The organism is Pantoea sp. Cy-639 (genome assembly GCF_011752525.1).
Classification (GTDB): Bacteria; Pseudomonadota; Gammaproteobacteria; order Pseudomonadales; family Pseudomonadaceae; genus Aquipseudomonas.
In genome coordinates, this window is record NZ_VWXI01000015.1 from 1 (window position 1) to 55,596 (window position 55,596).

54 protein-coding genes (1 of these 54 only partly in view) are annotated in these 55,596 nt (G+C 61.3%); 28 read left to right on the forward strand and 26 right to left on the reverse strand.

What is annotated here, in order from left to right; all coding sequences use genetic code 11:
- The first annotated feature begins 323 nt into the window (after nt 1-323).
- From F3J43_RS17805 to F3J43_RS17815, 3 genes are read left to right on the forward strand one after another with little or no spacing between them, the layout of a single operon-like run.
- A complete protein-coding gene (locus F3J43_RS17805; RefSeq protein WP_166889529.1) occupies nt 324-1,112 on the forward strand; it encodes a TIGR04255 family protein in 789 nt (262 codons plus the stop codon).
- 9 nt (nt 1,113-1,121) lie between these two features.
- Entirely contained in the window at nt 1,122-1,760 is a 639-nt protein-coding gene (locus tag F3J43_RS17810) for a helix-turn-helix domain-containing protein (protein WP_166889531.1), read from the forward strand.
- Nucleotides 1,761-1,774: 14 nt separating this feature from the next.
- On the forward strand, nt 1,775-2,608 hold the full coding sequence (locus tag F3J43_RS17815; RefSeq protein ID WP_166889533.1) for a hypothetical protein: 834 nt from the start codon (nt 1,775-1,777) through the stop codon (nt 2,606-2,608).
- Nucleotides 2,609-2,988: 380 nt separating this feature from the next.
- On the opposite strand, the gene F3J43_RS24140 is transcribed toward F3J43_RS17815, so the two are convergent.
- Together F3J43_RS24140 and F3J43_RS24345 are read right to left on the reverse strand one after the other, a co-directional pair.
- Nucleotides 2,989-3,786, reverse strand: a complete 798-nt coding sequence (locus tag F3J43_RS24140) for a DUF6650 family protein (protein ID WP_166889536.1) — start codon at nt 3,784-3,786, stop codon at nt 2,989-2,991.
- Nucleotides 3,787-4,562: 776 nt separating this feature from the next.
- Nucleotides 4,563-5,066: a helix-turn-helix domain-containing protein gene (locus tag F3J43_RS24345; RefSeq protein ID WP_353618245.1), complete on the reverse strand. Its 504-nt coding sequence runs from the start codon at nt 5,064-5,066 to the stop codon at nt 4,563-4,565.
- Between F3J43_RS24345 and F3J43_RS17830 the strand changes: the two genes are divergently transcribed.
- From F3J43_RS17830 to F3J43_RS17840, 3 genes are read left to right on the forward strand one after another with little or no spacing between them, the layout of a single operon-like run.
- Entirely contained in the window at nt 4,976-5,269 is a 294-nt protein-coding gene (locus F3J43_RS17830) for a DUF4031 domain-containing protein (RefSeq protein WP_166889542.1), read from the forward strand. The genes F3J43_RS24345 and F3J43_RS17830 overlap by 91 nt on opposite strands.
- Nucleotides 5,270-5,298: 29 nt before the next feature.
- Nucleotides 5,299-6,519, forward strand: a complete 1,221-nt coding sequence (locus tag F3J43_RS17835; RefSeq protein WP_166889545.1) for a nucleoside triphosphate pyrophosphohydrolase family protein — start codon at nt 5,299-5,301, stop codon at nt 6,517-6,519.
- Entirely contained in the window at nt 6,516-7,187 is a 672-nt protein-coding gene (locus F3J43_RS17840; RefSeq protein WP_166889548.1) for a uracil-DNA glycosylase, read from the forward strand. Before F3J43_RS17835 ends, F3J43_RS17840 begins: the two co-directional genes overlap by 4 nt.
- A gap of 9 nt (nt 7,188-7,196) precedes the next feature.
- Here the strand turns inward: F3J43_RS17840 and F3J43_RS17845 are convergent, their stop codons facing one another.
- The 6 genes from F3J43_RS17845 to F3J43_RS17870 form a co-directional block, all read right to left on the reverse strand.
- Nucleotides 7,197-7,997, reverse strand: coding sequence for a thymidylate synthase family protein (locus F3J43_RS17845; RefSeq protein WP_166889551.1), 801 nt, complete (start codon nt 7,995-7,997; stop codon nt 7,197-7,199).
- A complete protein-coding gene (locus tag F3J43_RS24350) occupies nt 7,978-8,625 on the reverse strand; it encodes a C1 family peptidase (RefSeq protein ID WP_353618246.1) in 648 nt (215 codons plus the stop codon). The genes F3J43_RS17845 and F3J43_RS24350 overlap by 20 nt, the downstream gene beginning before the upstream one ends.
- Nucleotides 8,622-9,641, reverse strand: a complete 1,020-nt coding sequence (locus tag F3J43_RS17855) for an ImmA/IrrE family metallo-endopeptidase (RefSeq protein WP_166889557.1) — start codon at nt 9,639-9,641, stop codon at nt 8,622-8,624. The genes F3J43_RS24350 and F3J43_RS17855 overlap by 4 nt, the downstream gene beginning before the upstream one ends.
- A 3-nt stretch (nt 9,642-9,644) precedes the next feature.
- Nucleotides 9,645-9,992, reverse strand: coding sequence for a helix-turn-helix domain-containing protein (locus F3J43_RS17860; RefSeq protein ID WP_166889561.1), 348 nt, complete (start codon nt 9,990-9,992; stop codon nt 9,645-9,647).
- Entirely contained in the window at nt 9,985-10,260 is a 276-nt protein-coding gene (locus tag F3J43_RS17865) for a hypothetical protein (protein ID WP_166889564.1), read from the reverse strand. The genes F3J43_RS17860 and F3J43_RS17865 overlap by 8 nt, the downstream gene beginning before the upstream one ends.
- 321 nt (nt 10,261-10,581) lie before the next feature.
- The gene (locus F3J43_RS17870; RefSeq protein WP_205297946.1) at nt 10,582-10,956 is read right to left on the reverse strand and encodes an OprD family outer membrane porin; all 375 of its coding nucleotides are present in this window, start codon (nt 10,954-10,956) and stop codon (nt 10,582-10,584) included.
- A 112-nt stretch (nt 10,957-11,068) separates the two neighbouring features.
- Here F3J43_RS17870 and F3J43_RS17875 point away from each other — a divergent pair, with 112 nt between their 5' ends.
- From F3J43_RS17875 to hcnC, 4 genes are all read left to right on the forward strand, one after another.
- The gene (locus F3J43_RS17875) at nt 11,069-12,049 is read left to right on the forward strand and encodes a hypothetical protein (RefSeq protein ID WP_166889567.1); all 981 of its coding nucleotides are present in this window, start codon (nt 11,069-11,071) and stop codon (nt 12,047-12,049) included.
- Nucleotides 12,050-12,787: 738 nt separating this feature from the next.
- The gene (gene hcnA, locus F3J43_RS17880) at nt 12,788-13,102 is read left to right on the forward strand and encodes a cyanide-forming glycine dehydrogenase subunit HcnA (RefSeq protein WP_166889570.1); all 315 of its coding nucleotides are present in this window, start codon (nt 12,788-12,790) and stop codon (nt 13,100-13,102) included.
- The gene (hcnB, locus tag F3J43_RS17885) at nt 13,099-14,493 is read left to right on the forward strand and encodes a cyanide-forming glycine dehydrogenase subunit HcnB (RefSeq protein WP_166889574.1); all 1,395 of its coding nucleotides are present in this window, start codon (nt 13,099-13,101) and stop codon (nt 14,491-14,493) included. Before hcnA ends, hcnB begins: the two co-directional genes overlap by 4 nt.
- A gap of 2 nt (nt 14,494-14,495) precedes the next feature.
- Nucleotides 14,496-15,746: a cyanide-forming glycine dehydrogenase subunit HcnC gene (hcnC, locus tag F3J43_RS17890; protein ID WP_166889577.1), complete on the forward strand. Its 1,251-nt coding sequence runs from the start codon at nt 14,496-14,498 to the stop codon at nt 15,744-15,746.
- 129 nt (nt 15,747-15,875) lie between these two features.
- On the opposite strand, the gene lpdA is transcribed toward hcnC, so the two are convergent.
- Nucleotides 15,876-17,276, reverse strand: coding sequence for a dihydrolipoyl dehydrogenase (lpdA, locus tag F3J43_RS17895; RefSeq protein ID WP_166889580.1), 1,401 nt, complete (start codon nt 17,274-17,276; stop codon nt 15,876-15,878).
- A gap of 213 nt (nt 17,277-17,489) precedes the next feature.
- Here lpdA and cfaB point away from each other — a divergent pair, with 213 nt between their 5' ends.
- Entirely contained in the window at nt 17,490-18,674 is a 1,185-nt protein-coding gene (cfaB, locus tag F3J43_RS17900) for a C17 cyclopropane fatty acid synthase CfaB (RefSeq protein WP_166889583.1), read from the forward strand.
- Between the two features lie 42 nt (nt 18,675-18,716).
- Here the strand turns inward: cfaB and cls are convergent, their stop codons facing one another.
- Nucleotides 18,717-20,156 (reverse strand): cardiolipin synthase, encoded by a 1,440-nt coding sequence (cls, locus tag F3J43_RS17905; RefSeq protein ID WP_166889586.1) that lies wholly within the window; start codon nt 20,154-20,156, stop codon nt 18,717-18,719.
- Between the two features lie 129 nt (nt 20,157-20,285).
- Here cls and F3J43_RS17910 point away from each other — a divergent pair, with 129 nt between their 5' ends.
- Nucleotides 20,286-20,813: a DUF3617 domain-containing protein gene (locus tag F3J43_RS17910; protein ID WP_166889590.1), complete on the forward strand. Its 528-nt coding sequence runs from the start codon at nt 20,286-20,288 to the stop codon at nt 20,811-20,813.
- Nucleotides 20,814-20,815: 2 nt separating this feature from the next.
- Here F3J43_RS17910 and folE2 read toward each other — a convergent pair whose 3' ends face one another.
- Together folE2 and F3J43_RS17920 are read right to left on the reverse strand one after the other, a co-directional pair.
- A complete protein-coding gene (gene folE2, locus F3J43_RS17915) occupies nt 20,816-21,697 on the reverse strand; it encodes a GTP cyclohydrolase FolE2 (RefSeq protein ID WP_166889593.1) in 882 nt (293 codons plus the stop codon).
- Nucleotides 21,698-21,722: 25 nt separating this feature from the next.
- Nucleotides 21,723-22,100, reverse strand: a complete 378-nt coding sequence (locus F3J43_RS17920; protein ID WP_166889596.1) for a glutamine synthetase — start codon at nt 22,098-22,100, stop codon at nt 21,723-21,725.
- Nucleotides 22,101-22,210: 110 nt separating this feature from the next.
- Between F3J43_RS17920 and zigA the strand changes: the two genes are divergently transcribed.
- The 3 genes from zigA (at nt 22,211) to F3J43_RS17935 (ending at nt 25,086) form a co-directional block, all read left to right on the forward strand.
- Nucleotides 22,211-23,419, forward strand: coding sequence for a zinc metallochaperone GTPase ZigA (gene zigA, locus F3J43_RS17925; protein WP_166889598.1), 1,209 nt, complete (start codon nt 22,211-22,213; stop codon nt 23,417-23,419).
- Nucleotides 23,419-24,039 carry a DUF1826 domain-containing protein gene (locus tag F3J43_RS17930; protein WP_166889601.1) on the forward strand — a complete coding sequence of 207 codons (621 nt, stop codon included), beginning with the start codon at nt 23,419-23,421 and terminating at the stop codon, nt 24,037-24,039. The genes zigA and F3J43_RS17930 overlap by 1 nt, the downstream gene beginning before the upstream one ends.
- A 72-nt stretch (nt 24,040-24,111) precedes the next feature.
- Nucleotides 24,112-25,086 carry a CobW family GTP-binding protein gene (locus F3J43_RS17935; protein WP_166889604.1) on the forward strand — a complete coding sequence of 325 codons (975 nt, stop codon included), beginning with the start codon at nt 24,112-24,114 and terminating at the stop codon, nt 25,084-25,086.
- Here the strand turns inward: F3J43_RS17935 and F3J43_RS17940 are convergent, their stop codons facing one another.
- Complete coding sequence (locus F3J43_RS17940) at nt 25,087-25,479, reverse strand: DUF3301 domain-containing protein (RefSeq protein ID WP_166889607.1); 393 nt, start codon at nt 25,477-25,479, stop codon at nt 25,087-25,089.
- 120 nt (nt 25,480-25,599) lie between these two features.
- On the opposite strand from F3J43_RS17940, the gene pdxY reads away from it, so the two are divergent.
- Nucleotides 25,600-26,472 (forward strand): pyridoxal kinase PdxY, encoded by an 873-nt coding sequence (gene pdxY / locus F3J43_RS17945; protein ID WP_166889610.1) that lies wholly within the window; start codon nt 25,600-25,602, stop codon nt 26,470-26,472.
- Here the strand turns inward: pdxY and F3J43_RS17950 are convergent.
- The gene (locus F3J43_RS17950) at nt 26,469-26,954 is read right to left on the reverse strand and encodes an acyl-CoA thioesterase (protein WP_166889613.1); all 486 of its coding nucleotides are present in this window, start codon (nt 26,952-26,954) and stop codon (nt 26,469-26,471) included. The genes pdxY and F3J43_RS17950 overlap by 4 nt on opposite strands.
- Nucleotides 26,955-27,279: 325 nt before the next feature.
- Here F3J43_RS17950 and F3J43_RS17955 point away from each other — a divergent pair, with 325 nt between their 5' ends.
- Nucleotides 27,280-29,040 carry a cation:proton antiporter gene (locus tag F3J43_RS17955; RefSeq protein ID WP_166889615.1) on the forward strand — a complete coding sequence of 587 codons (1,761 nt, stop codon included), beginning with the start codon at nt 27,280-27,282 and terminating at the stop codon, nt 29,038-29,040.
- A gap of 173 nt (nt 29,041-29,213) precedes the next feature.
- On the opposite strand, the gene F3J43_RS17960 is transcribed toward F3J43_RS17955, so the two are convergent.
- The 3 genes from F3J43_RS17960 to uvrD all read right to left on the reverse strand — a co-directional run bounded on the left by F3J43_RS17960 (nt 29,214) and on the right by uvrD (nt 32,975).
- A complete protein-coding gene (locus F3J43_RS17960) occupies nt 29,214-29,621 on the reverse strand; it encodes an SMI1/KNR4 family protein (RefSeq protein ID WP_166889617.1) in 408 nt (135 codons plus the stop codon).
- A 113-nt stretch (nt 29,622-29,734) separates the two neighbouring features.
- On the reverse strand, nt 29,735-30,586 hold the full coding sequence (locus F3J43_RS17965) for a Tim44 domain-containing protein (protein WP_166889620.1): 852 nt from the start codon (nt 30,584-30,586) through the stop codon (nt 29,735-29,737).
- A gap of 205 nt (nt 30,587-30,791) precedes the next feature.
- Nucleotides 30,792-32,975 (reverse strand): DNA helicase II, encoded by a 2,184-nt coding sequence (uvrD, locus tag F3J43_RS17970; RefSeq protein ID WP_166889621.1) that lies wholly within the window; start codon nt 32,973-32,975, stop codon nt 30,792-30,794.
- Between the two features lie 239 nt (nt 32,976-33,214).
- Between uvrD and F3J43_RS17975 the strand changes: the two genes are divergently transcribed.
- Nucleotides 33,215-36,091, forward strand: coding sequence for a putative bifunctional diguanylate cyclase/phosphodiesterase (locus tag F3J43_RS17975; protein WP_166889623.1), 2,877 nt, complete (start codon nt 33,215-33,217; stop codon nt 36,089-36,091).
- An 86-nt stretch (nt 36,092-36,177) separates the two neighbouring features.
- Here F3J43_RS17975 and zwf read toward each other — a convergent pair whose 3' ends face one another.
- Nucleotides 36,178-37,620 (reverse strand): glucose-6-phosphate dehydrogenase, encoded by a 1,443-nt coding sequence (zwf, locus tag F3J43_RS17980; RefSeq protein WP_166889626.1) that lies wholly within the window; start codon nt 37,618-37,620, stop codon nt 36,178-36,180.
- A 103-nt stretch (nt 37,621-37,723) separates the two neighbouring features.
- On the opposite strand from zwf, the gene hexR reads away from it, so the two are divergent.
- Both hexR and F3J43_RS17990 read left to right on the forward strand, forming a co-directional pair.
- Complete coding sequence (gene hexR / locus F3J43_RS17985) at nt 37,724-38,590, forward strand: transcriptional regulator HexR (RefSeq protein ID WP_166889628.1); 867 nt, start codon at nt 37,724-37,726, stop codon at nt 38,588-38,590.
- 167 nt (nt 38,591-38,757) lie between these two features.
- Nucleotides 38,758-38,976 (forward strand): PA3496 family putative envelope integrity protein, encoded by a 219-nt coding sequence (locus F3J43_RS17990; protein ID WP_166889630.1) that lies wholly within the window; start codon nt 38,758-38,760, stop codon nt 38,974-38,976.
- Here F3J43_RS17990 and F3J43_RS17995 read toward each other — a convergent pair.
- Nucleotides 38,918-39,880: a LysR family transcriptional regulator gene (locus F3J43_RS17995; protein ID WP_166889632.1), complete on the reverse strand. Its 963-nt coding sequence runs from the start codon at nt 39,878-39,880 to the stop codon at nt 38,918-38,920. The genes F3J43_RS17990 and F3J43_RS17995 overlap by 59 nt on opposite strands.
- A 189-nt stretch (nt 39,881-40,069) precedes the next feature.
- Here F3J43_RS17995 and F3J43_RS18000 point away from each other — a divergent pair, with 189 nt between their 5' ends.
- On the forward strand, nt 40,070-41,485 hold the full coding sequence (locus tag F3J43_RS18000; protein ID WP_166889634.1) for an acetyl-CoA carboxylase biotin carboxylase subunit: 1,416 nt from the start codon (nt 40,070-40,072) through the stop codon (nt 41,483-41,485).
- An 11-nt stretch (nt 41,486-41,496) separates the two neighbouring features.
- The gene (oadA, locus tag F3J43_RS18005) at nt 41,497-43,305 is read left to right on the forward strand and encodes a sodium-extruding oxaloacetate decarboxylase subunit alpha (protein ID WP_166889636.1); all 1,809 of its coding nucleotides are present in this window, start codon (nt 41,497-41,499) and stop codon (nt 43,303-43,305) included.
- Between the two features lie 160 nt (nt 43,306-43,465).
- Here the strand turns inward: oadA and F3J43_RS18010 are convergent, their stop codons facing one another.
- Genes F3J43_RS18010 through F3J43_RS18020 form a run of 3 tightly spaced genes read right to left on the reverse strand, consistent with a single transcriptional unit; the run spans nt 43,466 to nt 45,232 of the window.
- Complete coding sequence (locus tag F3J43_RS18010) at nt 43,466-44,137, reverse strand: GNAT family N-acetyltransferase (protein ID WP_166889638.1); 672 nt, start codon at nt 44,135-44,137, stop codon at nt 43,466-43,468.
- A 7-nt stretch (nt 44,138-44,144) separates the two neighbouring features.
- On the reverse strand, nt 44,145-44,591 hold the full coding sequence (locus F3J43_RS18015) for a GNAT family N-acetyltransferase (RefSeq protein ID WP_166889640.1): 447 nt from the start codon (nt 44,589-44,591) through the stop codon (nt 44,145-44,147).
- 11 nt (nt 44,592-44,602) lie between these two features.
- The gene (locus F3J43_RS18020) at nt 44,603-45,232 is read right to left on the reverse strand and encodes an FMN-binding negative transcriptional regulator (RefSeq protein ID WP_166889642.1); all 630 of its coding nucleotides are present in this window, start codon (nt 45,230-45,232) and stop codon (nt 44,603-44,605) included.
- A gap of 91 nt (nt 45,233-45,323) precedes the next feature.
- On the opposite strand from F3J43_RS18020, the gene pdxR reads away from it, so the two are divergent.
- Nucleotides 45,324-46,850, forward strand: coding sequence for a MocR-like pyridoxine biosynthesis transcription factor PdxR (gene pdxR / locus F3J43_RS18025; protein ID WP_166889644.1), 1,527 nt, complete (start codon nt 45,324-45,326; stop codon nt 46,848-46,850).
- A gap of 73 nt (nt 46,851-46,923) precedes the next feature.
- Here the strand turns inward: pdxR and F3J43_RS18030 are convergent, their stop codons facing one another.
- From F3J43_RS18030 to aspA, 4 genes are all read right to left on the reverse strand, one after another.
- Nucleotides 46,924-48,027, reverse strand: a complete 1,104-nt coding sequence (locus F3J43_RS18030) for an extracellular solute-binding protein (RefSeq protein ID WP_166889646.1) — start codon at nt 48,025-48,027, stop codon at nt 46,924-46,926.
- A gap of 2 nt (nt 48,028-48,029) precedes the next feature.
- Nucleotides 48,030-49,070, reverse strand: coding sequence for a histone deacetylase family protein (locus tag F3J43_RS18035; RefSeq protein WP_166889649.1), 1,041 nt, complete (start codon nt 49,068-49,070; stop codon nt 48,030-48,032).
- A gap of 151 nt (nt 49,071-49,221) precedes the next feature.
- Nucleotides 49,222-50,214 carry an AraC family transcriptional regulator gene (locus tag F3J43_RS18040; protein ID WP_166889652.1) on the reverse strand — a complete coding sequence of 331 codons (993 nt, stop codon included), beginning with the start codon at nt 50,212-50,214 and terminating at the stop codon, nt 49,222-49,224.
- Between the two features lie 243 nt (nt 50,215-50,457).
- Nucleotides 50,458-51,882 (reverse strand): aspartate ammonia-lyase, encoded by a 1,425-nt coding sequence (gene aspA / locus F3J43_RS18045; protein ID WP_166889656.1) that lies wholly within the window; start codon nt 51,880-51,882, stop codon nt 50,458-50,460.
- Between the two features lie 181 nt (nt 51,883-52,063).
- Here aspA and F3J43_RS18050 point away from each other — a divergent pair, with 181 nt between their 5' ends.
- The 5 genes from F3J43_RS18050 to F3J43_RS18070 all read left to right on the forward strand — a co-directional run.
- A complete protein-coding gene (locus F3J43_RS18050) occupies nt 52,064-52,993 on the forward strand; it encodes a LysR substrate-binding domain-containing protein (RefSeq protein WP_166889659.1) in 930 nt (309 codons plus the stop codon).
- Nucleotides 52,994-53,164: 171 nt separating this feature from the next.
- Nucleotides 53,165-53,656 (forward strand): 5-(carboxyamino)imidazole ribonucleotide mutase, encoded by a 492-nt coding sequence (gene purE, locus F3J43_RS18055; protein ID WP_166889661.1) that lies wholly within the window; start codon nt 53,165-53,167, stop codon nt 53,654-53,656.
- Nucleotides 53,657-53,666: 10 nt separating this feature from the next.
- Nucleotides 53,667-54,749, forward strand: a complete 1,083-nt coding sequence (locus F3J43_RS18060) for a 5-(carboxyamino)imidazole ribonucleotide synthase (RefSeq protein WP_166889665.1) — start codon at nt 53,667-53,669, stop codon at nt 54,747-54,749.
- Between the two features lie 95 nt (nt 54,750-54,844).
- Nucleotides 54,845-55,090 carry a GlsB/YeaQ/YmgE family stress response membrane protein gene (locus F3J43_RS18065; protein ID WP_166889668.1) on the forward strand — a complete coding sequence of 82 codons (246 nt, stop codon included), beginning with the start codon at nt 54,845-54,847 and terminating at the stop codon, nt 55,088-55,090.
- Nucleotides 55,091-55,140: 50 nt separating this feature from the next.
- Nucleotides 55,141-55,596 carry the 5' portion of a DUF3299 domain-containing protein gene (locus F3J43_RS18070; protein ID WP_166889671.1) on the forward strand. Its footprint extends 78 nt past the window's final position, so the window shows 456 of its 534 coding nt (coding positions 1-456); its start codon is at nt 55,141-55,143; its stop codon lies beyond the right edge, outside the window.

Consider the following 55,596-nt stretch of genomic DNA (forward strand, 5'->3'; position numbering starts at 1 on the left):
CACCAGGCTGGCAGCCTCACGCTTGAAGGCTGGGGTGAAAGTACGTCGTTGTCTGCTCATTGAACACCTCTGTGTGGCGATCATCTTCGCCTAAAAAGGTGTCCGGGGTTAGTAGACCACTACACAGACGCTCAGAAAATCAAAAGGTTAGCTTCATAGGCCTCATTTTTGAAAGGGTTTAGCGATTTTTTGGCGATGATAAATCACGTCACAATTGAGATAGATAATCATTTATAGGTGACAATGTGTTGTGAGGGTGACAACCAGAGTGTAAACTGAGCGTCAGACCAAACCACAGCTTCACAAGCTTCACGAGGAGAAAAATGAGCGTATTGCTAAAGAATGCACCGGTCTATTACGCCTTAGCCCAGGCGAAATTCAATCCCGTTGCGGCTATGGCAAAATTCTCAACCGATATTCAGGAGGTGATGCGTCGCGTCGGATATACTGTTTTCGAAGTCGAAGATACACAGAGTGTTGACTACGGAAATACGCATGACGGCGAGAGCGTTAAACCTGTTGTTTCGACCACAACAAACTGGTTTTTCACAACCTCGGATCGTAGCTGTGGTTATGTGCTCGGACAAGATTTTCTGACCTTTCAATCCACAAAATACCTCGATAGAGAGCAGTTCTTTCGGGCTTTGTGTGACGGGCTGAAGATCGTGCATGAGGTAGTACAGTTGGAGCGAATTTTTCGATTAGGGATTCGCTATTTGAACGCTGTAATACCTGATGAAGGTGAGAAAGTTGATCAATATCTCAACCCGAGCATTCAGGGCGTGAATTTTGGCCTTCCGATACTTGGAGGCCTCTGGGAAGCTGGCTACAGAACCGAAAGCGGCGGTCTACTAATCGCTAAAGTCTATCAGGCGCCGAATGCACCTTTGGGCTTCCCGCAGGATCTCGTCCCACGCTCTGTTCAGCTGATGCCGAGATTCAATAGAGAAGAATCGTTTGCGCATGCTGTCCTTGATATGGATCTCTTCGTCGAAGAAACCATGCCTCTTGACACCGCTACGATTTATGAAAGGCTACTGAGTTTTCATGGGGATTTGGCTAAGTGCTTCCACGCCATTGCAACGCCTCATGCATTTGCTCGATGGGAATAGGAGGAGGTTATGTACGGGATTACAGGCTTTACCACTTATAGAAGCAGTGGGACTGGAGGTGTTGCGCGAGCAGCACGTACCGCAGCAATTGTCATTGCTTTTTTCCTAGGAACTGGCAGTGTCCAAGCGGCTCCAGGTGTTGAGCGGCTTAACTCATATTTCAAGCCGAAGCAGGAGACAAAATTTACCGTCGCTGAGAAAGGACAACTGAAGGTAGTAAACCTAGATTTCCGAGGTCCAAACGAGCATTTGGACAATATCAAGTCAGTGCTCAATCTGCCTGTTTCCGAGATGGCCTCGCTGTTTGGCGTAACTAGACAGTCAATCTATAAATGGACTGGAAATCAGGCCACCCCTGATGATGAAAACCTTGCTAAAATCGCAGAGCTGAGCCAGCTGGCAGACCTGTTCAAGGAGGCCCAGGTTTCGCGGCCGTTGGACATGGTCAAGATGAAGGCGTTTCAAGGGAAGTCTGTACTCGACCTGTTCAAGGGTGGCGAGCCATTCATGCACTTGGCTACAGTTTTGGTCAAGGAGTCTAGGATCGCGGATGAATCGTACGCAAGATCTGGGCTATCTCAGTTGAAAACCGCAAAAACTGACGGTTGGAAATCTTCGATTTCGATTCCGTTTTCCAATGAAGCCTGAGTGAGATTTTCAGATTGATCGACCGCAATACAACATGGCGACAAGGAAGCCTGCTCAAGCGTGACGAGTTCGCCATGTTGGGTCTCGAGGGGGGTGATGACACGTGCGCTGTTGTCATCTCCCACGATTGCGACATCCCACAGGATAAAGAGTCCTATCTGGAGGTGATCGTCGGTCAAAAGGTCAAGAAAGATAAAAACTTTTGTAGCGCGAAGAACGTGCGGCGTCTTCATGCCCGTTTTTTTGCACAAAACGACGATGAGTTTTACGTCGATCTTTCCTTCCAGAATCGCCAAATCATCCCGCGCAGCGACTTCGCCAAGCTTTCAGGTCCATGCGACTCTGCTCGCATCACAGAAGCTGACAAGCGGACTTTGAAGCAGTGGCTAAGCGTGCGTTATGGCCGCCCGGCCTATCCGAATGCGTTTGAAAACAGGTTGCAACGTGAGTGCCGGAAGAGGGTCAGCGTTGAAAAGGGTATAGCTGAGGCCGTTTCAAAGCGCTCTGAGCACATCAAAGCTCTGTTCTTTAACCTCGCGGACGAGAGAGAGCTAGAGCTTGATGAGGGTACTCCTTATAACCTGAGCGTCTATGTGGTCTACGATCAGGAAAATGGTGCGGTCGAGGCGCGCAAAGAGGCTGAGGTTCTGGCGGAAGAAATTTTCACTCTCCTTCGTAAGGTATATGGTCCTCCAGAGGATGCATTAGATATATGTGTTGAGTCGTGCATAGCGCTTGCGGACACAAATCTATCTTTGGCTGACTTGATGAAGATCGATCAGTGGCGCCTCGAATGGGTAAGCCTATACGAAGATAGCCCAGATTTTCTTCCCTTGGGACGCCCATGATCCCAAGTGAGTTGAAACTCACGACTCGGCTGATGGAGATCAAGGCATGATGGTGCCACCGAGGCAGCCAGCTGAAGGTGCTCTGTCAGCTCGTGCTTTGATGTCAAAAATCTGGTCGGATTGCTAAGAAATCATAGCCTCGCCGTGTTCAGTCGTAGTACCTCTGCGAGCAGCAGATATGGGCAAGCAGCCGCTTGCGACCCATCAGTTTCGACCTTAGCCCTAGTTGAAGTTGGAAATCGGCTCACCAGAACATTCACCTGGTTTTGACAAAGAATCGAGCTAACAGGGTCGATCCATCGAGCCGTGCAACAGGAACTACGCTGCAGAATATTAACCGTAGCTGCCTCTCGAAAGAACTCACTCGCAAGAGACCGCTGTTATTCATGCCATTCTTCAACGTTGTGCGGCGTGATGTATTTTAAATCATCGCTCATCGCAATATCGTAAGCGCTTGCGAGATTAGCAATCTGCACCCCTATAGACTTTCTGAGCGTTGCCAGTGCATCACTAAATTGCCGCCACTCTAGGTTGCCTGAATCGCACCGCAATGTCCTAAGGTCGGATGACTCAACTGTCTTGAAGAACGACAAAATTGTCTTGGTCATCGATAGCAATATCCCATCCAGCGGTGTTCCATCTTGAAGTTCACCGCGAATGCTGGTGAATCGATAGCGAAGTTCGTCCAACGATTGCCGGACACGGTCAGGGAATTCAGCATCAAAGGTGACCCAAAGCGCCCGGCGATCTTCCATTGAAGCAATGATTTGCTTTGCAATTTGCGGTTCCATACGACCAGAACGCAACAATTCAAGGCTGCGCGAATATCCTTCTGTTCGAATCTCCGAGACCATCTCCTCATGGTCGGCCTTCCATTTTCTTAGCTGTACGTCGGAATATCCACACTCATCGCTGTCGATGATGACGCCACACTCCCTGCATAACCAGATAGCGTTTTCTATCGACTTACGCTCTTCAGCGGACTGCGATGGCTTGTAGCGAGGCCCCAGCTTGGATGCCGCATGAATGTGCGCAGCATGACCCGTAGTCAATGCTTTAGTTGAGACAGAAGACGGACCTACGGTGAGCTTTAGACAATTTGGATTGGAGCAAAAGTAAGCAGCCCGGAGGGCAAGAGTTTTTTTGGTGCCTGGGCTGAAGTCGTCTCTCTTGGTCATTATTAGGCTTCCTGCAAACATGTGTCGTCGTGATCAGAGAGGATACCCTTTGTTCATTGAAAATCCACCGCTTACACGGGCCTCACCTTGCGCTGATTTGGGGATAGACCACGCCTTGCAATGAAATTTCGGCCAGCCGCTGTGAGTCAAAGGTGGTCATTTAGAAGTATCTACAAGCTAACGAGCAACTAGTGGTCAGTAAGTACTTCCGCCGCCAACACCGAAGCTCTCATTTGAGAATCCGTTACAGACTGAAACAGAGACTCAGCAATCAGACGGAACCGTTCCACTTTGATGGTAGGTGCTCCGCTATTCTAAGCTTCGTGATAGCGGCGCATTGCCTCAACCGCCTCTGTGTAGGCAGGGTAATTGGGCGATAGGATCTCGGTCGATTTGGACATAAGGTCTCCGCCGTTAGTTTTATTGAGTCGGGCAGCCTCGCTATTTCCAGAAGCTGGAAAGCTCATGCCGCGTAGTAAAGGAGTCTGCCAACAAGCTAGGCCCCTCGACCCCTCTGGTGGCGTCTCAAGGGCTTAGCTCAAGCAGCTCGCGAGCTTAACCCTGTTCTAAGAAGGATCCTAAAAGCTTAGCCCGCTAGCGTCACCCCTTGGAAAAACTGATCGCTAGCTATGTCCACCTTGCCAAAGGTTAATCGTGGCTATGGGGCGAAAGCCCTCGGTTAAACATTGCAAGGGAGGCAGTTAACGGTCCCCCTGCTATCCGTGCTGGCCGTTCTATCCTACGGCTCCGCTGCATTCTCGGTTTGATCCAAATCATTACCGGTCTGGAGATTTGACACTCGTATCCGCGACGGCCAGCAACCCCTCCAATGCTTCTACAAGCTTGGCCACTGCAGGTTCATATGCAGGAGCAAGCTCCAAGAGCTCATCAATTTTCCGGCCTAGTGTCGTACGGGGAACCGAGTAGCGTACAGGGTCGGGGTCAACTTGCAAAAATGTGCATATTTTATGCAGATTTTTGCCGACACTGCCCATCTGTCCTCTTTCATATCGAGAGACCTGTGAATGATCAACGCCCACTGCGCGACCTACTTCCACCAATGAAAGGTCCTTGTCCATGCGTGCCTGGCGGAGTTGACTGCCAAGAGCTGTGGCGTCCAGCGGAGAGTTGAATTTTTTACGCATAATGTGCAATATGTTTGCACATTTTGGCACTAAAGGCGAGAACCGTGGCGGTTTACGTGGATTCGGAAGAAATCCTTTGGCGAGGAAAGCTCTGGTGCCACTTGGCAGCAGATACCCTGGACGAACTCCATACATTCGCGTCCAAACTAGGCTTGCGCAGAAGCTGGTTCCAGTCGCACGGTTATCCTCACTACGATGTAACCGTTTCGGTACGTCAGCGCGCTCTGCAGCTGGGGGCCATTGATGCCGATCGCGAGACCATCGTAGATCGCTGCAAAAAGCTCAAAACGGAGCTGCGTCAACAGGAGCAGCTTCAGCAGCCGCTAGCCTTCGCGTAAAAGTTCAGAACCATAATCAGGGAGGATTTATGGCACCAGCACCCCAGCCGCGGCCCGACGCGCTCACCGTAGGCAAGTACATGCTCAAAGCTCGGGAGAGCATGCGTTTCAGTGATGACGCCGACAGCCTACAGTACATTCGTTTTGGATACTTTGGTGAGATCGGCGGACTGCTTTCTGCGGTAAAGAAAGCTGGGCGTGACAGCCTGAAGGCCGCGGATAGCCAACAGGCAGCCGAAGAGCTCGGCGATGCGCTGTGGTATCTGACTATCGCCGCGCACCTTCTGAAAATCACCGCAGACGCCCTGGGAGCCCAGTGCATCCTGGTTTTGCGTCAGGACTTCGGTGAAAACGTTAAAGCCCCGGCGCCGCCAATCACTTTCCGTCAGATAGACGGTCTTATCGAATCACAGCGAGATGAGGATACAATCCCTCGCCCAACGCAGTTGGGTAAGCTCGCGCTGAGTGCCGGCGTGTTGGCCGAGATGTCACACGCCAGCCTGGACGCAATGGCCGCCCCGTCTCGAGAAGCCTATTTCGGGAAGCTTCTGTCTGAACTCGCCAAGACCTGTGCGAGCTTCAACCTGAGTCTCGAGGACATCGCGCAGGGAAATCTTGAGAAGACAGCGAGTCGATGGCCAAGCACCAAAACGCGTGACTTCCCGCTGTTCGATGATGGTTTCCCGGAACACGAGCAGTTCGAGCGGGAGTTCACGATCGAATTCATCGAACGCGGCGAGGGGCAGAACAGGCACGTGGTGCAGCGTTTGAACGGGGTCTACATCGGCGACCGGCTCACCGACAACAGCAACGAGTCAGATGACTATCGCTTCCATGACGTATTCCACCTGGCCTACGTTGCCCATCTTGGATGGTCGCCGGTGCTGCGATCGCTGCTCAAACGCAAACGGAAATCCAACCCCGCCAAGGACGAGAACGATGACGGCGCACGCGCAGCCATCATCGAGGAAGGCATTGCCACCTGGATTTTCGACCACGCCAAGAAGTACGGCTACTACGAAGGAACTGAGCCCGGGCGCCTCGACTACGGTCTACTCAAACAGATTGAGGGCATGGTCAAGGGCTACGAGGTTGAGCAATGCAAGCTGTGGCAGTGGGAGCTTGCCATTCTCGACGGATTCAAGATGTTCCGCGAACTGCGCGCACATCGTGGAGGCTCCGTCATGGTGAACATCACTGAAGGGTCACTGACCTTTCAAAAGCCCGTTAATGAGGCCGAAGCGAAATGACCCCTACCACCTTTGTGAAGGCCTTGGCTGAATTCAGCCTGGATAATGTATTCAATCCGTACGCAGACACTTGCTCTGTACACGATCGCGCCGGCGCGGCCGCATCGCGCCGCAAAAACCTGCGGAGCTACCTGCAGGCCGTCTCGGACCTCGGGGCTGATACCATTTGGATGGGACGTGATCTGGGCTATCGCGGTGGCCGCCGCACAGGCTTGGCCCTGACCGACGAATACCACTTATCCGAGATGACCCGTGTGTATCCAGGTTGCGAGTCGCAGCAGGCTACCCGCGGCCCTGCAATTGCCGAACGAACCGCCGCAGAGATCTGGGGCATTCTAAAAGCTGTGGATGTACCGCCGCTTCTGTGGAACGTATTCCCCTTCCATCCCCATGAGCCAGGCAATCCATTCACCAACCGCAAGTTCACCGCCAGAGAGCTCGCGTTGGTGGATGAGCTGAACAACGAGCTCTTCAGCTGGCTGAGGATCCGAAAGATCATTGCTATCGGTCAGGACGCCGGCCACTACGCGGCGCGCTTCGGCCTGCCAGTGGAAACCATTCGACATCCTAGCTACGGCGGCGTGCGCGATTTCCGCGCAGGAATGTCGAGGCTCTATAACCTCCACATCCAACCGCCCCAAGCCAGTCGGCAAGCGTCACTCCTGTAAGAAAACCGTTCAGGCCGGCAGCGACGCCAGGAGGTCCTTGGTGACCGCAACCTTCCCAAAGGTCTCTGTATCCAGGTATGCGTGCGTAGCAATGCAGGTAAGCGTTCCGCACTCATATTTGGACTCTCGGCCCACAAAGGAATGAAGCTGACTCAAGCCCACCAGGTTACCCAGAGCACGCTGGCAGTACCACTGGGATCGGTAGATTGCCGTTAAATCCAGCTTGCCGCCTGTAATCTTGAAACTCAGATGACTCAAGCACGGCACATTGAGAGCCTTGGCGTCTCGGGTCGGATCAAATATCGGCAGCTCGTGACCATGCCCTTCCAGCGGTGGAGCCAAATCAGCTTCAGGATCGCTGACACTCACTTCAAACGCGGCCTGATACTTGGTACCGGTATGAGTTTGTAGCAGACGCTCAATCAGATCATCTAGTGGGTTAATGGTCCCTGCGCTATTCGTGCGCGAACGACTCATCATGCGCTGAGCATAAGTCCCCCAGGAACTGCGCTTCTTTCCCTTGGCTAACAAAGCCAGATAATTCGTGTAGAGCTCGGGGCGCTCAAAACGCCTCGCCAAGCCGTTCGGGAAAATGGTGCTCGCGACCGTCTCGACGCTCAGATCCGACCGCTCATTGCGCAGCGCTACATCCACCGCTTGAATGATCGTCAGATCGTCCTTGGCGAGTTTCTGTGGAGTGCTGATTTCCAGAATCAGGTTCCGATCAATCCGCTTCTTGCAGCCGGCAAGATGGCGCGCCGCCATCAGCCAAGCCTGCCCTAAACGCTCACTAACGATCAGCTTTGCCATTCTCAACTCCAAAGGCACATTCGGCATGCGCGCTTACATAGGCGCCTGATACCCAGGCGTGTCCATCGACGCCCCACTGAGGGCCCCAGCTATTGCGCACGTAGAACCATGGCGCACTACTTCCTTCCTCGTGTCCCACCCCAATGGCCACCACAGCGTGCAGAAGCCCAGCCATAACCTGGTCGCTGAAAGGGATCACACCACCTTCTGGCTTGAAGAACTCGCGAGTCACTCGCACCCCCAACCCGATTGGCTGACCAGCGGTAATCAGGCAAGCGATATCGGTAGGGTCAGCTGAGACTCGCTGCAGGACCTGCCCGTAATGCTTTAGACCCGAGGGCAGAGGCGAGATCGGATGCGAAGGTTCCTCGATGCAGTATGGGAAAGCGACTTCCTCGGGTTGCCCGGCGCGTGAAGCCTCTTGCATCGCATCAAAAGTGACACCACCACCGGGCACCCATGCGGGGCTCAAAATGGCAGCGGCTCGATAGAGAAACTCTGGACTAAGGTCGGCTGGAGCTTCTGGCCGATTGAGATCGGACAATGCAAAGGCGAGACAGGTGGGGCGACGCCCCTGCGGCCTTGCTGGCGAGCTGTAGCCGTCCAGTAAAACTTTTCGGACTATCACGACTGACCGCCCTCGAGTAGCTGCTTACGCGATTGAGGGGTCAGCCCTAGATCCAGCGACTCAAACTGAGCACTGGTCTTGTAAGAGTCGCTTGGAGGACTTGATGCATCCCACGATGCGCGCTCGGAAAGCTGCACACTTACAGGCCTCTCGCTGGTCGCACGCCCACCTGTGAGCACATAGTCCATCGTGCCTGGTCCACCGAACGTCAAAACCCCATCGGCTGCAGGTGACGACGGCACCGTGAGGGGCTCAAGGTTGAAGCCCTCCGTCGCCAACGCATCCAACGAATCCGCTTCCCAGAGGAACCCAGACGATGCCCGGCTAGGCAGCCGTATAACGAGCTGATCATCCGAGCGTGGCTCAAGGATCGAGGTTCGATCATCGCTGTCCAGCAGCCAAACGTCCTTTCGAGCATCAGTCAAACGGTCACCGAGCAACGACCTTTTGATCATCGCCGGTGTAGTCCGCAGCATCTGATGAACTTGATCAGGGCTCATGACATTATGGCGACTGAGCGACCAAGCCGCAGCTTCGTAACTGATTCCCATTCGCAGGGCAAGCTGATACAGGATTTCTGGATGAAACAGCTGCGCCTTCGTCCACTGCTTGCGCTGCATTATTTTGACGATCAACTTGCGGGGAGCAAGCAGGTTGAAAGCAAACTGGTCGGCTTCTTGCTCGACCAGACCGCCCTTGGAGCCGTAGTAAATGTGCTCATCCGCGGCGCTGCCGTGGCCCATGAAAAAATGGCCCAGCTCGTGAGCACAGGTCATATGAACCAGTCCGGCCGGCCGGTCCATGTTCACGAGGATTCCAGGTGCTTCGTCACCCAGAAATGCCCCTAGCAGCTTCTGCATGGGGCGCAGCATGACCATCACCCCAGAATCAGCTGCGATTTGGAAAGGGTCGATCCGCGTATACCCGTCTTGCTCGATACGCTCCATCGCACCGGTGTCATCGATGACTTCGGCTGCACGCTGCACAGCTCGCAAAACTATATCGCGGTAACCCATTCACTATCCCTTGTGCTTGAGGAACTCGGCGAAGCGAGCTACCTCATCAATATCCTGCTGCGAAAGCCCATGCACGGCTCTCGCCAAAAATGCGAGCTGGGCCGGGCCGGAAGGCATCGGGTCCCGACCGGTCGCCAAGTATTCCATCGACTTACGATAGAGCTTGGCCAGCTTGCCCAACTCGACGGCTTCAACCTTTCGATTGCCAGACTCAATATTGGTCACCGCTGGTCGAGAGAGGCCGAGAGCCTGCGCAACCTCGTCTTGGGAAAGCCCAACATATTCACGCGCATCACGAAGCCGTTCAGCTAGACGCAGCCTGTCCTGGTCTTCCAGTGGCGAACTAGTCATGCCCCTGAGCCTTTAAATGCTGCAGGATCCCAGCCCCAACCAAACGGATGAACTGTTCCTTGCTCTCGTATCCGCCATTTCGAATCACGACCTCAACAGGGATCTTAACCTTCAGCATTTTTCCAATGTCTACCAGCGCGTCGACCGCCATAATTGATTCCATTGGCGCGCCCAATTGGTCAACAGACAGCGGATCCTCTACGATTTCGAGTGCCCGTTTGTCCCAAAACTTGCCGAGAGCGCTCTCGATTTCGTCCTTGTTATCCATACCTTCACCGTAAGAAAATCGTACATTGATCGTTCGAATTTAGTCCGGGACCTATAATCATGCAAGCCGTTTTTTGATCACAAACAACGCAGCAGGCCACAGAATCAATATCATACTGACATCATTAAGGTATAGGCCTCTCCTCAACATATGATCCAATAAGAGTACGGTGCTGCGCTCAATGTACTCGGCGTGCCCGATATGTTCTCTCCGTGACTGGTCGATGTCGGGCTATCAGCCGCTTAAAAAAACGGCCGGCAACCTGCGTTGCCAGCCACACCGCCAATCATCGGAGGCCACTCCTCATACATGACTTGGGGATCAGAACAGGGGCAGGGTGTAGCTTATGATCAGCCTGTTCTCATCGATGTCGCGCTGGTAGTTCGAGCGCAGCGCGGCGTTACGCCACAGCACGTTGACGTTTTTCAGGGGGCCTGACTGAATGGTGTATTCCAGATCGGTGTCCCGCTCCCATTCACGCCCCTCGCCAGCGAAGGTAACCGGATTGGCGTGATCAGCATGGTTGTGCCGTGTCGAGAAGGTCAGGCCGGGTACGCCCAGAACGGCAAAGTCATAGGCATAGCTAAGTTGCCAGGTCCGCTCACCCGTCTCCGACCTGGCGACCTCGGTCATCGTCGGCACGGTAACCGCGCTCACCTCGACCCTGGCGGTCTGGCCTTCTTTCGCACAGAACATTTTGCTCTCGCTACCTTTATCACCGCGTCCAGACGTCGAGTCAGCGTTGATTTAAGATGACCCATTCATGTGCTAGGGCACGATGTGCTTGCAGGAGAGGGAACCGAGGCTGATGTGGGGATATGTTGCGCTCTATGTGCTGTTCGCAGCGGGCGTTTATTGGTTGGATCGTAGTATCCATCGGCCGCTATTTGTCCGAACTAAGAACCGGCACTTTCGCTGGAAGATGAATTTCAGCGTCAAAGGCTGGGGCGTTGACGAGTATCTGGGCGCGCTGGTCACGACGTGTTTGGTTGTCTTGCTAGTCATGATGATGTTTCAGTGGCTGGGCAGCACGGTCAATAAATCGTTGGCGAAATGGCTGTTTGCGTTGCTTAGCCTGGGGTCAACAGTGCTGGCTGTGCGCTTGCTACGGCTGGTAGAGCGCTATGCACGGCACAAGGGTTGGTTGACGGTACTGGCCGCATTGCTGACAGTAGCGGCGGGGCTCGTAGCCAGCGCACAAGCTGACGCTTTTATCCTCGGGCAGACGCGTATCGAGCCAGGGCAGTTTCCCGGTGCACAGAAAACCCTGACATTCATCTATTTGGTTTACATCTGGTACTGGGCAACGAGCTTGCTGATGCCGATGGTGATGTTGATCGGTGCGTTGGTGTTCGGCATGACGGCGCCGACTTTCAGGCAGCAGATGAGGCGTAATCGCGCCACCGCTATTTGTTGGGATTTATTCGTACCCAGCTCAGCCTGGCGAAGGCGCCGGTGGCTGCATGGATCGTGCGTGATGGGGGTGATCTATACCGCCGTGATTCTTCTGTCGTTTTCAGAAGTGGTCAACAGCAAGTTACGGTGGGTTTCGCACGAGTCATTGGTGTATGCGTCCTTCCACCTCGGGCCTGAGGACTGTGCTATGACCGGGTTACCTGTTGGCACACGACTGGCGCTGTTGGCTAAGGGAGGGGTGGTGGTCGCTGAACCCGCAGAGGGAGTTTATCGCTACAGGGAGCAGACATGCTCATTGCAGTCGCTCGAGCAAGTAGAGGCGACGCGAGATCAACGAATCAGAGAGGCCAGGGCTAGCGATTTCTACTTTTGATAGGCATTGCTGATTTGTCGGCTCAAAACGCCAGTTTGTATCTGATCATCAGCCGCGTACCGGCCAAGCAAGGGTGCAAGACGTTGTAGGTAAACTCCTTACTCACGGCGGACCTCGCGCAGACAGTGGATCATCTGGCTGGAGTAATTTCGGTGTTCGTGATCAAACACACAGACATGGTCATGGCTAGAAAATCAGCCTGAAATGATGTGCTCCGACAGTATTGTCGCTGTATGGGACGGCTCGTGAGCTATGAACTCGTTTGCTGCAGCCACTTGTCCCTTGCTCGACCTTCCCGGCGTCATCCTCGTCAGCCCTCAAAGCCCCGCCGTTTCTGGTTGAGACAGTTTTTCATCTTTGGGGCATGTCTCTGAAGCAGCATTTGGGGCGATTGCGACAGTTTTGCGCTTTCTCAAAAACGAGCTGGAAGCCTCTGAACACGGGAGCCCTCTGAGACAGATTTTTAATCTTCAAGATCACTGCATGCACAGCCCCTGGTCATCCAGGGGCTTTTTGTTTTCAGGATTCAGCCTGCCGTGGGAACGCTGGCCGATGATAGGAACACGTTGTTTACCTCGAACAGCATCCCGAGAAGCTGACCTGCCACGTTTTGTGAACGCCATTGCACGTTCATCGTTATAGGAAATTTCTGTAGTCAGGATCCGGCATGGATCAATGTTTTCCCCCGGTGTTTGCCCTAACGTCCCCCGACCCATCAGTCATCAAGGACGACACGCAATGCAGACGCTGCAACGAAAGCACGATATCCAGCCTTTGGAAGACGCTGAAATGACCCTCCTGGTCAATGGCTTGCCGGCAGTGGCCAGCGCAGGTGAAACCGTCCTCAGCGTGCTCAACGCGGTTGGCCTGCGCCAGGTGGCACGCAATGACCATGGGCAACTCAGCGGTGCCTACTGTGGCATGGGCGTCTGTCATTGCTGCCTGGTCCAGATCGATGGCCGGCCCAAGCGGCGGGCCTGCCAGACCGTGGTGCGGCCTGGCATGCGCATCGAGACCGAGGTGAACCGCGTTCAAGAGGAGGCCCGCTCATGAGCCTTCGTCCAGTAATCGTTGGTGGCGGCTCGGCCGGCATGGGCGCGGCCATCGAGCTGGCCGAGCATGGCGTCGATTGCCTGCTGTTCGACGAGGCCTCTCGTGCGGGGGGCGTGGTCTATCGCGGACCGTTGCGCGCCGGTGTCGACCTGGGCTATCTCGGGCCACGCTATATCAAGGCGTTGAACAAGCTGCACGAGGATTTCGCGGCCAGTGCCGGGCATGTCGACCTGCGCCTGAACCACCGTGTGGTCGGTGGTGACGATCAGCGCCTGATGGTGCTCGACGACGACGAAAAACTGCATGAGATCGACTACTCGCACCTGTTGCTGGCCGCTGGCTGTCACGAGCGCAACGTGCCATTCCCAGGTTGGACACTGCCCGGGGTGATCTTGCTTGGTGGCCTGCAACTGCAGATCAAGAGCGGCGTGGTCAAGCCGCTGGGCAGCACGTTGATCGCCGGCACCGGGCCGTTGCTGCCATTGGTGGCCTGTCAGCTGCACGCCGCTGGCGCCAAGGTGGCAGGTGTCTACGAGGCGTGTGCGTTCAACCGTATCGCCAAGGAAAGCCTGGCCTTGATGAACAAGCCGCAGCTGTTCCTCGATGGCCTGAGCATGCTCGCCTACATGAAGCTCAACGGCATCCCCATGCACTACGGCTGGGGGGTGGTGGCGGCCAGCGGCGACGGCGAGCTGAGCGAGGTCAGCGTCGCGCCCTATACCCAGGACTGGAAGCCGGACATGACCCGCATCCAGCGTGAATCGGTACAGACCCTGGCAGTGGGCTATGGCTTCATCCCGCGCACCCAACTCAGCCAGCAACTGGGGCTGGCCCATGGTTTCAGCGAAGATGGCTACCTGCGCGCCGAATGCAACGTATGGCAGCAAAGCAGTCGTCCGAATGTCCACCTGGCCGGCGACATGGCTGGTATTCGCGGTGGCGAGGCGGCGATGCTGACCGGGCGCATCGCGGCGGTGTCGATGCTCCAGCAGATGGGCAAGCTCGATGCCGAGCGGGCCATCGAGCGCCGTGAGCGCTACCTGGGCAAGCTGGCGGCCATCAAGCGCTTCCGCTCTGGTGTCGAGCGTTACACCGCCCGTGGCGCCGCGCAGGTCGACCTGCCGCAGGCCGACACGGTGATCTGCCGTTGCGAGCATGTCACCCGCGAGCAGATCGACCTGGCCCTGGAGCAGGGCGTCGAGGACATGGCCAGCCTGAAGATGCGTACCCGGGTGAGCATGGGCGACTGCCAGGGCCGCATGTGCGTCGGTTACTGCAGCGACCGTCTGCGCAGTGCCACCGGGCGCAAGGATGTGGGCTGGCTGCGGCCGCGCTTCCCGGTCGACCCGATTCCGTTTTCCGCGTTCGAGCAACTGGCCACGGAGGCCTGACCATGAAAAAACACTACGACATCATCATCGCCGGTGGCGGGGTGATCGGCGCTTCCTGCGCCTACCAGCTGTCCAAGCGCAAGAACCTGAAGATCGCCCTGATCGACTGCAAGCGTCCAGGCAATGCCACCCGCGCCTCGGCCGGTGGCTTGTGGGCGATCGGCGAGTCGGTGGGGCTCGGATGCGGGGTGATCTTCTTCCGCATGATGTCCTCGCGCAGCAAGCGTGAAGCCAATGGTGCGGCGGTGGTGGTCGATTCGAGCACGCCGCATATCCTGCCGGAGTGCTTCTTCGACTTCGCCCTGCAGTCCAACGCACTTTATCCACAGCTGCACCAGGAGTTGATCGAGCGTCATGGCATGGACTTCAAGTTCGAACGTACGGGCCTGAAGTACATCATCCAGGACGAAGAGGACCAGCTGTACGCCGAACACATCGTCAAGCAGATCCCGCACCTGGCCGACCAGGTGCGCTGGCTCGATCGCGACGCGCTGCGCGCCTCGGAGCCGGCGGTCACGCTGAAGGCCAATGGTGCGCTGGAGTTTCTCTGCGATCACCAGGTCAGCCCGTTCCGCCTGGGTGACTCGTTCATGGAGGCGGCGCGGCAGAACGGTGTCGACCTGTACCCCAACGTCAACATCACCGGGGTGCTGCACGAAGGGTCACGGATAAAGGGTGTACGCACGGCCGAGGCCGGCGAGTTCCATTGCCAGACGCTGATCAATGCGGCAGGCGCCTGGGCCGCCGAGCTGAGCGAGTGGGCGACGGGAGAGACGATTCCGGTCAAGCCAGTGAAGGGCCAGATCGTGCTCACCGAACGTCTGCCCAAGCTGCTGGATGGCTGCATCACCACCAGCGATTGCTACATGGCGCAGAAGGACAACGGCGAAATCCTGATTGGCAGTACCACGGAAGAGAAAGGCTTCGATGTCAGCAATACCTTCCCGGAGATCAATGGCCTGGTGCAGGGGGCGATACGTTGCGTGCCGCAGTTGGCGCAGGTGAACCTCAAGCGCACCTGGGCCGGGTTGCGCCCGGGTTCACCGGACGAGCTACCCATTCTCGGGCCTGTGGATAATGTCGAGGGCTATTTCAATGCCTGTGGACACTTCCGTACCGGGATCCTCACCTCGGCGATAACCGGAGTATTGCTGGACAAGGTTGTCCACAATGAAACGTTGCCGCTGGATATCACGCCATTCCTGGCATCGCGGTTCCGCGAGGGTGTGGATAAAAAACAAGCCCATGGCTGAAAGGGGCGCCGGCGAGGCTGACCCATGCACATTCTTGCAAGGGGGCAGTCTTGCCGGCGAAGCAAACGCCGTCGTGGATGACACCGGCTGTGCCGGTGTTTGGCGACGGCGTTTTTTGTGGCGTTTGGGTCAGATCTGCATCGCCTTGCCATCCACGTTCATCGCCGCCTGGCGCAGGGCCTCGGAACGGGTCGGATGCGGGTGGCAGGTGAGGGCGATGTCCTCGGCCGAGGCGCAGAACTCCATGGCCACGCAGAACTCGCCGATCATCTCGCTGACGCTCGGGCCGACCAGGTGCACACCCAGCACTTCGTCGGTGTTGGCATCGGCGATGACCTTGGCGAAGCCTTCGGTCTCATGGTTGATCTTGGCCCGGCTGTTGGCGGTGAACGGGAACTTGCCGACCTTGTAGGCACGGCCTTCGGCCTTGAGCTGCTCTTCGGTCTTGCCGACGCTGGCCAGTTCCGGGCGGGTATAGATGACGCCCGGAATCAGGTTGTAGTTGACCTCGTGGGGTTTGCCGGCAATGCGCTCGATGCACGATACCGCCTCGTCCTCGGCCTTGTGCGCGAGCATCGGGCCGGAGGTGACGTCGCCGATCACCCAGATGCCCGGGACCGTGCTGCGGTGGTGGTCGTTGGCGAGCATGCCTCGCTTGTCGGTCGCCAGGCCGACGCTTTCCAGGTTGAGCCCTTGGGTGTAGGGGCGGCGGCCGATGGCCACCAGCACGTAGTCGGCTTGCAGGGTTTCGGCAGCGCCACCGGCAGCCGGCTCCAGGGTCAGGCTGACGCTGTCGGCGCCGGTCGTGGCCTGGGTGACCTTGCTGCCCAGCTTGAAGGTCATGCCTTGCTTGGCCAGGGCTTTCTGCAGGGTCTTGGCGGTTTCTTCATCGGTGCCGGGGCAGATGCGGTCGAGGAACTCGATCACCGTGACTTCGGCACCCAGGCGACGCCACACCGATCCCAGTTCCAGGCCAATGACGCCGGCGCCAATCACCACCAGGTGCTTGGGCACCTGCGGCAGCGACAAGGCGCCGGTGGAGTCGATGATGCGTTGGTTGTCGATGGTCACGCCGGGCAGGGGAGTGGGCTCGGAGCCAGTGGCGATGACGATGTCCTTGGCCTGCAGGGTGGTCTCGCTGCCGTCCTCGGCCTTGACGATCACCTTGCCAACGCCGTCGAGGCGGCCCCAACCCTTGACCCAGTCGACCTTGTTCTTGCGGAACAGGTACTCGATGCCCTTGGTCAGGCCGGTCACGCTCTCATCCTTCTGTTTCATCATCTGTCCGAGGTTGAGGCTCGGCTTGACCTCGATGCCCAGGTGCGCGAACTCTTCGCCGCTGGCTGCCTCGTACAGTTCAGAGGCATGCAACAAAGCCTTGGAGGGCATGCAACCGACGTTCAGGCAGGTGCCGCCGAGCGTGCCGCGACCTTCTACGCAGGCCACGCTCAGGCCCAGCTGGCCGGCTCGGATCGCTGCGTTGTAGCCGCCGGGGCCGCCGCCGATGATCACCACGTCATAGGATTTCATGGGTGTGTTACTCCAAGGTGTGAGGAAGCGAAGAGGGGCACAAGGTTAGTGCGGGCGAGCGTGATTGTATACAATCTGTTGCGCAGGCCGCACCAGAGAGTGCCGACTATGGTCGCGATTCCCGGAAACTTCCTACGAATGAACTACCCTGATCCGGTGGCGTCCGAAAACTGAGGCGTGGCGTCCGGTACCTATGAAAAGGGAGGGTCATGAATGCTTGCGCAACTTCCACCCGCGTTGCAGAGCCTGCACTTACCTTTGCGCGTCAAGCTGTGGGACGGCAACCAGTTCGATCTCGGGCCTAGTCCGCAGGTCACCATCCTGGTCAAGGAGCCCCAGCTGATCACCCAGCTGACCCATCCTAATCTGGATGAACTGGGTTCAGCCTTCGTCGAGGGCAAGCTCGAGCTGGAAGGCGATATCGGCGAGGTCATTCGGGTCTGCGACGAGTTGAGCGAAGCCTTGCTCAGCGACGAAGACGAAGACCTGCCATCGCGCACCGCCCATGACAAGGCCACCGACGCCGAAGCCATCTCCTATCATTACGACCTGTCCAACGAGTTCTACCAGCTGTGGCTCGACCCGGACATGGCCTACTCCTGCGCCTATTTCAAGGAGCCGGACAACACCCTGGCCCAGGCCCAGCAGGACAAGTTCGACCACCTGTGCCGCAAGCTGCGCCTGCAGGCCGGTGACTATTTGCTCGATGTCGGTTGTGGCTGGGGCGGGCTGGCGCGATTTGCCGCTCGCGAGTACGGCGCCAAGGTCTTCGGTATCACCCTGAGCAAGGAGCAGCTCAAGCTCGGTCGCCAGCGAGTCAAGGAGGAAGGCCTTGCCGACAAGATCGACCTGCAGATCCTCGACTACCGCGACCTGCCCCAGGACGGTCGCTTCGACAAGGTGGTCAGCGTCGGCATGTTCGAACACGTCGGCCACGCCAACCTTGAGCTGTACTGCCAGAAGCTGTTCGGCGCGGTACGCGAAGGCGGCCTGGTGATGAACCATGGCATCACCGCCAAGCATGTCGATGGCCGCCCGGTCGGCCGCGGCGCTGGCGACTTCATCGACCGTTATGTCTTCCCCCATGGCGAGCTGCCGCATATCTCGATGATCACCGCGCGGATCTGCGAGGCTGGCCTGGAAGTGGTCGATGTCGAGAGCCTGCGCCTGCACTACGCCAAGACCCTCAACCACTGGAGCGAGAACCTGGAGAACCAGTTGCATCGCGCCGCCAGCCTGGTGCCGGAGAAGACCCTGCGGATCTGGCGCCTGTACCTGGCCGGCTGCGCGTACGCCTTCTCCAAGGGCTGGATCAACTTGCACCAGATCCTTGCCGTGAAACCTCATGCCGATGGGCATCACGACTTGCCCTGGACCCGTGAGGATCTCTATCGCTGACCCCGAGCCAGGCCCCTGCGACCGCTTTGCAGGGGCCACGGTTCACAGAATTGGTGAAATCAGCCTGGCGATACGCATCCCCAACTGTTGCAGACGGTGGGTGTCGCGGCTGTCCTCTGCGGTGATCTCCCTGGCCTGCTCGAAGTCGTTGACCAGCATCTGCTCGACCTGGTCGGCGAAGGCGCGGTCGACGGTCAGCAGGGTGATCTCGAAGTTGAGGCGGAAGGAACGGTTGTCCAGGTTGGCGCTACCAATGGCACTGACCTCATCGTCCACCAGCACCACCTTCTGGTGCAGGAACCCCGGCTGGTAACGGAACATGCGAACCCCCGCGCGCACCGCCTCGAAGGCGAACAGGCTGGAGGCGGCATAGACGATGCGATGATCGGGGCGGGCGGGGATCAGGATGCGCACATCGACACCGCGCAGCACCGCCAGGCGCAAGGCGGCGAAGATCGCTTCGTCGGGGATGAAGTACGGACTGGTGATCCAGACCCGACGGGTCGCCGAATGGATAGCCTCGAGAAAGAACAGTGCGCAGGTTTCCTGCGGATCCGCCGGGCCACTGGCAAGGGCCTGGCAGAGAACGCCATCGTCCGGATAGGTATCCGGCAGGATCAGCGGCGGCAGCTGGCGAGTGGCCCAGTACCAGTCCTCGGCAAACGACTCTTGCAGGCAGGCCAGTACGGGGCCGGCAACCTGCACATGGGTGTCGCGCCAGGGCGACAGCTGTGGGTTGCCACCCAGGTACTCATCGCCCACGTTGTGCCCGCCGAGAAAACCCAGCAGGCCATCGACCACCACGATCTTGCGGTGGTTGCGGAAGTTGACCTGGAAGCGGTTGAACAGGCCACGGCGGGTGGCAAAGGCTTCGATCTGCACGCCGCCCGCGCGCAGCACTTGGCTGTAGCTGGCGGGCAGTGCATGGCTGCCGACCCGGTCATAGAGCACGAACACCTTCACGCCTTCGGCTGCTTTGCGCAGCAGCAGTTGTTGCAGCTGCCTGCCCAGGGTGTCGTCGTGAATGATGAAAAACTGCACTAGCACGGCCTGCCGGGCACTCTCGATGGCGGCGAAGATGGCCTCGAAGGTGGCCTTGCCATCGATCAGCAGCTTCACTTCGTTGTTGGCCAGGCAGGGCATGCGCCCAAGCTTGGGCATTGCCCGCAGGGCGGTATAGCTTTCCGACTCTCGGGCGGTGAGCGCCTCCTCGACCCAAGGCCGCCAGTTGAGATTGGCCATGGCCACATGCATTTCCTGGTTGGCCTGGCGACGCGCCTGGATATAGGCATAGAACGAGCGAGCGCCGAAGATCAGGTAGGGGATCAGGGTGAAATAGGGAATGAACAGCAGCGACATGGCCCAGGCGATCGCACCCTGGGCGGTGCGTACGGTGAACACCGCATGCAGCGCGGCGGTGATGCCGAGCAGGTGAATCAGGCCGAGCACGTAACCGAAGAAGTAGGGGCTGTGGTAATCCATACGCATCCTGCTTGCCGAGAGTACTGCTGCTAACAGACCACGTTCGTGGGGGTGCCTGCAACCCGGAAGGGAAATTGACGTCTAACGGCACAGTCCGGCCAGAGCCGGTAAATCGAGGAGCCTTGATCCATGAAGATTCGCCTGCCATTGCTTGCCTTGGTCCTGGGGCTGGGCAGCCCGTTGGTACACGCGCAGATGTTACAACCCGGTTTGTGGGAACTGACCACCAGCAACATGCAGGTCGATGGCAAGCCACTGCCAGACTTAGGGTTCATGCTCGGCCAATTGAAGAACCTGCCGCCTGAGCAACGGGCAATGATGGAGGGTGCATTGGCCAAGCAGGGCATCAGTGTAGGCGGCAATGGCGTACGTTCATGCCTGACTCCGGAACAGGTTCGGACCAATGACATTCCGTTGCAGGACCCACAATCGGGCTGCACCCAGAAGATCACCGAGCGCAATGGCAATGTCTGGAAGTTCCAGTTCAGTTGCCCCCGGGCACAGGGTAATGGCGAGGCCACCTTCCTCAGCGACCGCGAATTCCTGACCAAGGTAGATGGCACTTTCAATGCTTCCGGGGTTCAGCAGCAGGGCAGCATGAACACCCGTGCCGTGTGGCTGGGCAATGATTGTGGCACGGTCAAACCCCGCAGTTGAGCTCACCAGCGATCACGACTGACCGCCACTGCGTCGTGGGCATGCAGGCTCTCTGCATGTTCCACGCGCACCTCGAACCCGGACACCCACTCCAGTTGGCGCAACGCCAGGTGCAGACGTCGGGCGGCATCCTCGCAAAACATCAGGTTCTGGCCATTGGCCAAGGCGAAGGCCTGCTCGTCGGCACGCTTGACGGCCGTCTGCACCGCTGTACCAAGCGCTGCTTCCGCATGGTCGATCAGGCCGATCAAGTCGAGTTCATCACCTGCCAGGCGCACACGTAGACGGGCCTGACTGCGTTGACTGTGGGGTGTTGCGACAATGCCAGCAGTGCTGCCGAGCCATTGCTGGATGGCTTGTCGGTCCAGCAATGGCTCGGCAAAGTCCCTGGCGAACTGCTCCTGGATCAACTGCCTGGCCAATGCCGCCGAACACGGGCAGGTGGAGGAGTAAGGGATGTGCACGGATAGTTCCACGTGGAACATTTCACCGTTCAACTGCGCATCGAGGGTGACGGGATAGCGCTTCCAGCCTGAGAGCGGGCTGATCAACGCAGGGCGCTTGAGCATGTGGTCGAAGCTCAGGCGCAGGTAGGCGGTATCGGAAAGACCTGCATGGCTGAGCAGGAACTGCTCCAGTGTGCGTCGCAGCAACGCCGGGCTCAGTGCCTCGTGCTCCAGCGCCTCCAATGCCAGGTACAGCCGTGACATATGAATGCCGCGGGATACACCATCATCGAGGCTGACGCCGGCGTCGGCATGGGCGCTCAAGGTCTGGCCCCCATGCTGGACCGGCAAGGCGATGCCGGACATGCCGACCCAGTCCAGTGGCAACCTGTGCTGGCTGCTTTGGGCGGCGATATCGGGAAGGCTGAAGCTGGTCATGAAATTATCCTGAATGAAAGGGTACTCACTGGCAGCCGCCGACCAGGCTGCAATGCAGGTTGAAGCGTTGACCACTGGAACTGGACAGCCGATTCACCGACGTCCAGCCGATGCGCCGGCTGTAACCCACCCAGGCTTCGCCGTCGCTGGCCAGGCCTGTGAAGAATGTCAGGGCGCCATGGCGGCTGTTGGTCTGTGCCCAGAGCCGCTTGCCTGCCACTTCGTAACCACGCAGGTAGAAGGTGCTGCCTTCGGTCCGCACGCTGTAGTAGTTGCCCTTGCCATCCTGGCAGGCCAGTAGGGTCGCGCTGCGGGTACACAGGGCAAGTTCGGTGTGCGGCATGGCGAGTAACGGCGCTGGCAGGCTGGCCAGCAACAAGACGACGATGCCAGGTATTTTCATGACGCTCTCCAGACGACCGTTCGGTCAATGCGGCTTGGCGAAATTGTATTGTTATAATATAACGTTGTGCAATGCATCGATTCGAATGCGTCTGCCCGATGAGGTCCGTCATGCCCAACCGCCTTCCCGTTACCGTGCTGTCCGGCTTTCTCGGCGCCGGCAAGAGCACGCTGCTCAACCATGTCCTGCGTAACCGCGACGACCTGCGGGTCGCCGTGATCGTCAACGACATGAGCGAAATCAACATCGACGCCAGTGAGGTCCAGCGCAACGTCAGCCTCAACCGTGGGCAAGAGAAACTGGTGGAGATGAGCAACGGCTGCATCTGCTGCACGCTGCGTGAGGACCTGCTCGAGGAGGTGGCGCGGCTGGCGCGGGAGGGACGTTTCGATTACCTGTTGATCGAGTCGACCGGCATCTCCGAACCGCTGCCGGTCGCCGAGACCTTCACCTTCCGCGATGAACAGGGGCGCAGCCTTTCCGACATGGCGCGGCTGGACACTATGGTGACGGTGGTCGATGGCTTGAACTTCCTGCGTGACTACCAGGCCGCCGACAGCCTTGCCAGCCGTGGCGAGACCCTGGGCGAGGCGGATGAGCGATCGATCAGCGACCTGTTGATCGAGCAGGTGGAGTTCGCCGATATGTTGTTGCTGAGCAAGATCGACCTGATCAGCCAGCACGAACGCGAGGAACTGACGGCCATCCTGCGCAGCCTGAACGCCCGGGCGCAGATCGTGCCGATGGTGATGGGGCAGGTGGCGCTGTCGCGTATCCTCGACACCGGCCTGTTCGATTTCGACCAGGCGGCCCAAGCGCCCGGCTGGTTGCAGGAGCTGCGCGGCGAACATGTGCCGGAAACCGAGGAATACGGCATTGCCGCTAGCACCTGGCAGGCGCGTCGACCGCTCCACCCGCAGCGTTTCTTCGACTTTATCCACACGCCGTGGAGTAACGGACGCCTGCTGCGCTCCAAGGGATTCTTCTGGTTGGCCAGCAAGTTCCAGGAGGCCGGCAGTTGGTCCCAGGCCGGCGGCATGATGCGTCATGGCCTGGCCGGGCGCTGGTGGCGCTTCGTGCCGCGGGAGCAGTGGCCGCAGGATGAAGAGAACATGGCGGCGATTCTCAAGCAGTGGACGGTGGAAACCGGCGACTGCCGGCAAGAGCTGGTATTCATCGGGCAGAACATCGACTTCGCGCAGTTATCCACAGCGCTCGATGCCTGCCTGCTCACCGAAGAGGAAATGGCCCTTGGCCCCATGGCCTGGCTGCGCCTGGCCGATCCGTTCGGCCCCTGGGATGAAGAGGCGGCGGCGTGATGCGGGCTGTGGATATCCGTCAGACCTTTGGCTGCTCGCCGCAGGTGCTGACCGACATTCTCCAGGACGGCGTCAACCTGGCCGTGTGGCAACGCCGTCTGCCAGCACAAGTGGAAGACTTCGTGGCGCTGTTGCTCAGCCTTGGCCAGCCACTGGCGGACGAGCGGGTCGTCGAGGTGGACGAGCGCCAGCCGCCATCGCTGCCAGCATTGCTGCGCGAGGCGGTGGATCTGCAGGGCTATGAGAGCTTTGTTGCCGATGTGGCCTGGTTGGTGGCGGCTTATACCTGCCTGCTCGGGGCACGGCGCATCGGGGTACGCCTGCGGGTGCTCGATGGGGCGATGTGCCCACGCTTTCATGTGGATCATGTGCCGTTGCGGCTGCTGTGTACCTACGGCGGCGTAGGGAGCGAGTGGCTGGAGGAGGGCGTGGTCGATCGTTCACGGCTGCAACATGAGCAGCCGGCTGTGGATAAGGTCCGTCGACTGGCAGCTGGCGAGGTGGCGTTGCTCAAAGGCGAGAAATGGCTTGGGAACGAGGGGGCTGGTCTTATCCACAGATCACCGTTGACGCCTGTGGGTGAGCGGCGGCTGCTGGTGAGCCTGGATTGGCTGTCTTGAGCGGGAGTGTGAACAACATTCGCCCTGCGCCCGCGCTAGACTGGCACGACTTCCCCGATTCGACGCCGACCCATGCTGCAGAATATCCCCACCCATGTGATCGCCGGCCCTTTGGGCGCCGGGAAAACCAGCCTGATTCGCCACCTGCTTGCCCAGCGCCCGGCGGATGAGCGTTGGGCCGTACTGGTCAACGAGTTCGGCCAGATCGGCCTGGATGCGGCCTTGCTGGCCCGAGATGAGGCAGGTATCGCCATCGGCGAGGTAGCGGGTGGCTGTCTGTGCTGTGTCAACGGCATGCCGTTCCAGGTTGGCCTTGGCCGCCTGCTGCGTGCGGCGCGTCCCGACCGGTTGATCATCGAACCTTCCGGACTCGGCCATCCGCTGCAACTGCTACGACAATTGGGTCAGGCGCCCTGGGCTGGGGTACTGGCGGTCCAGCCGCTGCTCATGGTGCTCGACGCCCAGGCGCTGGCGTCGGGTGAAGTGCTGGCGCAGGCGCAATGGTCGGCAGCGGTGGAAGCGGGATTACTGGTACTCAACAAATCGTCATCTGTGGATGACGCCGAACGCCTGTTGATAACCTCGCACCTTCCAGATGTTCCAGGGGTCTGGACGAACCAGGGCGCGGTCTCTTTGCGCCAGTTGCCAGGATTTTCCACAGCCAGATCTGAAGTCGAGGCTAAACCAACGGCAGTTGTGGATAAGGTCCCCCTGTCGTTGTCTGCCCTGTGGGCAAATCCTGGCGAGCCAATTTGTCAGGCACAGCAGGGGGAAGGCGGCTGGAGTGTCGGCTGGCGTTGGCATCCAAGCCAGCGCTTCGACTCCGGGCGCTTGCAAGCGTTTCTGGAAGCATGGCAATGGCGTCGGGCGAAAGGGGTTATCCACAGCGAGCAGGGGTGGCAATCGTTCAATGGACTGGAAGGCCAGTTCCCCGGCTGGCAGGCAAGTGAGTGGCGCAAGGATACGCGCCTGGAACTGATTTTCGCCGAACCGGCGCCGTTGGCCGCATTGCAGGACGGTCTCGCGGCATGTCGCCTCGATGGCTGATCAGTTGCGCCAGCGGTTGTGCTCCTGGCGCCATTGCTGCATTTCGATGACGTTGTCGGTGCGGGGCGGGGTCTTGATCTCGAACGGGTAGGGCGCCAGTTCGATCTGCATGGTATGGGCGCCGAACTGGGTGACGGTGCCGGGGTGGCGTTGCTCGCCGGTGACGGTGAACTCGAAGTTGTAGATGCGCGCCAGGCGCTTCTTGCCATTGGCGTCACGAACGAAGGCGATGCGCTTGAGCGCTACTGCATCGTCGAGCAGCTCGAGATCGAGCTTTGCGCAATGCTGCTTGACCCGCGCCAGGGCCTTTTCGCGCAACCCATGGTTGTGCCACAGCCAGGCGCCCGCGGTCGCCACCAGCATCAGGACGAAGAGGTTTTCCAGGGTCAGCATTTGGGTAAGCTCCAGACAGGTCGATCCAGCTTAACTGCGTCTCTGGCCTGTCGTACAGATGGCAATCGGGTTCATACTGCGGGCCGTACACTTATTCACACAGTTTCGGAATCGCCCTGCATGAAACGTACTCCGCACTTGCTCGCCATCCAGTCCCACGTCGTCTTCGGACATGCTGGCAACAGCGCCGCGGTGTTTCCCATGCAGCGGGTGGGCGTCAATGTCTGGCCACTGAACACGGTGCAATTCTCCAACCACACTCAGTATGGACAGTGGGCCGGTGAAGTGCTCGCTCCGGCGCAAATTCCTGCGTTGGTGGAAGGCATTGCCAATATCGGCGAACTGGGCCACTGCGACGCAGTGCTCTCGGGCTACCTAGGCAGCGCCGAGCAGGGCCGTGCGATCCTCGCCGGGGTGGCACGGATCAAGGCGGTCAATCCCAAGGCCCTGTACCTGTGCGACCCGGTCATGGGGCATGCCGAGAAGGGCTGCATCGTCCCGGCCGAAGTCAGTCAGTTCCTGCTTGAAGAGGCCGCCGCCAAGGCCGATATCCTCTGCCCCAACCAGCTCGAGCTGGACAGTTTCTGCGGCCGCCGGGCGCAGTCGCTGGAGGACTGCGTGGGCATGGCCCGCAGCTTGCTGGCACGCGGGCCGCAGGTGGTGCTGGTCAAGCACTTGAACTATCCCGGGCGGGCCGATGATGCTTTCGAGATGCTGCTGGTGACCCGTGAGGCGAGCTGGCACCTGCGCCGGCCATTGCTGGCCTTCCCGCGCCAGCCGGTGGGGGTGGGCGACCTGACCTCGGGGCTGTTCCTCGCCCGGGTGCTGCTCGGCGACAGCTGGGTCCAGGCTTTCGAGTTCACCGCGGCAGCAGTCCACGAGGTGCTGCTGGAGACCCAGGCCTGCGCCAGCTACGAGTTGCAACTGGTTCGGGCCCAGGACCGCATTGCCCATCCGCGCGTGCGCTTCGAGGCGCAGCGCCTGGCCGACTAGATCGCGTCGGTCTTCAGGTTCTGGTAGCGCTGCTCCAGTTCCTGGCGAATCTGCCGGCGCTGCTGGCCTTGCAGGAAGCGACGCTTCTCCTCGCTGTCTTGCGGCTGGCGCGGTGGAACCTTGACCGGGCGGCGATCGTCATCCACCGCGACCATGGTGAAGAAGCAGCTGTTGGAGTGACGCACGGAGCGCTCGCGGATGTTCTCGGTGACCACCTTGATGCCCACCTCCATCGAGGTATTGCCGGTGTAGTTGACCGAAGCCATGAAGGTCACCAGTTCACCCACGTGCACGGGCTCACGGAAGATCACCTGGTCCACCGACAAGGTCACCACGTAGGTGCCGGCATAGCGGCTGGCGCAGGCATAGGCGACCTCGTCGAGGTACTTGAGCAGCGTGCCGCCATGTACGTTGCCAGAGAAGTTGGCCATGTCCGGTGTCATCAGGACGGTCATGGTCAGCTGGGCGTTTCCAGGTTCCATAGAGAGCTCACGGTGAATTTTTGCTGAATCGGGGCGGGTATCTGCAGACACTTCTGTTCCCCTCTTTGAGGTTTCCCATCCTGGTACGGGACGTCGGCTGACGCTCCATCGTCACGCTGATATTGCCATCACCGGTGCCAAATCTGCCGATCTGTTTCTGCATATTGCATCGGCAATTTGCGACAAGGCGCGATGTTAACCTGACAGCGCCCATGCAACGTGGGCTTTTCCACCAATCACAAGAGTATGTGCCTGCTTTCGCCGTCGGTAGTTTCCGGCAGAGGAGCGGTCCGCCCCGTGCATCGAGAACAGGAGTCGTAACGCCATGCATGCCATCAGCTTCATCCAGGATCTGGCTGTGATCATGCTGGTCGCCGGGGTGGTGACCATTGTCTTTCACCGTCTCAAGCAGCCTGTAGTGCTCGGCTACATCGTCGCCGGCTTCATCATCGGCCCGCATACGCCGCCCTTTGGCCTGATCCACGATGAAGACACCATCAAGATCCTCGCCGAACTGGGGGTGATCTTCCTGATGTTCTGCCTGGGGCTGGAGTTCAGCCTGCGCAAGCTGTTCAAGGTGGGGGCCACGGCGTTCATCGCCGCGTTCCTGGAAATCGTGCTGATGATCTGGATCGGCTTCGAGATCGGCCGCTGGTTCGGTTGGAACACCATGGACTCGCTGTTTCTCGGTGCGATCCTGGCGATTTCCTCGACCACCATCATCGTCAAGGCGCTCAACGACCTGAAGATGAAGAACGAGCGCTTCGCCCAGCTGATCTTCGGCGTGCTGATCGTCGAGGACATCCTCGGCATCGGCATCATTGCCCTGTTGTCGGGCATCGCGGTCAGCGGCACGGTCAGTTCCGGCGAAGTGTTCTCCACGGTGGGCAAGCTTTCGCTGTTCATGGTGGTCGCGCTGGTTGTCGGTATCTTGCTGGTACCGCGGCTGCTGGCCTACGTGGCGAAGTTCGACAGCAACGAGATGCTGCTGATCACCGTGCTGGGCTTGTGCTTCGGCTTCTGCCTGCTGGTGGTCAAGCTCGAATACAGCATGGTGCTGGGCGCCTTCCTGATCGGCGCGATCATGGCCGAGTCGCGCCAGTTACTGAAGATCGAACGCCTGATCGAGCCGGTTCGTGACCTGTTCAGCGCCATTTTCTTCGTTGCCATCGGCCTGATGATCGACCCGCGCATCCTCGTCGAATACGCCTGGCCGATTCTGGTGATCACCTTGGCGGTGGTGATGGGCAAGATGCTTTCCTGTGGCATGGGGGCGTTCATCGCGGGCAACGATGGGCGTACCTCGCTGCGAGTAGGGATGGGCCTGTCACAGATCGGCGAGTTTTCATTCATCATCGCGGCGCTGGGGATGACCCTTCAGGTCACCAGTGACTTCCTTTATCCGGTGGCCGTGGCGGTGTCGGCCATCACTACCTTGCTCACGCCTTATCTGATCCGTGCCGCCGACCCGTTGTCGCTGAAACTCGGCAAGGTGGTACCGCGTCGTCTGGCACGGGTACTGTCGCTGTACGGTGAGTGGCTACGCAGCATCCAGCCGCAGGGTGAGGGCGCCATGCTGGCGGCGATGATCCGGCGCATCTTGCTGCAGGTAGGGGTCAACCTGGCCCTGGTGATCGCGATTTTCTTCAGCGGTGGGTATTTCGCCGGACGTATCGGGGCCTGGCTCAGTGAGTGGATCGGCGATGCCGGTCAGCAGAAGGCATTGATCTGGGGAGCTGCGCTGCTATTGTCGCTGCCTTTCCTGATCGCGGCCTATCGCAAGCTCAAGGCACTGTCGATGCTGCTGGCAGAAATGGGGGTCAAGCCGGAAATGGCCGGACGGCACACGCAACGGGTACGACGTGTGATCGCCGAGGTGATTCCGCTGCTGTCGCTGCTGGTGATCTTCCTGCTGCTGTCGGCGTTGTCGGCCAGCATTCTGCCGACCAACGAGCTGCTGCTGATCATCGCGGTGGTAGCGGCGGTGGTGGTCGCAGTGCTGTGGCGCTGGTTCGTGCGTGTGCATACACGCATGCAGGTGGCTTTGCTGGAGACGCTGGAGAACAGCCGTGATCACACGCACTGAGCAGGAGGGCCGCTCTCTGCGCAAGATTTCACCGTCGTCCGAGGGGATGGAGCGGTAGCGATGTCGCCAGGCGCAGAAAGCCTGGCGATTTTAGGCACTTTAATGGCGCTAAGCCATTATTTTTCCTGTGTTTATCCCACTGGTGGCATTCCATTGCACGGCGCCGGGGCGGATCAGCTCTCCAGCCACACGTCCCGCGCCCAGTGCCAGACCGACTCCCAGCTGTCTTCGGTGACGATTTCTTCCTCGCCGGACCACAGCACCACGGTGCCGTCTTCCTCGACACAGTAATAATCGTCGCCATCCTGGCAGATCGGGATGAGGTCGCGCGGGACACCGGCATCCCAGGCATTGGCGGCGACGTCCGGCAGGTAGGTGTGGGATTGCGGATCGGTCACGGTCACCGGCTCAAGGCTGCCATAGACCACGTCGCTGACGGTCAGCAGGTACTCCTTGAACACGAACGGGATGTTGATGAACAGCTGTTCCTCGATCTCGACCAGCTGATCCTCGTCTGGCAGCTCCAGCGGCACCGGCACCGGCTCGTTGGCTTCGCGCAGTTGTTCGATCACTTCTTCCACGGTTCACATCCTCTGACCTTATGACAACGCTGCGCGTTATACCCTAGTAGTCGACTATGGCAAAAGCAAAAACCCCGGGACAGGCCCGGGGTTTTTTGTGCAACGTGCGACGGTCAGCCGTTTTGACGGATACCGGCCAGCATCCAGGGCTGGTTTTCACCCTGGGCGCGTTCCATGTGCCAGCTCTCGTTGAACGCTTCACCCTGATCGAAGCGCGAGGTCTTCGACACGCCACGGAAGGTGAGGGTGGCGATGGTCTTGTCGGCGCGGTCGTCGACACCTTCCAACTGCACATCGAGATCATCGATGTAGGTGGACTGGAAGCCCTCGCCCTGCTCGGCGCGCTCGCGCTTGAGGAAGTCGAGCATCTGCGGGGTGACGAACTCGGCGATCTTGTCCATCTCGTTGGCGTCCCAGTGCTGCTGCAGCGACTGGAAGTGCGAACGGGCTGCGGCCAGGAAGCTGGCTTCGTTGAACCAGGCCGGGGCGTTGATCACCGGAGCGGCGGCCGGTGCGGCTGCACCACCGAAGATCGACTGCGGGGCAGCAGGCTGCGGCTGGGCTTCGCGCTGGTACGGCGCATGGCCGGCGGCGGCGTGCTGCGGCTGCTGGGCACGACGACGGGCGGCGATGAAGCGGAAGACCAGGAAGGCGATCAGGCCCATGATCAGGAAGTCGAAGATCTGCATGCCCTGGAAGCCATCGCCCATGAACATGGAGGCCAGCAGACCACCGGCGGCGATACCGGCCAGTGGGCCCAACCAGCGCGAAGCACCGCTGGCGGCAGCCGGGGCGCGACCTGGTGCGGTCGGGGCGGCGGCGGGGGTGGTCGGGGTTGCCTGGCGGGTCTGGTGGATTGGCGCGGAGCCCGAGCTCTTGCCACCACCGAAGCGCTTGGCGTTTGCGTCGAGGCTCAGCGTCAGGCCGACGCACAGCGCCAGTACGATGCTAAGAAAACGTTGCATATATGGGGATTCCCGTTTGTGTGGATTGCACGCGCGTCATGGTGCACATGAAGAAGCTGACATAGCTAGCGACAAGATGTTTCGAGCTTTTGCCTGACAGGCAGATTTTTCAGACGGACGTCATCTGAAAAGACCATCACAGGTAAGCCCGTTTCCCTGTAGGAACGCCCCGGCAAGGCCGCACCTACAGAGATCGCGCATGGTGTCAGATGGCTTCGAGCTTGGCGTAGCCGAGCATCAGCCACTTGCTGCCTTCCGAGAAGTTCACCTGCACCCGGGCCTGGGCGCCCGAACCCTCGAAGTTGAGGATCACGCCTTCGCCGAACACGGCATGCTGCACACGCTGGCCGAGGCTGAAGGCGGTCTGCGGAATGCTGGCATTGGCGAACAGGCTGCTGGCGGGTGTCTTGGCGCCGCCGAACGGCCGGCTGACGGTGTTCGACAGGCGTACTTCCTGCACCAGCCCTGCCGGAATTTCCCGTACGAAGCGCGACACTTTGTTGTAGGTCTCGCTGCCATACAGGCGACGGGTCTCGGCATAGGTCATGATCAGCTGGCGCATGGCCCGGGTGATGCCGACGTAGGCCAGGCGCCGTTCCTCTTCCAGACGACCGGGTTCTTCCAGGCTCATCTTGTGCGGGAACAGCCCTTCCTCCATGCCCACCAGGAACACGTGAGGGAACTCCAGGCCCTTGGCGCTGTGCAGGGTCATCAGCTGGATGCTGTCCTCGTGCTCGTCGGCCTGGGCGTCGCCGGCCTCCAGCGAGGCGTGGCCGAGGAAGGCCGACAGCGGCGACAGGTCGCCGTCTTCGTCGCTGGTCTCGAAGTTGCGCGCGGCGCTGACCAGTTCCTCAAGGTTTTCCACCCGTGCCTGGCCTTTTTCGCCCTTCTCTTCCTGGTGGTAGATGATCAGGCCGGACTGCTCGATGACCGTCTGGGTCATCAGGTGCAGCGGCATGTCCAGCACCTTGGCGGCAAGGTTCTCGAGCAGCTCGATGAAGGCGCCCAGGGCGCTGGCGGCACGGCCCTTGAGCGCCTTGGCGGCGAGCAACTGGCACATCGCTTCCCACATCGACAGCTGGCTGTGGCGGGCGTGGTCGCGGATGGCCTCGACGGTCTTTTCGCCGATGCCACGTGGTGGCACGTTGATGACCCGCTCCAGCGCGGCGTCGTTGCCACGGCCTTCGAGCAGGCGCAGGTAGGCCATGGCGTTCTTGATCTCGGCGCGCTCGAAGAAGCGCTGGCCGCCATAGATGCGATAGGGGATGCGCTCGCGCAGCAAGGCCTCTTCCAATACCCGCGACTGGGCGTTGGAGCGGTACAGAATGGCGATCTCGTTACGCGCGGTGCCCTGCTTGATGATGCTCTCGATGGTCTCGACCACGTAGCGTGCTTCATCGTGCTCGTTGTAGGCGGCGTACAAGGTGATCGGCTCGCCTTCGCCCATGTCGGTCCACAGCTCTTTGCCCAGGCGCCCGCTATTGTTGGCGATCAGGGCGTTGGCAGCCTTGAGGATGCCGCCGGTGGAACGGTAGTTCTGTTCCAGGCGGATCAGCTCGGCGTCGGGGAAGTCGGCGGTGTACTGGTGGATGTTCTCGATCTTCGCGCCGCGCCAGCCGTAGATCGACTGGTCATCGTCGCCCACTGCCATCAGGCTGTCGCCACCCGAGGCGAGCAGGCGCAGCCAGGCGTACTGCACGGCGTTGGTGTCCTGGAATTCGTCCACCAGAATGTGGCGGAAGCGGCGCTGGTAGTGGCGCAGCAGGTCGGGCTGGTCGCGCCACAGGTCGAGGGCGCGCAGCAGCAGCTCGGAGAAGTCGATGACCCCGGCGCGTTCGCAAGCCTGCTCGTAGGCCACGTAGATGTCGCGCATGGTGGTCAGGTACAGGTCGCCGCCGGGCTGGATGTGCCGTGGGCGCAGCCCCTCGTCCTTCTGGCCGTTGATGAACCACTGGACCTGGCGTGCCGGCCACTTTTGCTCGTCGAAGCCCAGCTCGCGGATCACTCGCTTGATCAGGCGCTGCTGGTCGTCGCTGTCGAGGATCTGGAAGTTCTGCGCCAGCCCCGCTTCCTGCCAGTGGGCCCGCAGCAGGCGGTGGGCCAGGCCGTGGAAAGTGCCCACCCACATGCCGGCCGGGTTGATGCCCAGCAGTTGCTCGATACGCTGGCGCATTTCCGCCGCGGCCTTGTTGGTGAAGGTCACCGACAGGATCGAGTGCGGCGAGGCCTGTTCGACCTGGATCAGCCAGGCGATGCGGTGTACCAGCACGCGGGTCTTGCCCGAGCCGGCACCGGCCAGCACCAGTTGGCGCCCCAGCGAGGCGGCTACGGCCTGGCGTTGGGCGTCGTTGAGGGAGTTCAGCAGGAGGGAGAGGTCGTCATTGTGCATCCGGGCATTCTATGGCTGTGCGGGGGCAGGGGCAAACGCCTGCGGCGCAAATCGCTGCGCCAGGCGGTATCCGTTCATCGACCACCCTGGCTGGCCCGCGTGGTTGAGCGGTCGAAAGCGGACGGGCGGGACATTTTGGAATTCATGACGCAGAGCAGTTTGGTACGGCGTGACGCTTGTGTATTCTCCCTGCTCGTTTGCGCTCAGCCATAACAAGAACTCTACAAGAAGCCAGCCATATGACCCAGGATTGCAGGGCGATCGGAGCATCGCCGGAGACGACACGGAGCGTTCGCAGGCAATTCGCCACCCAGTTGTCCATCGAGCGGACTCGCCTGCTGTACCAGGGCTCCCTGTTGCCCACGCTGTTCATGCTGCTCAACGGCTTGCTCTGCGCCTGGCTGCTGTGGAGTCCCGGACGCTATCTGCTGGTCGGCGTGTGGCTGGCCTGGTTGCTGGCGCTGGTGGCGTTGCGGGTCATCCAGGTGGCGGCCTTCGAGGCTGCCACTGCGGTGCGCCAGGCCAAATCGACCTGGCGGCGCATGTTCCTCTTCGGCTCGGCGTTCAGTGGGCTCACCCTGGCCAGCGCGGCGATCGCCCTGGCTCCTGTGGAGAACTTCGTGCAGCAGGCCTGGGCATTCGGCCTGCTCGGTGCGGCGGCGCTGTCGGCCAGCGTCGCCTATGCAGTCAGCCTGCCGGCGTTTCTCAGTTTCGCCTTGCCTTGCCTGTTGCCGCCGATCGTCTTCCTGTTCATTCATGACGCCGGCCAGCAGCGGGGCTGGGGCTGGTTGGGGTTGATCGCGCTGGGCGCGCTGATGGTGGTGGCCTGGCAGGTCAACCGACTGATCGAGCGCGGTTTGCTGCGGCGCTTCCAGAACCAGGCGTTGATCGAGCACCTGCAAAGCGCCCAGCGCCTGGGCGAAGACCTCAACCATCAGCTCAGCGGGGAGATTCGCCAACGCCGTCAGGCCGAAGATGAGCTGCGTCAGGCCCATGCCGGTCTTGAGCAACGCGTGGCGCAACGCAGCCATGAGCTGGACCTGGCCAACCAGGCGCTGAGCAAGAGTGAGCAGCGCCTGGCCTTGGCCCTGGAGGCCAGCGAGCTGGGGCTATGGGACTGGAACCTGGAAACCGACGAGGTTCACCATACCCAACTGCAGGCGCTGTTCGGCCTCGACGCCGACCGGGTCCGCACGGTGCGCGCCGACCTCAAGCCACGCATGCACCCTGACGACCTGGCATTGCTGCGGCGCACGCTCGTCGAACACCTCAAGGGGCGTAGCGAGGACTACCGGGTCGAGTACCGGGTGCGCCATGCCCAGGGCCACTGGTGCTGGATCGAGGACCGTGGCCGGGCGGTCGAGCGCGATGGCGCAGGCAAGGTGCTGCGCATGCTCGGCACGCGTCGCGATATCACCGCGCAGAAGGAGCAGGAGGAACAGCAACGGCTGGCTGCCACGGTGTTCGAGGCAGCCAGCGAGGGCATCGCCATTCTCGATGCCGAGTTCCAGCTGTTGGCGGTCAATCAGGCCTTCTGTGATGTCACCGGCCATGGTCGCGCCGAACTGATCGCCCGCAATGCGCTGGAGCTGCCTTGCAGCCGCGATGCGCGACGCCACAGCCAGGTCATCGACCAGGCACTGGAACAGCAAGGGCGCTGGCAAGGCGAACTGGTAGAGGCACGCAAGAACGGCGAGTTGTATCCACAATGGCTGCAGCTCAACAGCGTGCGCGACGCCCGAGGCAAGATCGTCAATATTGTCGGCTTCTTCACTGACTTGTCGGCACGTCGCGAGTCGGAGGAGCGCTTGCGCTACCTGGCGCACTACGATGAATTGACCGGCTTGGCCAACCGTGCGCTGTTCCGCCTGCGCCTGCACGAGGCGGCACAGCGCATACGCCTGAACGGTCGCAGTCTGGCGTTGCTGCATGTGGACCTGGACCGCTTCAAGCTGCTCAATGAAAGCCTGGGGCATGAGTTGGCCGACCAGTTGTTGAAGAAAATGGCCCAGCGCCTGGCCAATGCGGTACCTGAGGCGGACACCGTGGCGCGCTTGTCAGGCGACGAGTTCGCCGTGTTGTTCGATGGTTACACCAACCTGTCCAGCCTGGTGCGAGTCACCACCCGCCTGCTGGACAAGTTGCGCGTACCCCAGCGGGTGGGTGGACATGAGGTGGTGATCAGCGCCTCGGTGGGAATCAGCCTGCTGTCGGACGCCAACTTTGATCTCAACATGCTGGTCAGCCAGGCCGACATGGCCAAGCAGCACGCCAAGCACCTGGGTGGTGACAACTTCCAGTTCTACACCGAGAGCCTGCGCGCCAGCACCCTGGAGCGTCTGCAACTGGAAAACCAGTTGCGCAAGGCGATCGACGAGGGGCAGTTGCTGGTCTACTACCAGCCCAAGTTGTGCCTGCGTACCGGGCAGTTGCATGCGGCCGAGGCGTTGGTGCGCTGGCAACACCCGGAGTGGGGGATGGTCCCGCCCAGCGAGTTCATCGGCCTGGCCGAGGAAACCGGGCTGATCGCGCCGATGGGCGAGTTCGTCCTGCGCCAGGCCTGCTGGCAGGCGTGCGAATGGTTGCGTCAAGGTATGGAGGTACGGGTCTCGGTCAACCTGTCGGTGTACCAGCTGCGTCAGGGCAAGCTGGTCAGCCTGGTTCGGCAAGTCCTGCAGGAGTCTGGGCTGGTGCCGCATCTGCTTGAGCTGGAACTGACCGAAAGCCAGTTGATCGACAGCGTCGAGCACATCATCGTCACCTTCGAGCAGTTGCATGGCCTGGGGGTGAAGCTGGCCATCGATGACTTCGGTACCGGTTATTCGTCGCTGAGCTATCTCAAGCGCTTCCCGGTGGACTACGTGAAGATCGACCAGGCGTTCATTCGCGGCCTGCTCGAAGGCAGCCAGGACGCGGCGATCACGCGGGCGATCATCGCCATGGCCAAGAGCCTGCAATTGAAGGTGGTGGCCGAAGGCGTGGAAACCCTGGAGCAACTGGCATTCCTGCGCGAGCATGGGTGCGATGAAGTCCAGGGTTATCTGATCAGCAGGCCGGTGGACGCCGCAGCGTTCGAGGTCTTGTTGCAGCAACCACGCACCCGATGGGAAGCCTGAGAGGCGGTTGCAGCACGTGGATCAGTGGGGTTCGGTGATGCTGGTGATCAGCTTGCCATCGTGGATCCCTGGCAGAAGGAGCCATTTCAGCTATGCCAGTGGCTGCCCCGGCGTGCCAATAAGCTATTGGCCTGCTCCGGGCCATTGCTGCCGGCGGAGTAGGGACGCGGCGCCTGGAAGTGTTCTTCCCAGCCTTGCAGGATCGGGTCGACCCAGGCCCACGCGGCTTCGACCTCGTCGCGGCGCATGAATAGCGTCGAATCACCCTCCAGCACGTCCAGCAACAGGCGCTCGTAGGCGTCCCAGCGACGGGTCTGGGCGAAGGCCTGGGCGAGGTTGAGGTCCAGCTCCACCGGCGCCAGGCGCATGCCCTTGCCCGGGCTCTTGGTCATCATGCGCAGGCTGATGTGCTCGTCCGGCTGCAACTGGATCAGCAACTGGTTGACCTGGCCGCCACTGAACAGCTCGTGGGGCACGGGCTTGAACTGGATGACGATCTGCGACGAGCGACGTGCCATGCGCTTGCCGGTACGCAGGTAGAACGGTACGCCGGCCCAGCGCCAGTTCTCGACATGCGCCTCGACCGCAACGAAGGTCTCGGTGTCGCTGTCGTTGTCCACGTCTTTCTCGAAGTAGTAGGCCGGCACTTCCTGGCCACCGATCTTGCCGGCGCCGTACTGGCCGCGTACGGTCTTGTCCTGCACGTCCTGGCCGGTGATCGGCTTGAGCGCGCGAAGGATCTTCACCTTCTCGTCACGCACTGCCTCGGCCTCGAACTGTGCCGGGGGCTCCATGGCCACCAGGCACAGCAACTGCAGCAGGTGGTTCTGCAGCATGTCGCGGATCGCCCCGGCACGTTCGTAGTAGGCGCCGCGGTTCTCCACGCCAAGCGTTTCGCAGACGCTGATCTGCACATGATCGACCTGGCTGTTGCGCCACACCGGCTCCAACAGGGCGTTGGCAAAGCGCAGGGCCATGAGGTTCTGCACGGTCTCCTTGCCCAGGTAATGGTCGATGCGGAACACCTGCGACTCGTCGAACACTTCACCGATCGCCTCGTTGATCGCGGTCGCCGAGGCCAGCGAATGGCCAATAGGCTTTTCCAGCACGATGCGGGCTTCTCTGTCGGCCAGGCCGGCGATACGCAGGTGATTGGCGATGGGCACGAACAGCGTGGGCGCGGTGGCCAGGTAGTAGATACGGGTCAGCCCGCCAGGCTCGCCGAGATAGCGGGCCAGGCGCACGAAGTCGGCGCTCTGCGCAGCGTCCATGGGGAAGTAGTCCAGGCGTGCCGAGAAGCGCTGCCAGACATCTTCGTCGAAGTCCTGGCGGGCGATCTGCGCCCGGCAATGACGCTCGGCGAGCTTGACGTAGTCGATACGCGGCAAGTTGCGCCGGGCCAGGGAAATGATCCGCACGGCGTTGTGCAGACGTTCCTCGCGATACAGGTGATAGAGCGCCGGCAGCAGCTTGTGCAGGGCAAGGTCGCCGGTACCGCCGAAAACCAGGATGTCGCAAGGAATAGTCAAACCACCACTCTCCACGTTCGTTTAGCTGGGCGGGTTGGCAAGCATGTAGTATAACTACAAGAAAGCTACATCCCGGCCAGCCGATCATAACCGAGTCCCGCCCGTGAATCTGTTGCAACATATCGCCCAATCGCGCCACCTGCTGCGCAAATCGGAACTCAAGGTAGCCGACCATGTGCTGCTCGATCCGGCTGCCGTCATGCACAGCTCGATGGCCGACCTGGCGCACAGCGTGGGCATCAGCGAACCGACCATCGTGCGTTTCTGCCGGGCGATCGGTTGCTCGGGTTTCCAGGACCTCAAGCTCAAGCTGGCCCAGAGCCTGGCCGCTGGCGCCAGTTTCGGCCAGTTCGCCATCCACGAGGATGACTCGGTCGCCGACTACAGCCTGAAGATCTTCGACACCACCCTGCACACGCTGATGGAAGTGCGCGAGCACCTCGATCCGCAAGCCTTGCAGCAGGCGGTGACCGCCATGGCCCAGGCCCAGCGCGTGGAGTTCTACGGTTTCGGTGCCTCCGGCGCGGTGGCCGCCGATGCCCAGCACAAGTTCTTCCGCCTGTTGCTCAGCGCCGCCGCCTATTCCGACCCGCACATGCAGGCGATGTCGGCGGTGACCCTGAAGCCGGGCGACGTGGCGGTGTGCATCTCCCAGTCGGGCCGCTCGAAAGACCTGCTGATCACCGCCAACCTGGTGCGTGAGAGCGGTGCCAACCTGATCACCCTGTGTCCCAGCCAGACGCCGCTGGCCGAGCTGTCGACGGTCAACCTGGCCATCGATGTGCACGAGGACACCGAGATCTACACCCCGCTGACCTCGCGCATCGCCCACCTGGTGGTGATCGACGTGCTGGCCATGGGCGTGGCCATGGCCCGCGGACCGAGCCTGGTGAACCACCTCAAGAGCGTCAAGCGTAGTCTGCGCAGTCTGCGGTTGTCGCCCAAGTCGATCAAGGCTGCCGACGACTGATCCATTGCTTGCAGGCAAGAACAGCACTACCGCCGCAGGAGCCTGCGTAGCCGGTGCTGCGTTCTGCGGCGCCTGCAGGTTTCACGATTTCGTCACCATTTTTCCGCCAAACCGTAAACCTCCTGGGCCAGTCTGAAACTCCCCGCATCCTATCTGGGAGACAGGCAATGGCACATGATCACGAAGGTGTGTACCAACCCAACGCCAAGGCTCGCAAGCAGCAGGAAAAGGACCAGCGCCGCATGGAGTTCCGCCGCGCCATCGAGAGCTACTGCGACCAGCGCCAGCTGTTGCGCGATATCACTGACTACCCCGACCTGCAAGACATCACGGTGTGGCAGGTATCGGCGGCAGCTTCCCCGAAAACCGTTCCACAAGCCCGCTGATCTGCGCACGCTCGCCGCGGATGAACGCCTGGAACGCCAACGCCACCGGCGACTGCCGCTTGGCCTTGGACTGCACCAGGCACCAGCTGCGATACAGCGGCAGTTCCTCCACCGGCAGTTCGCGCAGTATCCCGGTAGCCAGTTCCATGTTCACCGCATGGCGGGTCAGCAGGGCAATGCCCAGGCCGGCCACCACGCATTCGCGCTGGGCATCGGTGGAGGCCACTTCGAGGGTCTGGGTGAAGTGCACCCGCTTGTCCTTGAAGAACTCCTCGCAAGCCCTGCGGGTGCCCGACCCCTGTTCACGGACCAGCAGGGTATGAGGCTCCAGGTCCTGCAGGCGCAGTTGCTCCAGCTTGCACAGCGGGTGATCCGGCGGCGCCACGGCGATGATCGGGTTGTTGAGGAAGGGCAGGAACTCCAGGCCCATGTCCTGGGGCACCATGGACATGATGATCAGGTCGTCACGGTTGTCCGACAGGCGCCGGATCGCCTGGGCCCGGTTGACCACCGTGAGGGTCAGGTTGACCTCCGGGTGGCGTTGCTTGAAGGCGGCGAACAGGTGTGGCACGAAGTACTTGGCGCTGGACTCGATCGCCAGCTTCAGTTGCCCTTGCAGTGAGCCCTGCATGTCAGACAGCTGCATGTCGAGGTTCTCCAGGCGCCCGAAGATGTCCCGGCTGGCCCGTTGCAGGGCTTCGGCCGCTTCGGTCAGGTAGAGCTTCTTGCCGACGTACTCGAACAAGGGCTGGCCGACCAGTTCCTCCAGTTGGCGGATCTGTAGACTAACGGCGGGTTGCGTCAGTGCCATCTCCTCGGCCGCCCGGCTGTAGGAGCGCAGATCACATACCTCATTGAAGACCTGCAACTGACGTAAAGTCATACGCATCAAGGACTTACGCATTTTCTCCGGCACTCCGGCAAAATCTTGTTACCTAACTATAAGCTTTTGCTAATACTGCCTCTAACAAATATTGATTTTTGTTTATCGACCTTCAGCGCTAGGGTGAATATGCGACTGGCCAGCGACGTCTGGTCACGCGCCGACCGGTAGAACCGGATCGTCTGTTCCTACGGCTTTGGGAAGAATCCAGTGATAAAAAAAATCCTGATCGCCAACCGGGGTGAAATCGCAGTTCGGATCGTGCGTGCCTGCGCCGAGATGGGCATTCGCTCCGTGGCGATCTATGCCGATGCCGACCGTCACGCCCTGCACGTCAAGCGCGCCGACGAAGCCTACAGCATCGGCGCCGAGCCGTTGGCCGGTTACCTCAATCCTCGCAAGCTGGTGAACCTGGCGGTGGAAACCGGTTGCGACGCCCTGCATCCAGGATATGGTTTCCTGTCGGAAAACGCCGAACTGGCGGAAATCTGCGCCGAGCGCGGGATCAAGTTCATCGGCCCGTCCGCCGAAGTCATCCGCCGCATGGGCGACAAGACCGAAGCCCGCCGCACCATGATCGGCGCCGGTGTGCCGGTGACCCCAGGTACCGAAGGCAACGTTGCCGACATCCACGAAGCCCTGAGCGAAGGTGACCGGATCGGTTATCCGGTGATGCTCAAGGCCACCTCGGGTGGCGGTGGTCGTGGCATTCGTCGCTGCAACAGTCGCGAAGAGCTGGAGCAGAACTTCCCGCGGGTGATCTCCGAGGCCACCAAGGCCTTCGGTTCGGCGGAAGTGTTCCTGGAAAAGTGCATCGTCAATCCCAAGCACATCGAGGCGCAGATCCTCGGTGACAGCTTCGGCAATGTGGTGCACCTGTTCGAGCGCGACTGCTCGATCCAGCGCCGCAACCAGAAACTCATCGAGATCGCCCCGAGCCCGCAGCTGACCCCGGAGCAGCGCGCCTACATCGGCGACCTGGCGGTGCGCGCGGCCAAGGCGGTCAACTACGAGAATGCCGGTACCGTGGAGTTCCTGCTCGCCGATGGCGAGGTGTATTTCATGGAAATGAACACCCGGGTGCAGGTGGAGCACACCATCACCGAGGAAATCACCGGAATCGACATCGTCCGCGAGCAGATCCGCATCGCCTCCGGGCTGCCACTGTCGGTCAAGCAGGAAGACATCCAGCACCGCGGCTACGCGTTGCAGTTTCGCATCAACGCCGAAGACCCGAAGAACAACTTCCTGCCCAGCTTCGGCAAGATCACCCGTTACTACGCCCCCGGTGGTCCGGGCGTGCGCACCGACACGGCGATCTACACCGGCTACACCATTCCGCCGTTCTACGACTCCATGTGCCTGAAGCTCGTGGTCTGGGCATTGACCTGGGAAGAAGCCATGGACCGCGGCTTGCGGGCCCTGGACGACATGCGCGTGCAGGGGGTGAAGACCACCGCCGCGTACTACCAGGAAATTCTGCGCAATCCGGAATTCCGTAGCGGTCAGTTCAACACCAGCTTCGTCGAAAGCCATCCCGAACTGACCAACTACTCGATCAAGCGCAAACCCGAAGAGCTGGCCCTGGCCATCGCCGCCGCCATCGCCGCCCACGCAGGCCTGTGAGGAACCGAATAATGTCCAAGAAAATCTTTGTCACCGACACGATCCTGCGCGACGCCCACCAGTCCCTGCTGGCCACCCGCATGCGCACCGAAGACATGCTGCCGATCTGCGACAAGCTCGACAAGGTCGGCTACTGGTCGCTGGAAGTCTGGGGCGGTGCCACCTTCGACGCCTGCGTGCGCTTCCTCAAGGAAGATCCGTGGGAGCGCCTGCGCAAGCTGCGCGCCGCGCTGCCCAACACCCGTCTGCAGATGCTCCTGCGCGGCCAGAACCTGCTGGGCTACCGTCACTACAGCGACGATGTGGTCAAGGCCTTCGTCGCCAAGGCGGCGGTCAACGGCATCGATGTGTTCCGCATCTTCGACGCCATGAACGACGTGCGTAACCTGCGTGTGGCCATCGAGGCGGTGAAGGCCGCCGGCAAGCACGCCCAGGGCACCATCGCCTACACCACCAGCCCGGTGCACACCATCGATGCCTTCGTGAAGCAGGCCAAGCAGATGGAAGCCATGGGCTGCGACTCGGTGGCGATCAAGGACATGGCCGGCCTGCTGACGCCGTTCGCCACCGGCGAACTGGTCAAGGCGCTGAAGGCCGAGCAGTCGCTGCCGGTGTTCATCCACTCCCACGACACCGCGGGCCTGGCCGCGATGTGCCAGCTCAAGGCGGTGGAAAACGGCGCCGACCATATCGACACCGCGATTTCCAGCTTCGCCTGGGGCACCAGCCACCCGGGCACCGAGTCGATGGTCGCCGCGCTCAAGGGCAGCGAGTTCGACACCGGCCTGGACCTGGAGCTGTTGCAGGAAATTGGCCTGTACTTCTATGCCGTGCGCAAGAAGTACCACCAGTTCGAAAGCGAGTTCACTGCCGTGGACACTCGCGTGCAGGTCAACCAGGTGCCGGGCGGGATGATTTCCAACCTGGCCAACCAGCTCAAGGAGCAGGGCGCCCTCAGCCGCATGAACGAAGTGCTGGCGGAGATTCCGCGGGTTCGCGAAGACCTCGGCTTCCCGCCGCTGGTCACCCCGACCTCGCAGATCGTCGGTACCCAGGCGTTCTTCAACGTGCTCGCCGGCGAGCGCTACAAGACCATCACCAACGAGGTGAAGCTGTACCTGCAAGGCGGCTACGGCAAGGCACCTGGCGTGGTCAACGAGCAACTGCGGCGCCAGGCGATCGGCAGCGAAGAAGTGATCGACGTGCGCCCGGCCGACCTGCTGAAGCCGGAAATGGCCAAGCTGCGCACCGACATCGGCGCCCTGGCCCGCAGCGAGGAAGACGTGCTGACCTTCGCCATGTTCCCGGACATCGGGCGCAAGTTCCTCGAGGAGCGCGAAGCCGGCACCCTGACCCCCGAAGCCCTGCTGCCGATTCCAGAGGCTGGCGCTGTGGCGTCGGTTGGCGGTGAGGGCGTGCCGACCGAGTTCGTCATCGACGTGCACGGCGAGACCTATCGCGTCGACATCACCGGTGTGGGCGTCAAGGCCGAGGGCAAGCGTCACTTCTACCTGTCGATCGACGGCATGCCGGAAGAGGTGGTGTTCGAGCCGCTCAACGAGTTCGTCGGCGGTGGTGGCAGCAAGCGCAAGCAGGCCAGCGCGCCGGGCCATGTCAGCACCACCATGCCGGGCAATATCGTCGATGTGCTGGTCAAGGAAGGCGATGTGGTCAAGGCCGGGCAGCCGGTGCTGATCACCGAAGCCATGAAGATGGAGACCGAAGTCCAGGCGGCCATCGCCGGCAAGGTCGTGGCCATCCACGTGGCCAAGGGCGACCGGGTGACCCCGGGCGAGATCCTGATCGAGATCGAGGGCTGATCCAAAGCCCTCGTCTGCAAGCGGTTAACCTCTGGGGAGCGAAGGCTCCCCTTTTTTTGCCTGAAGATATCGTGTCATTGCGCGAGCTACAGGCGCCGTGATGAATGCTATCGGCTACGCTGGCCTGGCGTCGTGGGAGCGGGCTTGCCCCGTGATGACGTCAGCCCAGGCGGCATGCCTCCAGCGTTCGTAGCTGCCCTCCAGGCTGTTGGTTCTCCACGCTCAACCAGCGCTCGAAACCTGCCGCCACCGCCGGCCACTCGGTGTCGGTGATCGAATACCAGGCGGTATCACGGTTGTGTCCCTTCACCACCATGTGATTGCGGAACACCCCCTCGAACACAAAGCCGAACCGCTCGGCCGCACGCTTGGATCGGGCGTTGGCGTCATTGCACTTCCATTCCAGTCGACGGTTGCCCAGCGCGAAGCCCAGCCTGCCCAGCAGGTATACCGCTTCGGTGCCTTTTGGGGTGCGCTGCATGGCGGCGCCAAAGGCGATGTGGCCGATCTCGAAGCGGCCCTGGTCGGGGACGATCGACATGTAGCTGAGAATGCCCTGTACCTGGCCGCTGGCGCGATCGATCACGCTATAGAACAACGGGTCGCGGCTGGCGGCATTGCCTTGCAGCCAGAGGTCGAAAGCTGCGCGTTCGCTGAACGGGCCATAGGCCAGGTAGTTCCACAGCAGCGGGTCCGAGCCTGGGCCTTGCAGCACGTCCCAGAGGTCATTGCCGTGGCGTGTCGGATCTAGCCGCTCCAGGCGCACGAAGCGTCCCTCGAGCGGAGTGGAGTCGGGGGTTGCGGCAGGTTTCCAGCAGGCGATTTCGCTCATATCCGACCTACAGTGCCTTGCGAAATTGGATGAAGCCCGGACGCTCGGCAACCTGCTCGTACAGGCTGATGGCGGTGGCGTTGGTCTCATGGGTCAGCCAGTGCACCTTGATGCAACCGGCGGCCCTGGCTGTCGCATAGACCTGCTCTATCAGCTGACGACCAATGCCCAGGCCACGCTGGGCGCTGTCCACGTAGAGATCCTGCAGGTAGCAGGAGTTCTCGATGCTCCAGTTGGAACGATGGTAGATGAAGTTGACCATGCCCACGGCCTTGCCATCGACCCAGGCCAGCACTGAATGGGTCGGCTCGTTCGGGTCGAGCAGCCGCTGCCAGGTGCTGGCGCTGACGGTGTCGGCCAGTCCGGTCTGGTAGAAGCGCAGGTAGGCCTGCCACAGCGGCAGCCAGGCAGCATGGTCGTCGGCGCCAACCGGGCGCAGGGTTACGTGGGTCATGGAGGTTTCCTTCAGAGATCGCGCATGTGCGCGGCGAGTCGGTTGTCCAGGTAGTCGGTGCTGGCGCCCAAGCCCGCGCGCACCCCGGCGATATCCTCGGCCGAACGGTTCTGGCTGAGCTTGCGCGCGCCCTGCAGGCGGGAGATGGGCAAGCGGATGCCGACGATGGCGCGGAGCATGCCTTCGAGGTAGTCGGCAGGAGCGTCGGCCACGCTCCACGGCGTTCGGCGGCCCTGTTCGTGGCGGTCGGTCAGGCGACTGACGATGTCCAGCAGCGGGGCGGCCTGATGGATCACCTCGACCGGGCCATAAGCGTGCACGGCTGTGTAGTTCCAGGTCGGTACTACCCTGGGGTTGTCGTGCTTGCTCGGGTAGTAGCCCGGGCTGACATAGGCATCGTCGCCGGGGAACACCAACAGGGCCTCGCCCCCCTGCTCCAGGTCCTGCCACTGGCGGTTGGCCCTGGCCAGGTGCCCATACACGGTGCCGAATTCGCCTTCGTCAGGTGCGACCAGGACCGGTAGGTGAGTCGCCAGCAATCCCTGTTCGCCATGGCTGACCAGCATGGCCAGGCGCGTTTGCAACATGTGCTGGTGCAGGCGGCAAAGGTCGTGTTCCTGGTGCGGTTTGCTGTTGTACATGGGGCGGGGTCCTTGTCGAATGGCTCCATGCTAGGCAGGCTATTGGTGCTGTGTAAGAGCCATTCGTTGTTGTTTTCATAGGTCCAATTCCATGAGCGAGCGATCCCACGCATTGCCCTTCGATCCGGCCGGTATCGTGCTCGACCGTCGTCGCGGGCTCAGTCAGCAGCTTTACCAGGCTTTGCGTGCGCGGGTGCTGGACGGCCGACTGGGTAGCGGCACCCGGCTGCCGGCCACTCGAGACCTGGCGGCGGTATTGGCGTTGTCGCGCAACAGCGTGGTACGGGCCTATGACCAGTTGTATGCCGAAGGCTTCATTGAAAGCCGGGTAGGGGACGGCACCTATGTGAGCCAGCTGGGGAAACTATCCACACAGTTACCCACAGGGTTATCCCGGGGTTTATCAACAGACTTATCCACATTTTGCGCTTCTGATACTGAGGATTTATCCAGCCAGCCCGTTGCCAGCGGGTCGCTCCAACGCCTGGAAAATCATCACCTGCCGACGCCACGGAGCGGACCTTCACGCGCTTTTCGGGTGGGGGTGCCAGCATTCGACCTGTTCCCTTTCGAGGTCTGGGCCAAGCTGCAAGCGGGTTTCTGGCGTAATCCCGCGCCTGAAGCGCTGGGGTACGGCGACCCGGCAGGCGAACGGCCATTGCGCGAGCTGATCGCGACCTATCTGCGTCGATCGCGGGGGCTCTCCTGCGATGCTGGACAAATTGTGATCACCAGTGGCGCGCAGGAAGCCATCAGCCTTTGTGCACAGCTGCTGTTGCAGCCGGGCGATGGCGTGGCTGTGGAAAACCCGGGGTATCGCGCTGCCGGGCATGCCTTTGCCATGGCCGGTGCAACGCTGCGGGGGATACCGGTGGATGATGAGGGGATGGATTGTGCCCGGCTGGCCGAATACCCCGAGTGCCGGCTGGCCTATGTCACCCCGGCTCACCAGTATCCAACTGGCGTCACCCTGAGTCTGGCCCGGCGCCTGGCGCTGCTGGCCTGGGCCGAGCGTCAGGACGGCTGGATCATCGAGGATGACTATGACGGTGAATACCGCTACAGCGGCGCGCCCCTGGCACCGCTGGCCGCCCTGGACCGGCAAGGGCGGGTGTTGTATGTCGGCACGTTCGGCAAGATTGCTTTCCCTGCGCTGCGCCTGGGTTACCTGGTGCTGCCGCGGCGATTGGTGCAGGCGTTCAGCCAGGCCCGGGCGCTGGCGGTACGGCATTCGGAAGTCGGTACCCAGTGCGTGATGGCGCAGTTCATGGCCCAGGGGTACTTCCAGCGACATATCCGGCGCATGCGCCGGGCGGCGCTGGCGCGGCGCAATGTGCTGCAGGCGGGGTGGCCGACAGATGTACCGGGGCTGGGAGCGATGCCGGAGGTGGCGGCCGGGCTGCATGTGAAGGTGGATGTGGATAACCTTGCGCGGGAGCAGGCGCTGGTGGCGCGGGCGGAAGCGATGGGGGTAGAAGTGAACCCCTTGAGTAGCTATTGGCTGGAGGACAGCGCAGTGCCTGTGGATAACCGTGCAGGGCTGGTGCTGGGGTTTGCGGCGGTGCCGGAGGGGCAGATTGCCGAGGCCTTGATGCGCTTGCGCAAGGCCTGGCGCTAGCCCTCGCAGGGCAAGCCCGCTCCCACAAGGCACCTGGCCTGGCGCGTGGGAGCGGGCTTGCCCCGCGATGGCCTCAGGTTCCGGACTTGATCCGGGTCCAGGCCCGGGTGCGCGCCCGCTCGGCATCCCGTGGCAGTGGCTTGAGGGTATACAGCTTGGCCATCGCCTCTGCCGTGGGGTACAGGTTCGGGTTGTTGCGGATCGCCGGACTGACCTGATCGGTCGCGTCCTTGTTCGGGTTCGGGTAGCCGACGAAATCACTGATCGGTGCGATCACCTCAGGCCGCAGCAGATAGTTGATGAAGGCATGGGCATCCTCCGGGTTGGCTGCGTTCTTCGGGATCGCCAGCATGTCGAACCAGATCGGCGCCCCTTCCCTGGGCAGGCGCATGTCGACCACCACGCCGTTGTGCGCTTCGTGCGCGCGGTTGGCGGCCTGGGAGAAGCTGCCGGAGTAGCCCACCGCCACGCAGATGTCGCCGTTGGCGATATCGGCCATGTACTTGGACGAGTGGAAGTAGGTGACGGACGGGCGGATCTTCAGCAACAGGTCCTGGGCCTTCTGGTAGTCCGCCGGCTTGCCGCTGTTGGGATCCAGGCCGAGGTAGGCCAGCGCCAGCGGGAGGATCTCCGATGGCGAGTCGAGCAGCGCCACGCCACACTGCTTGAGCTTGGCGATGTTCTCTTCCTTGAAGATCAGATCCCAGCTGTCCACCGGGGCGTCCTCGCCAAGCACCGCCTTGACCTTGTCCGGGTTGAAGCCGATCAGCACGGTGCCGTACATGTACGGCACGGCGAAGCGGTTACCGGGGTCGTTGGCTTCGATCAGCTTCATCAGCGCTGGGTCCAGATGCCGCCAGTTCGGCAGCTTGTCGCGATCCAGCGGCTGGAACACGCCCGCCTCGATCTGCTTGGCGAGGAACACGTTGGATGGCACCACCACGTCATAGCCGGAGTTGCCGGTGAGCAGCTTGGCCTCCAGCGCCTCGTTGGTGTCGAAGATGTCGTACACCAGCTTGACGCCGCTGTCTTTCTGGAAAGCGGTCAAGGTCTGCGGGGTGATGTAGTCGAACCAGTTGTACACATGCAAGGTGCGCTGCTCGGCATGGGCGGGCAGGGCGCCGGCCAGCAGGGTGGTGGCGATCAGCGGGGCGAGCAGACGCTTGAGACGGACCATGATCAGGCTCCTGGCTGGGCGCGCTGGAAGCCTTCCAGCACATTGACCGCGTTGATGCCGATTTCTTCCACGGCGTAGCCGCCTTCCATCACGAACAGCGTCGGCTTGCCGAGCTGGGCGATGCGCTTGCCCATCTCCAGGTAGTCGGGGCTTTCGAGCTTGAACTGGGAGATCGGGTCGTCCTTGAACGTGTCCACGCCCAGGGAGATCACCAGCACGTCGGCGTCGTAGTCGGCGATGCGCTGGCAGGCGTCCTCCAGCGCGGCGCTCCAGGTCGCCCAGCCGCTGCCGGCGGGCAGCGGGTAGTTGATGTTGCAGCCTTCGCCCGCGCCCTGGCCGGTCTCGTCGGCGTAGCCGAGGAAGAACGGGAACTCGTCCTGCGGGTCGCCATGGATCGAGGCGAAGAACACGTCGTCGCGGGTGTAGAAGATGTCCTGGGTGCCATTGCCGTGGTGATAGTCGACGTCGAGGATGGCGACCTTGCGCCTGCCCTGGTCGAGGAAGGCCTGGGCGGCGATGGCGGCGTTGTTCAGGTAGCAGTAGCCGCCCATGACCTCGGCGGCGGCGTGATGCCCTGGCGGGCGGCACAGGGCGAAGGCCGAATGGGCGCCTTGCTGGATCGCGGCCTGGGCGGTCAGTGCCACCTGGGCGGCGCTGTAGGCGGCCTGCCAGGTGCCGGCGGTGATCGGTGCGCCGGCGTCGAAGCTGTAGTAGCCGAGCTCGCCGTGCAGACCTGTGGGTTTGACCTGGCGCAGGGTGCGCGCCGGCCAGGTGAAGGGCAGCAGGTCGCCGTCGTGGCCGAGCTTGGCCCAGCGCGCCCAGGCGCCTTCGAAGAAGTTCAGGTAATCGGCGCTGTGAATGCGTTGCAGCGGTGCGCGGCCAAAGTCGGCGGGTCCTTTTATGGGGCCGAGGTTGCGTTGCTTGACCCGCTCCAGGACATGATCGGCGCGCGAAGGCATTTCGAAACAGGGCATCAGCTTGCCGTCTATCAGCTCGCAGCGGCCATGGTGCAGGCGGTGGTCGTCGGAATAGATCGTCAGCATTTGTTGTTCTCCGGATTCACTGGCGTGGGGGCATTTTCACGGGTGGCCCGGTGGCGGAGAACGACGTAAACGGCCAAAAGGGGATCGATGTGGCCAAGCCATCCTGTGTCCCCCCTATCGCAGGCTTGCCCCGCGATAGGGGGGACACCTGTCAGTTGCGAAAATGGCTGGGCGCCATCCCGCTCCAGCGCTGGAAGGCATGGCGAAAACTGGCGGTCTCGCTGAAGCCCAGGGTCTCGGCGATCCGGTAGATCGGCATCTCGTCTTCGGCCAGCAGTTGCTTGGCCCGCTCGAAGCGCAACTCGTCGAGCAGTTGTTGATAACTGCTGCCCAGCGCCTGCAGGTGCCGGCGCAAGGTGCGCGACGAGCAGTTCATCTGTCGTGCCAGCCCTTCCAGGCCAGGGGCGGCATCCAGTTGCTGGACCAGCAACTGGCGGATGCGTCCGAGCCAGGCCTGGCGACCGGTGAACTCCAGGTTCAGGCGCCGGCAGCGTTCGCCCATGGCCTTGTGGGTGACCGGGTCGGCCAGCGGCAGCGGCATGTCCAGCCAGCGGCGTTCGAAGGCGAAGGCGTTATCGCTGGCGTCGAAACCTAGCGGGCACTGGAATGCACTGTCGTAGAGCGTGTGGTAGCCAGGGCGCGGATGTTCGAAGCGCGCCGTCAGCAGCGGCAGCGGGCGGCCCAGCAGGTCGTCGCAGATCACCTTGAGCGATACCAGGCAGAACTCGGCATTGAAGGCGGCCAGCCCCGGTGCATCGTAATGCTCGCTGGCACTGAGCCAGGCCCGTTGGCCATCATCGACCAGGCGCAGTTGGAAGACTGTTCCCAGCAGTGCCGGATAGTTCAGCGCCAGGCGCAGGGCGTCACCCAAAGTGGCACTGGAGAGCAGGGCGTAACCGAGCATGCCATAGCACGACACATGCATGCGCCGGCCCAGTTCCAGGCCGATGTCTTCGCGCCGGGCCAGGGCGTTGGCGCATACCTGAAGCTCCTGCTGGGTGGTGATGCGTGCATCGGCGTGGCCCAGGTCGGCCGGGCCGATGCCGCTGCCGGCGAGCAGCTGTCGCGGGTCGACACCGTCCTCCTGGAACACCTGAAGGATCAGCGAAACCGCGTTGAGGGTGGTGAGGTGGCTGTGCAGCATGCTCGGTGTCCCGTTGGGCTGAGGGGCATTATGGAGCAAGTTGTGTGCCGGTTGGCGCGCAAGGCAAGGCGCGAGAGTGGCGTTGGCGCTGGTTTGCCCCGTGCAGGCGGCGGGGCAGGCCTGCCCTCGCGAATCCCGCGTTTCAGGGGAATAAAAAAAGGGCCCGGAGCGTGCGCTCGGGCCCTTGAAAGGTTGAGAGGTGTCTAGTCCCTCGACCTGGTGAGACTGTTTGCAGCGGCCTGGTTACGCCTTCAGCGGAACCAGACGGGGAGCGATCATGTTTTCCGGACGCAGGATGTCGTTGAGCATCGCTTCGTCCAGCAACTGTTCCTCGCGCACCAGTTCCAGCACGCCGCGACCGGTTTCCAGGGCGACGCGGGCGATACGGGTGGCGTTTTCGTAGCCGATGTACGGGTTCAGGGCGGTGACCAGGCCGATCGAGTGCTCGACCAGTTCACGGCAGCGCTGTTCGTTGGCGGTGATGCCGACGATGCAGTGCTCGCGCAGCATGTCCATGGCGCGTTGCAGCAGGCGAATCGAGTCGAAGATCTTGTAGGCGATCAGCGGCTCCATCACGTTCAGCTGCAGTTGGCCACCTTCGGCAGCGACGGTCAGGGCCAGGTCGTTGCCCATGATGGCGAAGGCCACCTGGTTGACGGCCTCGGGGATGACCGGGTTGACCTTGCCGGGCATGATCGAGCTGCCTGGCTGGCGCGCCGGCAGGTTGATCTCGTTGATGCCGGTACGCGGGCCGCTGGACAGCAGGCGCAGGTCGTTGCAGATCTTCGACAGCTTGACCGCGGTGCGCTTGAGCATGCCGGAGAACAGCACGAAGGCGCCCATGTCGGAGGTGGCTTCGATCAGGTCGGCGGCCGGTACCAGCGGCTGGCCGCTGATGGTCGCCAGGCGCTGCACGGCCAGGGCCTGGTAGCCCGGGTCGGCGTTGATGCCGGTACCGATGGCGGTGCCACCCAGGTTGATTTCGGTCAGCAGTTCCGGTGCCAGCGAGCGCAGGCGCTGCAGGTCTTCGCCCATGGTGGTGGCGAAGGCGCGGAATTCCTGGCCCAGGGTCATCGGTACGGCGTCCTGCAGCTGGGTGCGGCCCATCTTCAGGACGTGGTCGAACTCCTTACCCTTGGCAGCGAAGGCCTGGATCAGGCTGTCGAGGCTGGCCAGCAGGGCGTCGTGGCCCAGCAGCAGACCCAGACGGATCGCGGTCGGGTAGGCGTCGTTGGTCGACTGCGCCATGTTCACGTCGTTGTTCGGGTGCAGGTACTGGTACTCACCTTTCTGGTGGCCCATGTGCTCCAGCGCGACGTTGGCGATGACTTCGTTGGCGTTCATGTTGGTGGAGGTGCCGGCACCGCCCTGGATCATGTCCACCACGAACTGGTCGTGGAAGTCACCCTTGATCAGGCGGGCGCAGGCCGCGCTGATGGCGGCGTGCTTGGCATCGCTCAGGTGCCCCAGCTCACGGTTGGCGTCGGCAGCGGCCTGCTTGACCATGGCCAGGGCCACGACCAGCTTCGGGTAGTGCGACAGCGGAACACCGGAGAGATGGAAGTTGTTGGCAGCGCGCAGGGTCTGGATGCCGTAGTAGGCATCGGCAGGGACTTCAAGGGTACCAAGCAGATCTTTTTCGACGCGAAACGATGCAGCGGAAGACATGATAGATATCATCTCGATTTTGACCCGGCACCTGCCGGAATGGCGCCAATCCTAGGGCTGCCCGGATTTTGCGGCCAATGCTGTTGCACGCTAACCTATGCGCAAACGGCATACGGTTTGATGTGACGCCGATTGACAATCGAGCGTGTTCCATTTTGGTGCACGCGTTGCGGAGTAGTCGATGAACCTCGAAAGCAAATGGCTGGAGGACTTCAGTGCCTTGGCCTCCACCCGCAGTTTCTCGCAGGCGGCCGAGCGCCGCTTCGTCACCCAGCCGGCCTTCAGCCGTCGCATCCGCAGCCTGGAGGCAGCGCTGGGCCTGACCTTGGTGAATCGTTCCCGCACTCCCATCGAGCTGACCGAGGCTGGCCAGCTGTTTCTCGTCACCGCACGCACGGTTGTCGACCAGTTGAGCGAAGTTCTGCGCCACCTGCACCACCTCGAAGGTGGCCAGGGCGAGGTGATTCAGATCGCCGCGGCGCACTCGCTGGCGTCGGGCTTTTTCCCCCGCTGGGTGGCGCAGCTGCGCAACGATGGGTTGAACATCGCCACCCGGCTGGTTGCGACTAACGTCGGGGATGCGGTGCATGCGCTGCGCGAGGGTGGCTGCGACCTGATGCTGGCGTTCTACGACCCGGACGCTGCGTTGCAGATGGACGCCGAGATCTTCCCCTCCTTACATATGGGCAACACTGAAATGCTGCCCGTGTGCGCAGTGGGTGCCGATGGCAAGCCGTTGTTCGACCTGGAAGGCGAGGGCAGCGTACCGCTGCTGGCCTACAGCGCCGGGGCCTTCCTCGGCCGTTCGGTCAACCTGCTGCTGCGTCAGCGCAACCTGCGCTATACCACGGTCTATGAGACCGCCATGGCCGACAGTCTCAAGAGCATGGCCCTGGAGGGCATGGGCATCGCCTGGGTGCCGAAGCTGTCGATGCGGGGCGAACTGGAGCGTGGCGAGCTGGCAATCTGTGGCGCCAGCCAGTGGCACGTGCCGCTGGAGATTCGCCTGTACCGCTGCGCCTTGGTCCGCAAGGCCAATGTGCGTTTGCTGTGGCGCAAGCTGGAGGGCGGTTCAGTTGACCCGAAAGTCAGCCAAACCCCCGAAAAATAAGGGCGACAGTTGGTCGCCAGGGGTGCCGTGATCGCCCATCGTTACGCTATACTGCGCGGCCTTTCGACCGGATGTGCCCGGTCCTGATCAGCAAACAAGCCACGCCGGTCATCCCGCGTGGCTTGTTGTTTTTTGACGCGCCCGAGGGCGCACAAGCGAAGAGGCTCGACGATGAGTGCACTGGTTGGCGTGATCATGGGCTCCAAGTCCGATTGGTCCACCCTTAGCCACACCGCCGATATGCTGGAAAAACTCGGCATTCCCTACGAAGTGAAGGTGGTTTCCGCCCACCGCACGCCGGACCTGCTGTTCCAGTACGCCGAGGAGGCCGAAGGCCGTGGCATCGAGGTGATCATCGCCGGTGCCGGCGGTGCAGCCCACCTGCCAGGCATGTGCGCCGCCAAGACCCACCTGCCGGTGCTGGGCGTGCCGGTACAGTCGTCGATGCTGTCGGGCGTCGATTCGCTGCTGTCGATCGTGCAGATGCCGGCCGGCGTACCGGTTGCCACCCTGGCCATCGGCAAGGCTGGTGCGATCAACGCCGCGCTGCTGTCGGCGAGCATTCTCGGTGCCAAGCACCCGCAGTTCCACACGGTGCTCAAGCAGTTCCGCACGGAGCAGACCGATACCGTGCTGGACAATCCAGATCCGCGCCAGGCTTGAGGCTGAAGATATGAAGATCGGTGTAATCGGTGGTGGCCAGCTGGGCCGCATGCTGGCCCTGGCGGGCACCCCGCTGGGCATGAACTTCGCCTTCCTCGACCCGGCGCCGGACGCTTGCGCCGCCCCGTTGGGCGAGCACCTGCGTGCCGACTATGGCGACCAGGACCACCTGCGCCAGCTGGCCGACGAAGTCGACCTGGTGACCTTCGAGTTCGAGAGCGTGCCGGCCGAGACCGTCGCCTTCCTCTCGCAGTTCGTTCCGGTCTACCCGAGTGCCGAAGCCCTGCGCATCGCCCGCGACCGCCTGTTCGAGAAGAGCCTGTTCCGCGACTTGGGGATTCCCACCCCGGCCTTCGCCGACATCCTGTCCCAGGCCGACCTCGATGCCGCGGTCGCCAGCATCGGCCTGCCGGCCGTGCTCAAGACCCGCACCCTGGGTTACGACGGCAAGGGCCAGAAGGTCCTGCGCAAGCCCGAGGACGTGGTCGATACCTTCGCCGAGCTGGGCAGCGTGCCATGCCTGCTCGAAGGTTTTGTGCCGTTCACTGGCGAAGTCTCGCTGGTGGCCGTGCGTGCCCGTGACGGTGAGACCCGCTTCTACCCGCTGGTGCACAACACCCACGACAGCGGCATCCTGCGTCTGTCGGTCGCCAGCGAGGCCCACCCGCTGCAGGCCCTGGCCGAGGACTATGTCGGTCGTGTCCTGCAGAATCTGGACTATGTCGGGGTCATGGCATTCGAGTTCTTCGAGGTCGACGGTGGCCTGAAGGCCAACGAGATCGCTCCGCGGGTGCACAACTCCGGGCACTGGACCATCGAAGGCGCCGAGTGCAGCCAGTTCGAGAACCACCTGCGGGCCGTTGCCGGCCTGCCGTTGGGCTCGACCGCCAAGGTCGGCGAGAGCGCCATGCTCAACTTCATCGGCGAAGTACCGGCGGTGGACAAGGTCGTGGCCATCGACGACTGCCACCTGCACCACTACGGCAAGGCCTTCAAGGCCGGGCGCAAGGTTGGTCACGCCACCCTGCGCTGTGCCGACATGGCCACGCTCAAGGCCAGGATCGCCGAAGTAGAGGCGTTGATCGCCGGCTGAGCGAACTTCTGTCGGCAAGCGGCCGTCTGAAATGGCAACAAGCCAAAGCGCTGTCTAGGCTTTGGCTTGTTCCATCTTCATTCAGAGGGTTTGCCATGGGCATCATTGGAACCATCTTCATCGGCCTGATCGTCGGTCTGCTGGCGCGTTTCCTGAAACCGGGTGACGACAGCATGGGCTGGATCATGACCATTCTCCTCGGCATCGCCGGCTCACTGGTCGCCACCTATGGCGGACAGGCCCTGGGTATCTACCACGCCGGACAGGCGGCGGGCTTCTTCGGGGCCCTGGTAGGCGCGATCATCCTTCTGGTGATCTACGGCTTCATCAAGAAGAACTGAACACAGGCTAGAATGCCCGGCAATTCCATCCCGAGTTGCCGAGCATTGCCATGCGTGCGTTTTTCCTGATTCCCCTGCTGCTGGCCAGCACCCTGGCCCACGCCGAACTGCCTGAGACCGACTGGCTGGAACTGATGCCGAAGTCGGACCAGAAGGCCCTCGAGCAGATGCCTGAGATCGACCACAACTCCCCCGAGGCCCAGGGCACCTTCACTGCCAAAGGCGGCCTCAAGCAGAGCAAGGGCTTGCCGGCGGTGATGTACTCGACCAAGACCGTTGCCGCCATGAACGGCAGGCAGATCCGCCTGGGCGGGTATCCGGTGCCGCTGGAGAGCGATGCCAAGGGCAACAGCACGCTGTTCTTCCTGGTGCCGTACCCAGGGGCATGCATCCATGTGCCGCCGCCGCCGCCGAACCAACTGGTGCTGGTGCGTTACCCGAAAGGGCTGAAGATCGACGATATCTACACGCCGTTGTGGGTGACCGGCACCTTGAAGGTGGAAAAG

Bases quoted from the DNA above. Each gene is read 5' to 3' on its own strand.
- hcnA (WP_166889570.1), top strand. From the start codon at position 12,788: ATGCAGACGCTGCAACGAAAGCACGATATCCAGCCTTTGGAAGACGCT.
- F3J43_RS18035 (WP_166889649.1), bottom strand. From the start codon at position 49,070: ATGCTGACGATCTATTCCGACGACCACCGCCTGCACCATGGCCGCTGC.
- F3J43_RS24140 (WP_166889536.1), bottom strand. From the start codon at position 3,786: ATGACCAAGAGAGACGACTTCAGCCCAGGCACCAAAAAAACTCTTGCC.
- F3J43_RS18050 (WP_166889659.1), top strand. From the start codon at position 52,064: ATGAACCTCGAAAGCAAATGGCTGGAGGACTTCAGTGCCTTGGCCTCC.
- F3J43_RS17910 (WP_166889590.1), top strand. From the start codon at position 20,286: ATGAAGATTCGCCTGCCATTGCTTGCCTTGGTCCTGGGGCTGGGCAGC.
- pdxY (WP_166889610.1), top strand. From the start codon at position 25,600: ATGAAACGTACTCCGCACTTGCTCGCCATCCAGTCCCACGTCGTCTTC.
- F3J43_RS17940 (WP_166889607.1), bottom strand. From the start codon at position 25,479: ATGCTGACCCTGGAAAACCTCTTCGTCCTGATGCTGGTGGCGACCGCG.
- F3J43_RS18020 (WP_166889642.1), bottom strand. From the start codon at position 45,232: ATGTACAACAGCAAACCGCACCAGGAACACGACCTTTGCCGCCTGCAC.
- F3J43_RS17845 (WP_166889551.1), bottom strand. From the start codon at position 7,997: ATGGCAAAGCTGATCGTTAGTGAGCGTTTAGGGCAGGCTTGGCTGATG.
- F3J43_RS24345 (WP_353618245.1), bottom strand. From the start codon at position 5,066: ATGTATGGAGTTCGTCCAGGGTATCTGCTGCCAAGTGGCACCAGAGCT.
- F3J43_RS17865 (WP_166889564.1), bottom strand. From the start codon at position 10,260: ATGGATAACAAGGACGAAATCGAGAGCGCTCTCGGCAAGTTTTGGGAC.
- F3J43_RS17805 (WP_166889529.1), top strand. From the start codon at position 324: ATGAGCGTATTGCTAAAGAATGCACCGGTCTATTACGCCTTAGCCCAG.
- F3J43_RS18060 (WP_166889665.1), top strand. From the start codon at position 53,667: ATGAAGATCGGTGTAATCGGTGGTGGCCAGCTGGGCCGCATGCTGGCC.
- F3J43_RS17920 (WP_166889596.1), bottom strand. From the start codon at position 22,100: ATGAAAATACCTGGCATCGTCGTCTTGTTGCTGGCCAGCCTGCCAGCG.
- F3J43_RS17990 (WP_166889630.1), top strand. From the start codon at position 38,758: ATGGCACATGATCACGAAGGTGTGTACCAACCCAACGCCAAGGCTCGC.
- F3J43_RS18065 (WP_166889668.1), top strand. From the start codon at position 54,845: ATGGGCATCATTGGAACCATCTTCATCGGCCTGATCGTCGGTCTGCTG.
- cls (WP_166889586.1), bottom strand. From the start codon at position 20,156: ATGGATTACCACAGCCCCTACTTCTTCGGTTACGTGCTCGGCCTGATT.
- F3J43_RS17860 (WP_166889561.1), bottom strand. From the start codon at position 9,992: ATGACTAGTTCGCCACTGGAAGACCAGGACAGGCTGCGTCTAGCTGAA.
- F3J43_RS18015 (WP_166889640.1), bottom strand. From the start codon at position 44,591: ATGACCCACGTAACCCTGCGCCCGGTTGGCGCCGACGACCATGCTGCC.
- hcnB (WP_166889574.1), top strand. From the start codon at position 13,099: ATGAGCCTTCGTCCAGTAATCGTTGGTGGCGGCTCGGCCGGCATGGGC.
- F3J43_RS17955 (WP_166889615.1), top strand. From the start codon at position 27,280: ATGCATGCCATCAGCTTCATCCAGGATCTGGCTGTGATCATGCTGGTC.
- F3J43_RS17840 (WP_166889548.1), top strand. From the start codon at position 6,516: ATGACCCCTACCACCTTTGTGAAGGCCTTGGCTGAATTCAGCCTGGAT.
- F3J43_RS17975 (WP_166889623.1), top strand. From the start codon at position 33,215: ATGACCCAGGATTGCAGGGCGATCGGAGCATCGCCGGAGACGACACGG.
- uvrD (WP_166889621.1), bottom strand. From the start codon at position 32,975: ATGCACAATGACGACCTCTCCCTCCTGCTGAACTCCCTCAACGACGCC.
- folE2 (WP_166889593.1), bottom strand. From the start codon at position 21,697: ATGACCAGCTTCAGCCTTCCCGATATCGCCGCCCAAAGCAGCCAGCAC.
- zigA (WP_166889598.1), top strand. From the start codon at position 22,211: ATGCCCAACCGCCTTCCCGTTACCGTGCTGTCCGGCTTTCTCGGCGCC.
- F3J43_RS17835 (WP_166889545.1), top strand. From the start codon at position 5,299: ATGGCACCAGCACCCCAGCCGCGGCCCGACGCGCTCACCGTAGGCAAG.
- F3J43_RS17875 (WP_166889567.1), top strand. From the start codon at position 11,069: ATGTGGGGATATGTTGCGCTCTATGTGCTGTTCGCAGCGGGCGTTTAT.
- F3J43_RS18010 (WP_166889638.1), bottom strand. From the start codon at position 44,137: ATGAGCGAAATCGCCTGCTGGAAACCTGCCGCAACCCCCGACTCCACT.
- F3J43_RS17950 (WP_166889613.1), bottom strand. From the start codon at position 26,954: ATGGAACCTGGAAACGCCCAGCTGACCATGACCGTCCTGATGACACCG.
- oadA (WP_166889636.1), top strand. From the start codon at position 41,497: ATGTCCAAGAAAATCTTTGTCACCGACACGATCCTGCGCGACGCCCAC.
- F3J43_RS17935 (WP_166889604.1), top strand. From the start codon at position 24,112: ATGCTGCAGAATATCCCCACCCATGTGATCGCCGGCCCTTTGGGCGCC.
- pdxR (WP_166889644.1), top strand. From the start codon at position 45,324: ATGAGCGAGCGATCCCACGCATTGCCCTTCGATCCGGCCGGTATCGTG.
- aspA (WP_166889656.1), bottom strand. From the start codon at position 51,882: ATGTCTTCCGCTGCATCGTTTCGCGTCGAAAAAGATCTGCTTGGTACC.
- purE (WP_166889661.1), top strand. From the start codon at position 53,165: ATGAGTGCACTGGTTGGCGTGATCATGGGCTCCAAGTCCGATTGGTCC.
- cfaB (WP_166889583.1), top strand. From the start codon at position 17,490: ATGCTTGCGCAACTTCCACCCGCGTTGCAGAGCCTGCACTTACCTTTG.
- F3J43_RS17870 (WP_205297946.1), bottom strand. From the start codon at position 10,956: ATGTTCTGTGCGAAAGAAGGCCAGACCGCCAGGGTCGAGGTGAGCGCG.
- F3J43_RS18030 (WP_166889646.1), bottom strand. From the start codon at position 48,027: ATGGTCCGTCTCAAGCGTCTGCTCGCCCCGCTGATCGCCACCACCCTG.
- F3J43_RS17930 (WP_166889601.1), top strand. From the start codon at position 23,419: ATGCGGGCTGTGGATATCCGTCAGACCTTTGGCTGCTCGCCGCAGGTG.
- F3J43_RS17995 (WP_166889632.1), bottom strand. From the start codon at position 39,880: ATGCGTAAGTCCTTGATGCGTATGACTTTACGTCAGTTGCAGGTCTTC.
- F3J43_RS17810 (WP_166889531.1), top strand. From the start codon at position 1,122: ATGTACGGGATTACAGGCTTTACCACTTATAGAAGCAGTGGGACTGGA.
- F3J43_RS17965 (WP_166889620.1), bottom strand. From the start codon at position 30,586: ATGCAACGTTTTCTTAGCATCGTACTGGCGCTGTGCGTCGGCCTGACG.
- F3J43_RS17855 (WP_166889557.1), bottom strand. From the start codon at position 9,641: ATGGGTTACCGCGATATAGTTTTGCGAGCTGTGCAGCGTGCAGCCGAA.
- F3J43_RS18040 (WP_166889652.1), bottom strand. From the start codon at position 50,214: ATGCTGCACAGCCACCTCACCACCCTCAACGCGGTTTCGCTGATCCTT.
- hcnC (WP_166889577.1), top strand. From the start codon at position 14,496: ATGAAAAAACACTACGACATCATCATCGCCGGTGGCGGGGTGATCGGC.
- lpdA (WP_166889580.1), bottom strand. From the start codon at position 17,276: ATGAAATCCTATGACGTGGTGATCATCGGCGGCGGCCCCGGCGGCTAC.